This window comes from Halovulum sp. GXIMD14793, from assembly GCF_054457435.1.
Genome location: NZ_JBTLNE010000016.1, coordinates 1 through 57,671, shown reverse-complemented (window position 1 = coordinate 57,671; position 57,671 = coordinate 1). Strand labels below are relative to the sequence as shown.

Sequence of the window (57,671 nt, the reverse complement as noted above, 5' to 3'; positions counted from 1 at the left end):
CCGGTCTTGAAAAACGGTACAAACTTCTCTTCCACTTCGACGGATGCACCGGTGCGCGGGTTGCGACCGGTACGGGCATCGCGGTGCTTGACCGAGAAAGCGCCAAAACCGCGCAACTCAACCCGATGGCCCTCAGCCATGGTATTGATGATCTTATCGAAAAATGTCGTCACGATCCGTTCAACATCCCGCTGATACAGATGCGGGTTCTCGTCGGCGATCTTTTGGATCAACTCTGACTTGATCATGTGCGTTCCCTTCGCATGGTTCTACCCCTCCCCTAGGACAGAATACTGCAATACCCCATCATTGTTGTTGTTGCATCGAAGGTCAAAGCGTTTCCTACGTCAATTGGCGATGGATTTCAGCCGAGGCCCGCTTTGCGGCGAAAATCCCAGTAAATTCCGGCTGTTTCCGCTGATTTTTCCCAGCCATCGCCAGGGTCCTGCGTCATATTCGGGCATTTCCCAGTTCTCAATCGGAAGGTCTATCAGCGTTGAGTCCTGCGATTCGAGCCACAGAACCGCGTCGTCTACGTTGCCGATCTGGTCGACCAGGCCCAATTTCAGCGCCTGACTGCCGGTGAAACTTGCGCCGTTTGCCACGTCGTCCAGTTGTTCCCCCGAAAGGTCACGCTGTTCTGCGACGATATCCCGGAACCATCTGTAGCTTTCCTCGGTCAAAGAGCGGACAACCGCCTGACCCTCTGCTGTCGGGGCGCGAAACGGGGATACATCCGCCTTGCGGTCAGAGGATCGATAGGTCCGCATCACGATACCAAGCGTATCCATCAGCCCGGTGACATCGGGATACTCCAGAATCACGCCGATAGAGCCGGTAATTGTATTGTGGTGGGCGACTATGTGATCGGCAGCAACAGCGGCCAGATACCCGCCCGAGGCCGCAACCTCGCCCATCACGGCGACAACAGGCTTTTTTGAACTGATCTGACGGACCACCTCGTAAATCGCCTCGGACCCGACCACGGTTCCGCCGGGGCTATCGATGCGCAGGATCACCGCGCGCACATCGGGATTGTCCCGCAGATTGCGCAGAATAAAGTCGCGGTCATCGCTGCTTTCGATTTCGCCTTCGATGTAAAACTGCGCGATATGTGGCCCGGAAGGCTGACCGCTGTTCCAGGCCATAAACACGACCAGGCCGATCAGCACCAGCAGTGTGACCAGAACACCTTTCCAGAATGCGGAACGGCGCCGTTTACGGCGCCGTTCCTCGTAGAAGTCTCGCTCTATCGCGTTCACTTAATTCTCTTCTTCGTCGTCCTGACCCTTCAGGGCCGCGCCAAGGATATCGCCCAGAGACGCACCGGAATCCGACGAACCATACTGTTCGACAGCTTCCTGCTCTTCTGCGATTTCGCGGGCCTTGATCGACAGCCCCAGACGACGGGACGCTTTGTCGATATTGGTCACGCGCGCGTCGACCTTATCACCGACCGAGAACCGCTCGGGGCGCTGCTCAGCACGATCACGGCTCAGGTCAGAGCGGCGGATGAAGGCTTTCATGCCATCATACTCGACCTCGATGCCGCCGTCTTCAATCTTGGTGACCTCAACGGTAACAATCGCGCCACGTTTCAGGCCGCCGGTTGCATCTGCAAACGGATCGCCATCCAGCGCTTTGATCGACAGGCTGATGCGTTCCTTGTCAGTATCAACATCGGTGACAACTGCCTTGACGACATCGCCCTTGTTGAAGTCCTGGATCGCTTCTTCGCCAGACCGGCTCCAGTCGATATCGGACAGGTGAACCATGCCATCGATATCGCCTTCGAGACCAACGAACAGACCGAATTCGGTGATGTTCTTGACCTCGCCCTCGACTTCGGTGCCAACCGGATAGGTGGTTTCGAAGTTTTCCCAAGGGTTGCCTTGTGTCTGTTTCAGGCCCAGGCTGACACGGCGCTTGGCGGTGTCGATTTCCAGAACCATGACTTCGACTTCCTGGCTGGTCGAGACGATCTTGCCAGGATGGACGTTTTTCTTGGTCCAGGACATTTCCGACACATGAACCAGACCTTCGACGCCCGGCTCCAGCTCAACAAATGCACCATAGTCGGTGATGTTGGTGACGCGGCCATTGTGCACCGATTCCAGTGGGAAGCGGGCTTCGACATCGTCCCATGGATCGGCCTGCAGCTGCTTCATGCCAAGGCTGATACGCTGGGTGTCCTTGTTGATCTTGACGACCTGAACTTTGACGGTTTCGCCGATATTCAGGATTTCCGACGGGTGGTTAACCCGGCGCCATGCCATATCTGTCACGTGTAGCAGCCCATCGACACCGCCAAGGTCCACGAAGGCCCCGTATTCGGTGATGTTCTTGACCACACCGTCCACGGTGTCGCCTTCGGCCAGCTTGCCAACGATCTCGGCACGCTGTTCCGCGCGGCTTTCTTCCAGAATCGCACGGCGGGACACAACGATGTTGCCACGGCGGCGGTCCATTTTCAGGATCTGGAACGGCTGCGGGATGTGCATCAGGGCAGAGGCATCACGCACCGGGCGCACATCAACCTGAGAACCGGGCAGGAAGGCCACGGCACCGCCCAGATCGACGGTAAAGCCACCCTTGACGCGGTTGAAGATAGCGCCTTCAACACGCTCTTCTTTCTCGTAGGCTTTTTCCAGACGGTCCCAGGCCTCTTCGCGGCGGGCTTTTTCACGGCTCAGGCCGGCTTCGCCGCGGGCGTTCTCGACGCGCTCAAGATAGACCTCAACCTCGTCGCCGAGGGCGATTTCAGGGTCATGACCGGGTTTTGCGAATTCTTTAAGTTCGACACGGCCTTCCATTTTGTAGCCGATGTCGATGATGGCCTGTCCGGCTTCGATTGCGATGACAGTGCCTTTGACGACAGAACCCTCGTCGGGGGTTTTCAGTTCGAGGCTTTCGTTCAGTAGGGCTTCGAACTCATCCATTGATGCAGATGCAGACATATACGTTCAGTTCCTTTTCATATTTTGCTGGCCGAGCGGTTGGGTCCGCCGGTCTTTCACATATTTCGGTCAATGAGGCAGCGTTCTGCAAAAAACCAAAGGGCCGGAGTGTTAGTCCCGACCCTGCTCGATTCTTGTTTTTATCAGCGCCACCGCCTCGGCGACGGCTGCGTCTATAGACAAATTCGTGGTATCAAGCAAGTGGGCATCCTCTGCGCGCCGCATCGGCGAGACCTCGCGCTCACTGTCGCGGGCATCGCGCAGTTTCAGATCCTGCAAAACGGTTTCGAACGTGGTGTCCGCGCCATCTGCGATCAGTTCGTCAAACCGCCGTCTTGCGCGCGTCTCGTCCGAAGCGGTGACGAACAGCTTTACCTCGGCGCGTGGGCAGATCACCGTCCCGATATCGCGCCCGTCCAGCACGGCACCGCCCTCGCGCCGGGCAAAGTTGCGCTGAAAGTCCTGCAGCGCTGTACGCACCTCTGGCAGCACTGCCACTTTAGATGCCGCACGAGAGGCCAGCGCCGTGCGCAGGTCATTGCGGGTCACATCATTGTCTGACAGCCGTTTGGCGATTTCCTCGGCTGCGATCGGATCAATCACACCTCGCCCGGTATCCAGCGCCTTCATACCCACGGCGCGATACAGCAGACCCGTGTCCAGATGCGCAAAGCCAAAAGCCTGCGCCACCGCGCGCAAGATTGTCCCCTTGCCCGACGCTGCCGGGCCGTCAATGGCCACCGTAAACTTCATCCTGCATCGGATAATCCAAGCCAGCGTGAACTGCACCTAATTTCTTTAGCTTTCCCCGGGTCGCGGGGAATTTGTTCAAATTTTCTCTATTTGGGTCCCGCCTGCTGAAGGTTCGATGCCAGGTCGCGCCCAAACCTAAGGCATTTCTTAAGGTCTGGCCCCTACCAGCAAATAAACCAATCCGCCTGTCTGCGGATCATGTTGTAGAACGATGCGAAGGACGCCACGCCATGAAGAAGATGTTTGCCTCCCTGACCGGAAAAGTCCTGCTGGCCCTCGTCGGTGTTACCGTGATTTCTGTGTTTGCAGTTGGATTTGTCAGTTACCAGGTGGCCAAGAATGGCTTGACCGAGCAGATCAAGGTCGCCCTGAAAGCCACTGACAAGGTCAACTACCACAAGATTGAGGGTGTGGAGAAACTGGTGACAGGCGACCTTCATGTCGTTGCTGCACAAGTGATCGAGTACGACCTCATTCGGAAGATGCAGGCAGGGGTAGAGGAGTTGCGATCAGGGGGCGTAGCTAATCCGCTACGACAACTCTACGTCACCGAAAACACTGTTGGGGACAAGAAGACGTTCGATGATGCTGGTGATGGATCAGCATACTCTGCTCTACACGCCCACTTCCACCCCGTTATGCGCGATCTGATGGGAGAGCGGGGATACTACGATATCTTCTTGATCGATAAGGACGGAAACATCATCTATTCGGTAACGAAAGAGGATGATTTTAGCACGAACATAGCTGATGGCATCTATGCTGAAAGTGGTTTGGGCCGGGCGTTTCGTGATGCCATCGCCAATGCCGACGGAGAAATTTATTATCAAGACTTTTCTCCTTATGCGCCCAGCGGAAACAGCTCTGAATCCTTCGCTGTCTACCCGATAGTCGAAAAAAGCGGCGGGTCGACGACAGTCCATGGCGCGGTCGCAGTCCAAATCTCGTCTGATATGTTCGGCCTGACATCTGGCACCGAAGATACTGGTGATGCGACCCAAGTCTATCTTGCGGCATCGGACGGCATCCTTCGTAGCGACCTTCCGGCAAAGCCAGGAACCGACATTCTCTCAAATAGTATCCCCCTGACTGATGCCCTGACCAGCGCAACGGAAGAGGGGGTCGTTTTTGAACAGATTGGCGCGATGGGCACCAGGGCAATAATTGCCGTTTCCCGCGTCGGGTTCTTTGACCAGACTTGGTTTCTTATCGCGGAACGCGACTGGCAGAATGCTTATCAGTCGGTCAACTCGGTTAAACTCTACATATCAGTTGTAGCGGTGGTGGTCTCAATCCTGGGGTGTGTCGTCGGCTGGATATTTGGCCACTCCGTCACGGCGCCGCTGCTGCGCCTGAAGAAACGTATGCTGTTGCTGGCTGAGGGCAGTTATGAGGAAGATATCCCAGGCACAAATCGCAAAGACGAGGTGGGATCAATGGCGCGCAGTGTCCAGACCTTCCGCGAGGCGGCGATGGAACGCAAGCAACAGCGTAAGGCCCGCGAACAGCAGGACGAGGAACGCAAAGCCGAGCGCCAGCGCATGCTGGAGCAGCTGAATGCCGAAATGGGCCACGTCGTCCGCGCCGGTGTTCAGGGTGATTTCTCGGCCCGAGTGGAACATACTTTTGATGATGACGTTCTGAATCAATTGGGCAGCGGGCTGAACGAATTGGTCTCGACCGTCGAAAAGGGCATCTCTGCTATGGCTTGTGCAATGACCGCAATGTCCGATGGCGAACTGACGCGGCGCATGGATGGCAAGTTCGTGGGTGCGTTTGGCGAGTTGCAGACCAATGTCAACGACGCGATGGAAAAGCTGCAAACCGTGGTTGGACAGGTCAAGGGGGCCGCAGAAGATTTAAACCAGACGGCCGACGGTATCTCGCGCGGGTCCGGTGACCTAGCTGTGCGCACGGAAAACCAAGCTGAGGCTTTGCAGCGCACCTCTGCCACCATGGAAGAGATGTCGGCCAATATCACGGCCAACTCCGAGAATGCAGTGCGCGCCTCGGATCTGGCCAAAACTGCGCAGCAACGCGCGACGACTGGGATGGATGTCGCCAGCCAGGCTGTCGAATCCATGAATGAGATCGAGGCAAGCTCTACCAGGATTGCCGAAACCATCGCGATCATCGACACGATTGCCTCCCAGACCAACCTGCTGGCGTTGAATGCGGCGGTTGAAGCGGCGCGCGCTGGCGACGCGGGCAAAGGCTTCTCGGTTGTGGCCGAAGAGGTGCGTGAGCTGGCGCATAAAACATCCGAAGCGGCGCGTGATATCACCACCCTGATTTCCGCCAGTTCGGAACGCGTCTCCAAAGGCGTGGAGCAGGTGCGCGGGGCAGGCAATGCACTTGAAGAAATCATGGACGCGATTTCGCGTGCGTCCGAAACCATGGCCGAGATTTCCTCGGCCACGCAGGAACAGGCCGAAGGTATTCGTGATGTTTCTTCTGCTGTGGCCAATATGGACAGCCTGACTCAGGAAAATGTCGCACTGGCCGAAGAATCCCGCACAAACTCAGAGGCGCTGAAAACGCAATCAGGTTCGCTTTCCGAGACGATCCGTTATTTCGATATCGGTACTGTTGCGGTTGCTAAACCAGCGCCCGCTGCGAATGCACCAAGGCCGACGACAAATGCAGCCTCGGCATCCGCTCCACGGCCGGCGTCAACCACAAAGCCCGCCGCTTTGGCACCCGTTGTCGAAGAACCGTCTTTCAAAGCGGCGGTTGGTGAAGACTGGTCAAGTTTCTAAGCTGGGATGATTGCGGCGTGGCAAATCAACCGCTTTGGCCGCACCGCTTCCAGATCAGATAGTGCGCCGGGCGACCGGCGCGCTTTGCCTTTGTCTCGTAACGTGTCGGCAGCCAATCGGCCCAGGGTTGGCGCCAGTCGGATGGTGATCCGGCTAACCACTCAAAATCCGGGCGCGGCTGCATCACCGTCAAAGCCTGACGTACGTAGTCACCGATATCGGTTGCCAATCGCAACTCTCCACCCCGGGCTAGGACCCTCGAAACTTGGTCGATCTGGGCTGTGTTCATGAACCGCCGCCGGTGATGGCGACGCTTGGGCCATGGATCCGGATACAGCAGATAGACCCGTTGCACCGAAGCGATAGGCAGCACATCCAGCAAGTCCCGGGCATCGCCTGGATGCACCCGAACATTGTCAAGCTCGTGCCGTGCAACGCCCGCAGTCAACTTGGCAACGCCGTTAAGAAACGGCTCACACCCGATGAAATTCACATCGGGTTGCAGTCCGGCGATATGTAAAAGATGCTCTCCGCTGCCAAAACCGATTTCCAGCCAGACCGGCCGGTCGCCAAACAAAGCCGAGAGATCAAGCGGATGACGTTCGGGATTTTCCGTCCTCGAAACGTTCTCCAGACGAATGGCAGGAAGCGTGTCCTGCAAATGCCCGCGCTGCGCAGGTCGAAGCGGCTTGCCCTTGCGACGCCCATAAAGATTGCGCCACGCGTCCCCGATTGTATTGTTCTCAGCCATAGTTCCCAAGTGTCTTATATGGAAGATCAGCGGTATAGGTGGTTTTGTTGCAAAGCGAAAGCAACTGATTTGCTGCGGTTGCGGGGGCCAAATGGTCGTAGCGGCGTCTGTGCGAAGCGATAGTGTTTTATGCCCGAATATTGGAGCTGCATGCGAAAAACCTGAATCATCTGACGCTGCCTGAAGTCAGATATTTCGTGAGATGCTAAAACTTATTGAAGGTGGAGCAGTTGTTGATGTTCCCGCATACCCGTTCCAAAGGCCGCGCCGAAGTAACCTCAAGATTCATAAGTTTCAGACCGATTAACAGGCTGTGACGACCAAGTCTTGCGAGAACGCAACTTTGGCTTGAGGGGGCAGATCAACGGTAGGTTTCGATATCTAGCCAGAAAAGACTGTAATGCGTATCTAACGTTGGCCTTGGTCGCGCGTTCGGGTGTTTGCTTCGAGCGCAGAAGCGGCAGCCAGCAGAAGAATAAGCAGGACCGCAAAAGGCACTTCGCCCCAATTCCGGTAGAGCGTGGCGGGTCGTGCGGGCGGCAGTGCGGCATCGAACCATCCCTGTTGGTTCAATGGCACAGACTGCAGTATCCGGCCATGTGCATCGATAACCGCGGATATGCCGGTGTTCGCCGAGCGGACCATCGGCAGGCCTTGTTCGATGGCGCGGAACTGGCTTTGGGCGAGATGTTGGTAAGGCCCCGACCAGCGGCCAAACCAGGCGTCATTGGTAACCAAAACGATCCAGTCCGGCCGGGGGCTTACCGCGTTGAGTGCATCGGGAAAGATTGCCTCATAACAGACTAGCGGCAAAAGCGGCGGCAGGCCCGGCGGCTGCATCGGGGTAATCCCTTGGCCCGCAGTAAAGCCGCTGGCCTTGCCGACCGCAAGGCCGCCGATGCCAAAGCGGGTGGCAAGGTCGTTGAAGGGCACGTATTCGCCGAATGGGACCAGATGTGCCTTGTCATGCAGGTCCTGAACAGCGCCGGTCCGGTCCAAAAGAGCGGCAGAGTTATACCAGGCCCCATCAGGGTCGCGGCGCCGGATGCCAACCAAAATCTGCGCGCCACCCGCCGCAATGGCCATTTCCTGTTGCAGATCAAAGCGCTCATTCAGCATGAACGGCGCGGAGGCTTCGGGCCAGATCACGATATCAAGGCGCGTGACTGCGGGTTCGGCTGTCATGTCCATGAGGCGGCGATAGAAAACCGGCATCATCTCGGGCTGCCATTTCAGGTGCTGGGCAGCGTTGGGTTGCAAGACGCGCACAGTAACCGGATCAACGCGCGGCTGCATCGGTTCAGACATCCTCCAAACCCCGCCAGCCCATAGCGCGCTGACCACAAGGCCCGAAACAGCTGCGCCGCGCCAACCGACGGCCACCAGAACCGCCAGCGCAAACGTCACCAGGGACAGGCCGAATGGGCCGACAAAGGCAGCGGTTTGTGCAACGGGTGTATCCGCCCAGACATAGGCGGTCAGCGCCCAGGGCAAGCCGGTGAAAATCCAGCCGCGCACCCATTCCAGCCCGGCCAGTGCCGCAGCCAATAGCAAGGCCCGGGGCACCGCGCCGCGCATGGCTGTGGATATCGCAAAAGCCCCTGCCCAGAACAACGCCAGCCCGCCTGCCATCAAAATCAGAGCAAAGGGAGCCATCCATCCGTGCCTGCCAATATCGACAAGGAACGGCTCTATGATCCAGTTCATGACCAGGGCGAAATGTGCCGTCCCCGCCAACCATCCCAGGCGAAAGGCGGGTTTCCAGCTGGTGCATAACTGTACCTGCCAGACCAGAATGGCAAAGCCGAGAAACAGGAATATAGGCCAGCCCACAGGGGCCTGCCCCAGCGCGGTCAGCGCTCCGGCCAGCCCAGTGATCACCCAGCCCGTCCGGCGAGAGCATTGGCGCAAAAACTGCGGTGTGTTCATCCTACTCGGCAGCCTGATCCAGTTTCGCAGCTTTGTTGATGCGGACCCGAACCCGCTTGATCGAACGGGGGTCAGCCTCGACCACCTCAAGTTCATGGCCCTGGGAATGCAAAACAACCTCGCCCCTTTGCGGGACCCGGCCGGCTAGCATGAAGACCAGCCCGCCGATGGTATCGACGTCCTCGTCCAGATCATCGGACAGCAGGTCGACCCCGGCGATGGCCTCAAAATCCTCAAGCGGAGCGCGGGCCTGGCACAGATAGGCCCCATCCCCCTCATCCTGCCACATCTCGCCTTCCTCGGCGTCGTGCTCATCGGCAATCTCGCCAACGATCTGTTCCACCAGATCCTCGATGGTGACCAGCCCGTCAACACCGCCATATTCGTCAATCACCAGCGCCATGTGCATGCGGTCCGATTGCATCTTTTGCAGCATGACCCCCATCGGCATCGACGGTGGGGCATAAAGCAGCGGGCGCATCACAGCCTTCAGGTTGAAAGCGGCCTGATCGCTCTGAAAACCGAACGCAAGCGCAAGATCTTTCAGATGCACCAGACCCAGCGGATTATCGAGAGTTTCGGCATAGACCGGCAGGCGCGAATATGTACTGTCGCGGAAGGCCTGAACCACCTCGTCCAGGGTGGCGGTTTCCGGCACGGCAACGATATCGGCACGTGGCACGGCGACATCATAAAGCCGAACGTCGCGCATATTGCGGACATTGATCAGCATGTCGCGCGCACCTTCGGATGCAGCGGCGATGTCCGATGCGGACCCGAATGCGGGCTCTGCTTCGTGCGCTGGTTTCGGGCCGCGCAAGAGCCAGCCGAATAATCGGGATTTTTGCGGGGGGGTGTCGCTGTCCTGCGCGCTTTGCGCCGCAGCAGATGACCCTTCGGAATTCTCTCCCATTTCTCCTGTCCAGTCGGGGCGCACCGGCTGCGCCATGTTCAATATGGGTTGGCAATGCCCAGTTTTGCAAGGGTTGCGATTTCGAGGCCTTCCATGCGCTGCGCATCTGCCTCGGTCTGGTGGTCATGGCCCAGCAGATGCAGGATGGCATGGATTAGTAAATGCGTGGTGTGATCGGTCAGTGACACATCGCTGGCCTGTGCCTCGGCCTTGATGGTGTCATAGGCCAGTGCGATATCGCCGAGTTCTTCCTGATCTGGCGGGTGGGGGGCGTCCCCAGGGGTGTCGGGTGACAGCTCTGCAATAGGCCAGGAGAGGACATTTGTCGCGGTGTGCTTGGCGCGAAAACTGGCATTCAGGTTGGCAATGCGCGCATCATCGCAGGCCAGAACAGAGATTTCGTAATCCTGCCCAAGATCCAGTGCTGACAGGGTTTCGGTCAGGCAGGTTTCAGTCAACCGGGCCAGATCAATCGCCGCCCACCGGTCATCCTCGATCAGAATGGAAACGCGGTCAGACATCCGTTTTGGACGCAGCCTCATAGGCGTTGATGATCTTGGCAACCATCGGATGGCGCACGACATCTGTGGCGGTAAATCGGGTAAATCCGATGCCCTTGACGTCGCGAAGAACGCGTTCCGCCTCCACCAGGCCCGACATGACGCCGCGAGGCAGGTCGATCTGCGTCATGTCACCGGTGATCGCCATGCGGGACCCTTCCCCCAGACGGGTCAGGAACATTTTCATTTGCATGGTGGTGGCGTTCTGCGCCTCGTCCAGAACGACAAAAGCGTTGGACAGGGTGCGCCCACGCATAAAGGCAAGTGGCGCAATCTCGATCTGCTTTTCCTCAATCAGGCGGGCGACCTGTTTGCCCGGCAGGAAATCATTCAGCGCATCGTAAAGCGGCTGCATATAGGGATCGACCTTGTCCTTCATATCGCCGGGCAGAAAGCCCAGACGCTCCCCTGCCTCAACAGCGGGGCGGGACAGGATGATGCGATCGACGCGGCCTTCGATAAACATCGACACGGCAACGGCGACGCCAAGGTACGTCTTGCCGGTGCCGGCAGGGCCTAGGCCGAAGACCAGTTCATTGGCGAAAAGCTGCCGGACATAGTCTTTTTGCGCCGGGGTGCGGGGTTCAACAGTGCGTTTGCGGGTACGCACCTCAACCGCGTTGCCCTTGAACATTTCCATCTGATCCGGGGCTTCTTGCGGCGCATCGCCCATGCGGATCGCGCCGTCCACATCGCCCGGTTCCACGGCGCGGCCCTGTTCCAGCCGCTGATAAAGGCTGCGCAACACTTCTTCGGCGCGCGCAGTGGCATCTGATTCGCCATAAAGGCCCAGTTCGTTGCCGCGACGCGTGATGGTGATATCAAGCGCTTGTTCGATCCGTGCCAGATGGCTGTCATATTCGCCGCACAGGTCAATCAGAAGCCGGTTGTCTGGGAACGTGACGAAGGTTTCCGCATGCGGGGCGGCATCCTGTAAGGCTTCGGTCGTCAAGTTCGCTCCATCGGCTTGTGGTTCTTTGCTCATGGTGCCTCAGCCCATATGCGCGGTGCAAGCAGAATAAGCGTCAAATCACTGTCATAACCGCTCACGCGGCTTCACCGGCCAGCGAATTGGCGTTGGCCGTGGTGATCCGCACATCGACGATTTGCCCTGCCTGTGCAGCATCCGCTTGCAGGTGGACTGCCTGAAGATAGGGCGAGCGGCCCACCATCTGGCCCGGCATCCGCCCCGGCTTTTCCAGCAAAACGGGCAGGGTCTTGCCCACCATCTGGTTCTGGAAATCCGTCTGATGTTCGGTCAGCAGGGCCTGCAGTCGGGCCAGACGTTCGGCCTTCACCTCCTCGGCGGGTTGATCGCGGCCAGCGGCGGGTGTGCCGGGGCGGGCAGAGTACTTGAAGGAATAGGCCTGCGCGTACCGTACCTCGCGGCACAGCGTGAGGGTGTCTTCGAAATCTGCATCCCCCTCGCCCGGGAAGCCGACAATGAAATCGCCGGACATGGCGATATCGGGCCGCGCCGCGCGAATACGCTCTATCAGGCGCAGATAGCTTTCTGCGGTGTGTTTGCGGTTCATCGCCTTCAGCACCTTGTCCGAGCCTGACTGCACCGGAAGATGCAAATAGGGCATCAGCTTATCGATCTCGCCATGTGCAGCGATCAGGTCGTCATCCATGTCGTTGGGATGGCTGGTGGTGAAACGAAGGCGTTCCAGGCCGTCGATCCTGGCCATCTCGCGGATCAGGCGTGCCAATGACCAGCCATCGGGGCCGAGATACGCGTTGACGTTCTGGCCCAGAAGCGTGATTTCGGCCACGCCGCGTTCCACCAGATCGCGGGCCTCGGCCATCAGCCGGGTTTCGGGGCGGGAAACCTCAGCGCCGCGAGTATAAGGCACCACGCAAAAGGCGCAGAACTTGTCGCACCCTTCCTGCACGGTCAGAAATGCGGTTGGTGCGCGTTTCGCTTTGGGACCGCGCGGCAAGTGGTCGAACTTGTCCTCTTCGGGGAACTCGGTATCGACGGGGCGCTTGCCTGCGCGCGCCTGTTCTTCCATTCCCGGCAGCCGGTGATAGGCCTGTGGGCCAACCACCAGATTGACCAAGGGCTGGCGCGCCATGATCTCTTCGCCCTCGGCCTGTGCGACGCATCCGGCGACCCCGATCATCAGATCAGGCTTTGCGGCTTTCAGCGGCTTCAAGCGCCCAAGATCGGAATAGACCTTTTCGGCGGCTTTTTCCCGGATATGGCATGTATTCAGCAGGATCATGTCAGCCTGCGACTGATCCTCCGTCACCTCATAGCCAGCTTTGCCCATGGCATCGGCCATGCGCTCACTGTCATAGACATTCATCTGACAGCCATATGTCTTAATGAACAGCTTGCGAGGCTTGGTCATGTCGCGATCCCAGGAAAACGGCCCCAAATGGCCCAATAAAAAACCGGCAGTGCATATCTTGCACCGCCGGTTCGTTTAGCCTTTCAGGCCCTCTGAAGCAATGGCCGTTACTTGGCCTTTGCCTTGGCGCGCGACTTTGGTGCTGCCTTGGTTGCCGTTTTCGGCTTGCGGCCCAGACCGATTTTCTTGGCCAACTCCTGCCGTTTCTTGGCGTAGTTTGGTGCAACCATCGGATAGTCAGATGGCAGGCCCCACTTGGCGCGATATTCCTCAGGCGTCAGGCCATAGGCGGTCGACAGATGCCGTTTCAGCATCTTCAGTTTCTTGCCGTCTTCAAGACAGATGATGTAATCGTTGGTAACCGACTTCTTGATAGGAACGGCGGGAACCAATTCTTCGGCCTGTTTGGCGGCTTCATCTGTCAGGGAGTTCATTGTTCCAAATACCGAGCGAAGCAATTCATTCACTTGGTCTGGCTGGACAGGGTTATTTCCAACATATGACGCGACAATATCTGACGCCAATGCCAGAATTTCCCCCTTATCCACAAATTGTTGTTCACTCATAGCATCGTTTTCCCCGGATTGCTAAGTTGCTGCCGTTGGGTAACTTATTATTTCCGAACATTACACAACTAAACACTAAAACGGCAGGTCGTGGAGGCTGTATAGGTTCTTATCTAACAATAGACAAGTGTAGCTAATCACGGTTTAATAACTTATCGTCATTCAAATGTCTGAAGGTAAACATAATCTCTGTATTTGATGGCGAAAAGATGGCGAAGATGTGTTCATGAGTGAAATTGTCGCTTATTTCTAGGGCAAATGCCTCCTAATCAATCAATCCGCGCTGCTGCAGCAGTGCATCCACCGTCGGCAGTTTTCCGCGGAACGTCACGTAGGTTTCATCTGCGGGACGCGATCCGCCAGCTGAATAGATGCTTTTTTCGAGCCGCTCCGCTGTGTCTGTGTCGAATACATCACCGCTTTCCTTGAATGCAGCAAAAGCATCAGCATCCATGACTTCGGACCACATGTAAGAGTAGTAACCAGAAGAATAGCCATCGCCCGAGAATACATGTTGGAAGTGTGGTGTTGCGTGACGCATGCTGATGGCTGCGGGCATGCCAAGTTCCGACAAGATCTCTGCCTGTTGTGCCATCGGGTCGGCTGATGGCGGGCCGTCATGGAACGCCAGGTCCACAAGGGCCGAGGCGACATATTCCACCGTTGCAAACCCCTGATCGAAATTCTCAGCCGCCTTGACCCGTTGCATCAGGTCATCGGGCATCGGCTGATCGGTGTCAGCATGGCGGGCGTGTTTTGCCAGAACCTCTGGCACAGTCAGCCAGTGTTCATAAAGCTGGCTGGGCAATTCGACGAAATCCCGCGCGACCGAGGTTCCCGAGATATAGGGATGACTTACATCGGACAGCAGCACGTGCAGTGCGTGGCCCATCTCGTGGAACAGGGTATGGGCGTCGTCCATGGTCAGCAGCGCGGGTTCGCCTTGGGCAGGCTTGGCGAAGTTGCAGACATTGATCGCAATGGGACGGACCTCCCCGTCCAGTTTGTGCTGACTGCGAAAGCTGGAGCACCACGCGCCGGAGCGTTTGGACGCCCGGGCGAAGTAGTCCCCGATAAAGACGCCCAAATGCCGGTCGCCCTTGCGGACCTCCCAGATGTGGGCATCAGGATGGGGCACCGGCGCGTCCAGCGGGACGAAGCGCAGTCCGAACAGGCGATCGGCACAGTCAAAAGCGGCTTCGATGATGTTATCCAGTTGCAGATATGGCTTGAGTTCGGCGTCATCCAGATCATGGTCCTGCTTTTGCAGGATGGTGGCATAATACCGCCAATCCCAGGCCCTGAGGGTATCGTTTACACCATCCTTCTGCATCAGGGCTTGCAGCCGCCCAGCATCCGCCTCGGCCCGGGCTTTTGCCGGTTGCCAGACCTGCATCAGCAGATCGCGAACCGCCTTGGGGGTTTGTGCCATTTGCGGGTGCAGTTTGAATGCGGCGAAATTCTCATAGCCCAAAAGCTGCGCGCGGTCGTGCCGCAGGCTCAGAATTTGCCGGACAATCTCACGATTATCTGTGTCGCCCCCATTTTCTCCGCGCGCAATCCATGCCCGGTAGGCCGTTTCACGCAGATCGCGACGGGTCGAGAACTGCAGGAAAGGCACGATCAGCGACCGCGACAGGGTGATCACATAGCCATCCGTCCCGCGCTCCTGCGCCGCCGCCTTCGCAGAGGATCGAACGAAATCTGGCAGCCCGTCCAGATCGCCCTCGCCCAGTGTCATGGACCAGGTTTCTTCGTCGGTTTGCATATTCTGGGTAAAGGCGGTGCCCAGTTGTGCCAACTCCTGCTGAATATCGCGCAACCTATCCCGATCCGCACCGGCCAGTTTGGCCCCATTGCGCACGAAATCGCGGTGATAGAGATCCAGCACCCGCTTTTGCTCTGCGGTCAATCCCAGATCATCGCGCTGCTCTTGCAGCGTGTCGATACGCCGGAACAGGGCTGCGTTCATTGAAACTTCGGAATTGAACGCGGCAATTTCGGTGCTGACATCCCGCTGCAGGCCCCGCAGCGCGTCGTTCAGGTCGGTGGCCGCGCGGTTGAAAAACACGCAAAGCACCCGCTCCAACCCTTTATCGGCCAGCTCTAGCGCCTCAATGGTGTTGGCGAAGGTCGGCTTTGCGGGATTATCCGCAATCCCGGCGATGCGCGCCCGCGCTTCGGCAAAAACGGCCTCAAACGCTGGGGCGAAATGCGCATCCTTGATGCTGTCGAATGGGGGAATGCCGAACGGGGTGGTCCAGTCTGCCAGAAGCGGGTTCATCACAAAATCCCTGGGGTAAATGCGGTTAAGACATGGGTAGACCCGCGTCCTGCATCATTCAAGGGCGGGTCGATGTCGCGAACCAGCCGGAGGAGGTCGGTCTTTCGTGACATCGCGCGCCGTCAGCGATTAGGCTCAAAGAATGTCTGACGGAGGGTTCGGTGATGAAAAGCCATGCGCGCGCAGTGATTGTCGGGGGCGGTGTGATTGGGGCGTCGATTGCCTATCACCTGGCCAAGGCCGGTTGGTCAGATGTGGTTCTGCTGGAACGCGATGAACTGACCTCAGGCTCCACCTGGCACGCGGCCGGGCTGCTGCCGCTGTTCAACATGAGCTACGCGACCAGTCATATCCATGACTATTCGGTAAAGCTTTATAAGGAGTTGGAGGCAGAGACCGGATTGAATGCCGGTTTCTCGGTGGTCGGCAACCTACGCATGGCCCAAAGCCGCGACCGGATGGATGAGTTCCAGCTTTATGCCTCCACCGCGGAAACTGTGGGCATTCCGTACGAGTTCCTGACCCCGGAACAGATCCGGGATCGCTGGCCGCTGGTTCGGACCGAAGATCTGCAAGGCGCGCTGTATCATCCCACGGACGGCTATATTAACCCTGCCGATGTCACCCAGGCGATGGCCAAGGGGGCCCGGCAACGCGGGACCGAGATTTACCGCCGCATGCAGGTGGATGGGATGCGCTGGACCGGATCGGAATGGGTCGTCTCAGGGCATAAGATGGTGGAAAAGGGCGGCAACCTGATCCCCGAAGAGCCGTTCGAGATCACGGCAGAGCATGTCGTGACCTGCACCGGCAACCACGCCCAGCGCACCGCAAAGATGCTGGGTATCCGGTTCCCGGCAATCCCGGTTGAGCATCAGTACATCGTCACCGAACCCGACCCCGCGCTGGTGGAGTATCGCAAGACCCATGGCGAACATCCGGTGCTGCGCGATGCCGATGCCAAATGGTATGTGCGCGAGGAACGCGGCGGCTGGATCCTTGGCCCCTATGAGGATGGCGCACCGGCGCGGTTCCTGCACAGCGTTCCCGACAGCTTCCGGGCTGACCTGTTCCCACTGGACCTTGACCGGATCGAGGCGGAGTACCTGTCGATGATCCACCGCATCCCATCCTCGGAAACCGTGGGCCTGAAAGACGATTTCAACGGGCCGATCTGCTATACACCCGATGGCAACCCCCTGGTTGGCCCGGCGCAGGGTCTGCGCAATATGTGGCTGGCTGAAGGGTTCTCATTCGGGATCACGGCGGCGGGCGGCACGGGGTATTATCTGGCGCAGATGATGGTCGAGGGCGAGGCCGAGATCGACATGGCCAGCCTTGATCCCAAACGCTATGGTCAGGACTGGATGACCACGGACTATGCCGCGCGCAAGAACGAGGAATGCTATTCTCACGTCTATGTCCTGCATCACCCCGACGAAGAACGCGAGGCGTGCCGCCCCGTGCGCACCTTCCCCGCCTATGACCGGCAAAAGGCGCTGGGTGCCCAGTTCGGGCAGGTCAACGGTTGGGAGCGGCCGAATTACTTCGGCCCCAAAGATGCACCGGCGGATTTTGACAAGACGACCCGCAGCTTCCGCCGTGGCGGCTGGTGGGACTATGCCGTCGAGGAGGCCAAGGCGATCCGCGAAACCGCCGGTCTGATTGACGCCTCGGCCTTTGCCAGCCATGTGCTGACCGGCCCCGGGGCGGAAGGCTTTCTTGACTGGTTCACCACCAACAAGCTGCCCAAACCCTATCGCATTAATCTGACCTACGCCCTGACCGGGGCGGGCACGACCCGCACGGAATACACCATCCTGCGTGAGACTCCGCAGCATTGGGTCCTGATCTCGGCCGGGGCGTGGCATGCCTATGATCGGGACAATCTGTTGAAAGCGGTCGAAGACAAGGAGCCGGACTTCGGCCGCATCAATGTCGAGGACTGGACGACTCGCTATGGCTGCTTTGCGCTGGCCGGGCCGAAATCCCGCGACATTCTGCGCGAACTGATCGTTGATCCGGACCCGGATACGGCCCTGTCCAACGCTCGCTTCCCCTGGTTGTCAGTACACAGGATCGAACTGGGCCAGTGCCCGGTTGTCGCCGTGCGCGTGGCCTATACCGGTGAACTGGGATGGGAGTTGCATCACCCGGTGGAATTCCAGACCTACCTGTTCGATCGTTTGATGGAGGTTGGCGCTAAGCACGGCATGAAACTGGTCGGTGCGCGGGCGCAAAACTGGCTACGGCAGGAAAAATCCTATCGCGCGTTCGGCACCGAACTGGGCCGCGATGCCACCCCGCTGGAGGCCGGGCTGGATCGCTTCGTTGACCTGTCCAAGGATTTCCACGGCAAAGAGGCGATGTTGGCCAAAGGTATCCGCTCTTCCTGCGTCACGTTGATGATCGACGGCCCGCCCGATGCTGACCCCTGGGGCCGCGAGGCGCTGTTTGCCGGCGATACGCTGGTGGGCCGTCTGACCTCGGGCGGCTATTCCGTAGCGCATGGCAAATCCATTGGTATGGGATATGTGACGCCGGATCAGGCTGTGCCGGGAACCAAGCTGGAGGTGCTGATGTTCAACCAGCGTTGGCCCGCTGAGGTCGTCGCCGACAGCCCGCATGACCCGACCAACATCCGCATCCGGGCCGATGGATAATGTATTGTTTTTTTGCATCCGAATTGAACAGGCTGCGGACCAGCGCACCAATGGAGCCATCCGATGCAAACCGTCAAAGCCGCCCTTGTTTCAGCGCTGATTTCTCTGGCACCAGCCGTCAGGGCTGAAGCGCCATCGTTCAAGACACCATCGAGCAACATCCTGTGTTATGTGCCGGATGATTTGCCGGGATATGAGAATAGTGACCAGCTGATCTGCCTTGTATTCTCAGCAGATTGGGCGCCACCGCTTGATCCTGCATGCGGTGTTGATGAAACCCCGACCTTTACGCTTGGACCAACAGGAAACGCGCGGGAAGATGTCAGCTGCCATGGTGATGTCTTCTGGCCCTACCCTACACCGGAACTTGGATATGGCTCCACCTGGTCGGTTCTGAACTACCGCTGTGAGATCGAGACGACCGGTGTAAAATGCGTAAATGCTGACGGCCACGGATTTCAGCTTGCACGTGGGAAGCGTTCGGTTTTCTAGGCACTGCATATCGGCCTGACCTATTCGATATCCAATCGGTCAAACCGCCAAAAACAATCTGATAGCGCGTCGTGGTTTTGTACGGCGTTGGTGCGCAATGTGCGCCGTTACCCTATTGCCCGGGGCGGTCGGGGTCTTTCTCGGAGGATGAGGTTTGGTGTAAAGCTTGCTTTACATTCAATTCAAAGCATTCTATGTAAAACATACTTTACACGAGGATCACCCATGTCGCACTACGCAAAACTCATGCTTTGGGCCGCTATTGCAGTGGTTTTGGCCTATACAGGCTTTTTCATATCCATGTCTGATGGCCTGACCACAGGGGATCGCAGCCCCATGTTTATGGCGCTTGCTGTCATCGGGTTTCTTGGGACGGTTGGCATCATCATATTCGTCCAACAATGGCTCAGCAAACCGACCGCTAGGGCCTTTCCGGACGAAAGAGAACGGCTTTTGGACGGCAGGGCCGAACAGGTCGGTGCTCGCATCCTTGAGGCAGGCGTTTTCGCCGTTATCGCCTTGGTCATCTATGAGGCATCGACAGGCCCCGGCAGTTTGGGCACCTACAGTCTGACGCGCCCGGAAGCTCTGGTTTTTGCGTTGATTACGATCAGCGCAATCGCCGCCGTGGCACGAATGATCACTGCCGTTGTTCAGGATGTACGCGGATGAAACCCGCAAAGGTCATCACAAGGGTGCGCAGCCTGCGCGAGGCGGACCCGTTCGAGACGCAACAGTCACTGGCCGATGCGCTTGGCGTTTCAAGGCAAACGATCATCGCTATCGAAAGCGGGCGCTATGCACCCTCACTAGATCTAGCATTGCGCATTGCGCGTCATTTCAAGCTTTCCGTTGAAGACGTGTTTTCGCTTCAGGACGACAGGTGACACCGAACTCAAGTTGTGGGATCAGGCCATGTTTCTAATGCAATCTTCGCCGGGTAAGAACCAGTGGTGGCGCTACGCCCTCACCCTTCTGATAACCATCCTGGCCTTTGTCGCGGGGCATATCCCACTTATTGCCCTCGTGACAGTTTACGCTCGGAAAGGCGGCTTCAGCGAGGCTGAACTCGACCAGTTGCTTGCGGCAGGGGGGTTAGGGCAGATCGGTGTCGGTTCCAATATGGCGCTGGTTGTCATGCTTGTGCCCTTTGCAGTTGCGCTGATTGCCCTTGTTACGTGTCTGCGCGTGATACATGCGCGCGGCCTATTGTCGGTTCTGACAAGCCGTCATTGCTTTGACTTTAGACGTGTCGCAACGGCGGGGCTGGCTTGGTTTGTCATCGCGGGCGGTCTGGTGTTGCTGGCGGTTCCTTCGGAGCTGCTGTCCTATCAGTACAAAACCTCGGCGTTCCTGCCGCTGCTGGCCATCACGGTTTTGCTTTTGCCGCTACAGGTCGCTGCAGAAGAGGTTCTGTTTCGCGGCTATCTTTTGCAGGCGTTCGCCCGGATGTTTGCAACTCCCATCTGGCCGCTTTTGATGACAACCGGTCTATTTGCCATCGTCCATCTTTCGAACCCGGAGTTTCGGAACGGTTTTGCGAGCGTGGTGCCGGTCTATCTGCTGCTCAGCTTGTTCTTTGGTCTGCTGACCGTGCTTGATGACGGGCTGGAACTGGCCATTGGTGCGCATCTGGCTAACAATCTGTTCACTGCTCTGGTTCTGAGTACATCGGATGGGGCGATGAACACAGCCTCGATCTTTCAAACGCAGGTGGCTGTGATCGTTTCCCATCTGTGGGTGCTGTTACTGGCGATCCCTTTGGTGCTGGGTCTTTTGCATCTGAGATACAGGTTCGACTGCATGGGCCTGTTCCGCCGAAGGTAGGTGCGGCCTAAGGCAATTTGATTGGTCGAAGATGATGGCCGAACTGATGTGGTGTCTTCAGTATTTCAATTGATGCTACCCCGTCCGACCGCAAATGCTTGACCGGCGACACGGCACTGATAGGTTGATGGAACCAATCAGGAGTGTGGTGGGATGACCAACTGACACCGGGACCCCGGAAAATCTGTTGATGTGCTGGCTGTTGGCCGGCGTTTTCCCCATACCTGATCGGAGAATTCTCTTGCGACATATCATCTATGACGTGGCCGTCAGTCTTGACGGCTATATCGCTGCATCTGACGGCGATTTTTCTGCCTTTCCGCTTGAGGGCGACCATGTAGCGGCCTATCAGGCCCGCCTGCAGACCTATGACACCGTACTTATGGGGCGGGCGACCTATGAGGTTGGCTATCGTTTTGGCTTGCCGCCCGGGGCGAAAGCCTATCCGCATATGGATCACCATATCTTCTCGCAAAGCCTAAGCCTGCCTGAAGGGGCAGAGGTACAGGTCCACCGGGATGATTGGCTGAGCGTGGTTGATGGCCTGCGCCAAGCCAAAGGTGGCGATATTTACCTGTGCGGTGGCGGGCAGTTTGCCGGGTTTCTGGAGCAGCATGGCCGGATCGACCTGCTGCGGCTGAAACGCGCGCCGATCCTGCTGGGCCAGGGCATTCCGCTATTTGCCGGGATGCGGGAAACCAAATTGCTGCAACTGACCGATGCCAAGGTCTACGACAGCGGTGTGGTTTATTCAGAGTATCACTGAACGTCCCTGCCGGGGCTACACCCGTTTGGTGGCCTCGGTAACTATGATGTCCCGCAACATGGTAGAGATGTTCAGGCCATTGCTATGCCTCTCTCAGGTCATGGTCGCCGCTACTTGTTCTGTTTGAACCCGGTATCCGGTCGGAACGACCACTGGACACAACTCAATCCAATCGGAGCATCTAAAATGGCAATACTGGTAGGTGCGGACAACAACGAACTCATCAACGGTACCATCGAGGGCGACTTGATTTTGGGACTTGATGGAAACGACACCATCTACGGTCTTGACGGCAACGACGTCATCTCCGGTGGTGCGGGGAACGATGTAGTATTTGGTGGCAGCGGCGCTGATCGCCTTATCGGCTGGACGGGACGCGACTTTCTGTTTGGCGGCGGCGGGGATGACCGGCTTGAAGGCGGTGATGACGACGACTTCCTTCTTGGCGATGGCGGCAGTGATGAGCTTTTTGGCGGCGACGGGGATGATTTTATGCGCGGTGGGAATGGCGCAGACATCATCAATGGCGACGATGGTGATGGCCGCATGTATGGCGATAACGGCAATGACAGCATGTATGGCGGCGACGGCAACGATACGTTCTATAGCGGCAACGGCACCGACACCATGTTCGGCGGCGACGGGAACGATCGCATTCGTTTGGGAACTGGGGACCGGGCCGATGGCGGTAGCGGCGCTGATGAGTTCATTTTCCACGACAATGAGATCGCGGACGGTGCTACCATGGCGATCTGGGACTTCGCCGGTTGGCAGGGCGACCGGATCGACCTGAGCGATTTCGGCCCGATGCAGTTCATCGGAGAGAATGGTTTCGACGGAGGCGGTGACGCGCAAGTGCGTTTTGTTGAGCTAGGCGGCGGTGATTTCCGTATCTTTGTAGACACCGACGGAGATGGCGGTACCGATTTCGAGATCTTTGTCGAATCACAGTTGGCGAACGAGGATATCACGCAGAACGATTTCATCTTTGGCTGATAGCAAAAACACAGGATGATCTGCCTTGTGCAGTGGCGTCTGTACTGGCCCAACAGAAAAAAGTTCTTTTCCGCTGGGCCGAAACATCTCACACTCTCTCTGATGACGCGATCCGGAATCGCGTTTGCATGTCGGCTCCCGGACCCAACCGGGCCGCTGAATTGCGATATAGGGGAGGTACCCAGATGACTAAAGTCACCATGACGGTGAACGGGAAACCCGTATCAGGAGACGTCGAGGGGCGCACCCTTCTGGTCGATTTCCTGCGCGAGAACTTGCGCCTGACCGGCACCCATGTCGGGTGCGACACCAGCCAATGCGGCGCTTGTGTCGTGCATGTTGACGGCAATGCTGTGAAAGCCTGCACCATGTTCGCAGGAGAGGCCGAAGGGGCCGAGGTCACGACCATCGAGGGTATGGCCAATGCGGACGGGTCGCTGGGCAAGATCCAGCAGGCGTTTCAGGACCATCATGGTCTGCAATGCGGTTTTTGCACCCCGGGCATGGTGATGTCGGCGGCGGCCCTTCTGGACGAGAATCCCAACCCGTCCGAGGCGGAAATACGCGACTATCTGGAAGGCAATATCTGCCGTTGCACCGGATATCACAACATCGTCAAAGCCATACAGGCCGCTGCCTCAGCGTAACGCAGTAGGGTGGGTTTAAACCCACCCTACTCAGGCGGACCAACCGCCCCGCGATCAGCCAGCAGCAGCCAATCAGGGAGGAAGACATGCCAAAGGATCAAGGCATAGGTGCCAGCAGCAAACGGCGCGAAGACGTCCGGTTTCTGACCGGCAAAGGCAAATACACTGACGACATTTCTGTTCATGGTCAGACATATGTGCACTTCATCCGGTCGGATGTGGCGCACGGAACGATCCGGAACATCGACACCAGTGCAGCCGAAGGCATGCCGGGTGTTCTGAAAATCTTCACCTCAGCCGATTTTGAAGGCATTGGTGGCCTGCCCTGCGGCTGGCAGGTTACCGACCGTTTCGGCGAAGCCATGCAGGAACCCGGCCACCCGGTTCTGGCCGCAGGCAAGGTGCGCCATGTTGGCGACCCGATTGCCGCGGTTGTCGCGGAAAGCGCCGCAGAGGCCCGCGATGCCGCCGAGGCCGTCGATATCAATATCGAAGAGCTGCCCGCCGTCATCAACATGGCCGAGGCGCTGAAAGATGGCGCGCCGAAGGTGCATGACAATCTGACCTCCAACCTTTGCTACGACTGGGGCTTTGTGGAGGAAAACAAGGACGCCGTTGATGAGGCCATCAAGAATGCCCATCATGTCACCACGCTGGAACTAACCAACAACCGTCTGGTGGCCAACCCGATGGAGCCGCGTGTCGCTCTGGGCGATTACGATGCCTCGACTGACGAGCACACACTTTACACCACCAGCCAGAACCCGCATGTCATCCGGCTGCTGATGGGGGCCTTCGTGCTTGGCATTCCAGAGCATAAACTGCGCGTCGTTGCCCCCGATGTCGGCGGCGGCTTCGGCTCTAAGATCTTCCACTATGCCGAAGAGGCCTTTGTGACCTTCGCGTCCAAGGCGGTGGGGCGTCCGGTGAAATGGACCTCCAGCCGGTCCGAGGCGTTCATCACCGACGCGCATGGGCGTGACCATGTCACCAAGATCGAACTGGCGATGGATGAGAACGGCAAGTTCCTCGCCCTGCGCACCGATACATTGGCCAATATGGGGGCATATCTGTCGACCTTTGCGCCCTCGGTTCCGACATGGCTGCATGGCACGCTGATGGCGGGCAATTACACCACGCCGCTGATCTATGTGAACGTGAAGGCCGTCTTTACCAACACCGTGCCTGTCGATGCTTATCGTGGGGCGGGTCGCCCCGAGGCAACGTTCCAACTGGAGCGTGTCATCGACAAGGCCGCCATCGAAATGGGCATCGACCCGGTGGAACTGCGGCGACGCAACTTCGTCAAACCCGATCAGTACCCTTATGCCACCCCGGTGGCGGTTGAGTATGACACCGGCAATTACGATGCCACCATGGATAAGCTTTTGGAAATGGTGGACCGCGACGGATTTGCCGCCCGCCGGGCGCAGTCCGAGGCCAATGGCAAGCTGCGCGGTTTTGGCATTTCCAGCTATATTGAGGCTTGCGGCATCGCACCGTCGAACCTTGTCGGCCAGCTTGGCGCGCGCGCTGGGCTTTATGAAAGTGCCACGGTGCGGGTCAACGCGACCGGCTCCATCTCCGTCCTGACAGGCTCACACAGTCATGGGCAGGGGCATGAAACCACCTTCCCGCAGGTGATTGCTGAGATGCTGGGGATCGACGAAAGCCAGGTTGACATCGTGCATGGCGATACCTCCAAAACGCCGATGGGCATGGGAACCTATGGCTCCCGCTCCCTCGCAGTGGGTGGGTCTGCCATGGTCCGTGCCACGGAAAAGGTCATCAATAAGGCCAAAAAGATCGCGGCCCACTTGATGGAGGCGGCCGAGGGTGATGTGGAACTGGCGAACGGCGAATTCTCGGTTGCCGGGACCGACAAAAAGGTTGCCTGGGCCGATGTGACCCTTGCCGCCTATGTCCCCCATAACTACCCGCTGGAGGATATCGAGCCGGGGCTTGAGGAAACGGCGTTTTACGATCCGTCCAACTTCACCTATCCCGCCGGGGCCTATGCCTGCGAGGTTGAGGTCGACAAGGACACCGGCAAGGTCACCATCTGCAGCTTTGCGGCCGCAGATGATTTCGGCAATGTCATCAACCCGATGATTGTCGAGGGTCAGGTGCATGGCGGTCTGGCCCAGGGCATCGGTCAGGCGCTGTTGGAAAACTGCGTCTATGATGAAAACGGCCAGCTGATCAGCGCGTCTTATATGGATTACACCATGCCGCGCGCCGATGATCTGCCATCCTACGACGTCGATCATTCCTGCGCGACACCCTGCACGCACAACCCGCTGGGTGTGAAGGGTTGCGGCGAAGCGGGCGCGATCGGCTCGCCCCCTGCGGTGATCAACGCGGTGGTGGATGCGGTCCGCTCTGGCGGCAGTGACATCACCCATATCGACATGCCCGCCAGCCCGTCCCGGGTCTGGGCGGCGATGAACGGCTAAGCATTGCGCCCCGGGGCAGCCCCCGGGGCCGACGGAACAGAACGGAGAAACAGTCATGTACGACTTTAACCTGGTAAAGCCCGGCAGTGTCGCAGAAGCCGTCGCCGCCCTGGGCGAGGATGCGCAGCCGCTGGCCGGTGGCCAGACGCTGATCCCCACCATGAAACAGCGCCTCGCCAGCCCCGGCACATTGGTCAGCCTGACCGGAATTGCCGAACTGAAGGGCATTTCGGAAAGCGGCGGTGTCCTGACCATAGGCGCCGCCACCACCCATGCGGAGGTTGCGGCGGGTGCCAGCGCCTATCCAGCACTGGCGGCTCTGGCGGGCAATATCGGCGATCCGGCGGTGCGCAATCGCGGCACCATCGGCGGCAGTCTGGCCAATAACGACCCGTCGGCGTGCTATCCGGCGGCGGCGCTTGCCTCGGGTGCCACGATCGTCACCAACACGCGAGAGATCGCGGCGGACGACTATTTCCAGGGCATGTTCACAACGGCGCTGGAGGAAGGGGAGATTATCACCGCTGTGAAATTCCCGATCCCGCAGGCGGCGAATTACCAGAAATTCGAGCAGCCCGCATCGCGGTTTGCGCTGGTAGCTGTGTTTGTTGCCAAGACGGCTGATGGGGTCCGCGTGGCCGTGACCGGTGCGTCAGAGGATGGAGTTTACCGCTGGACGGCGGGCGAAGAGGCGCTGAATGGCAATTTCAGTGCAGATGCGCTGGATGGTGTCAGCGATACCGCTGATGGCAAGATCGGGGATATCCACGGCACGCCAGAATATCGCGCGCATCTGGTTGGCGTGATGACGAAGCGGGCCGTCGCCGCCTGCTGATCTGCCTTAAAGTTCTGAAAAGCCCCGGTCTTTGCCGGGGCTTTTTCTGTTTTATGGGCGGAATGACCGCGCGTTGACAGGTTTCCATGCCAGCCGTTCAGCGGTCTTTAACTTTGTTCGACTTTAGTTGCCTGGTGCGAAGTACCGAGGTGACCCGATGGATGAATTCGAACTCAAGCCGATCAATGCTCAAAGAACAGCACGGCGCAAATGCTTGCTGGGCGTGACCATCATGCTGGTGGAAGACAGCCTGTGCGCGTCCGAGGCATTGCGGCTGATGGCGGTGGCCTCAGGCGCGCGGTTGCGGCGGGCGGATTGCCTGACCTCGGCCAAGCGGCATCTGGCGGTGTTTCGACCGAATGTCGTGATGGTTGATCTGGGGTTGCCTGATGGCGATGGCCTTGACCTGATCTCGACCATGGCAAAATCGGTCCCCAGCCCGGCAGTGATCGCCTTCAGCGGCGGCGATCTGGACGATTGGGGCCCGGCAGCCAGACACGCGGGGGCCGATGCGACATTGGTCAAACCGGTTGGTGGCATTGCAGCATTTCAGGATTGTATTCTATCAGTGCTTGAAGATGGCGAAGAGCGGCGCAAGGGTCATATCCCACAGCCGTTCCTGAAACCAGCCGCCAGCGCTGATGCCATCCGTGAAGACTTGCGCAACGCGCGTGAGTTGCTTCGCGTGGCGCTGGCCACGCGTGACCCGGACAGCCTGAACTATGCCAGCCAGTTTGTTGATTCTATCGCGGCAATGCTGCGTGACCACGAAATGGAGAAATGCGTCAGTCAGATGATCGCTGCAGCGCCGGGTGATCTTATGGCGGGCGTTGGCCCTGCGGCAGACTTGATGAAGCTTCTGGAAAAGCGCTTCAACTGGGACGATTTGGGGGCTGCGGCACAGTAGGGCGCGTCGGGTTTCGGCATCATGTCATCGCCCATCGGGGCGGCGTCAGAAATCCAGTAGCAATGGGCAATGATCCGAAACGACCGGGGTCGAGATGACATCGAACCGGGTGACCTTCACGCGATCATTGATCAGCATGTAATCGGCGAACCGACCGGGCTTGGGGTAGAGCGCGCTGCGGGTACCGGAAAACCCGCCGGTTGTGACCAGCTCTGTCAAACCAAGGTCACCTAGGATGCGCAATGTTTCGCTTTGCGGCTCAACATTCAGGTCGCCACATATGATCAGCGCGTCACCCGGCTCGGCAACAGCGCGCGCCATTTTGGCCAGCCGATCGGCCTGCTTTTGACGTTCTGGCGTGTCATGCTTGCCCGCCGGGTCCCGCAGCCCATGCGTCTGCAAAACGGTGACTGCCCGGTTGGCCTGATGATCGTAGAGCCGTATCGCATGCGCATTGCGGGATCGTGGATGATCTCCATAGCCATCTGCGCCATAGGTTTTGTGCACAAAACCTTGCCGCTGGCTGATCACCGGTATCGTATTGCGCACAAAGGTGGCCAGCCCCCAGAAGGACGGCACGGCCTGTTCCCCGACCCACAGATCACCTCGGGCGGCCGGGCAGAACATCCCCGCGTGATCCGGCAAAGCCGCCGCGATTTCCGAATAGAGCGCCGCGCGCTGCGGCAATCTGTGATCGCCGTCGCGATAATCCATCAAAGGGGCATGTTCGCGCCCACCCCAGACGTTCAGACATAAAAGCTTCATGACCCACCCTTCATTTGCAAAAGGTCGTCCGCCTGATCCACATCGGACAGCTCATCCGTCAGCCTGACGTGCAGGCCCCCAAGGCTCCGCAAGGTGTCGGCCTGAGCATGCGGCCCGGACCAGCGCACGTCGCGGAACGCCTCGGACGGCAGAGTGTGCCTGGAACCGATCAGCCAGTATCCACCATCGGGTGCAGGCCCCAGCACGGCCTCTGCCCGGCCAAAGGCAGCAAAGGCGCGGGTAATATGACACGGGCGGATTGACGGAATGTCGGACCCGATCAAAACCACCCGCCCGGGGCGGCAGGCAGCCATCACCCGCCGCATCCGGTCCCCAAGATCGCCGCGCCCCTGCGGCAGACGGGCCAGATCCGCGGGCCAGATCCGGCTGGCCAACCCCTCCGTATCCGGTGCGACGGCAAGCACCGTGCGCCAGCGCGGGTCGCGCCCCAGCCGACGGATCAGGGCCGTTGTTTGATGCCGATACCACCATGCCGCCGGAACCGTCCCGATATCCGCAGCCAGCCGGGTTTTGACCCGCCCCGGTCGCGGTTCCTTGACCATAATAATCAGCGTATCAGGTGGCATTTCATTCCGCGCCGGGTGCGCCCAATCCAAGTCAAACCATCGTGAAGCTTTGCTATCACATAATTTTCCCCTTCAAATACAAACATTTGCGAGTGCAAAAAGAAAATCCCTGCAAGGGGTGGATTACGCTGCTCAAACATGTTTGGCTTAGGACGCAACGCAAAAATGCGGCCCAGAACATAATCGGCCCGGCCTCATGCAGGGACCAGATAAGACGTGCGACAAGGTCACGTCAGGGCATTTTCCCAACATACGAAGCGGAGTGACCGATGAAGAAGAAGACCCCGGATTCTATTGATAAGATTGCAGCCGAAGCACGCATGGGGCGTTTGTCCCGGCGCGACTTCATGCACCACGCCACGGCGGCGGGGCTGGCGGCATCTGCAGCAGGGGGACTCTGGACCTCATCGGCACTGGCGCAACCGGCCAAGGGTGGCACGTTCCGTCTGGGCACGCATGACGGCAACACCTCGGACACGCATGATCCGGGCACCTATGTTTCCTTCTCAATGATCCAGCTGGCGCATACCTATCGCAGCTATCTGACCCTGATCGAGCCTGACAACTCGCTTGGTCCGGATATCGCAACGGAATGGTCTGCTGCACCGGGTGCTGCGGAATGGACCTTCAAGCTGAACCCGAATGTCAGCTTCCATTCCGGCAAGAAAATGACGGCGGATGACGTCATTGCTTCGCTGAACCACCACCGCGGTGACACATCGACCTCTGCCGCCAAGGCGCTGCTGACCGATGTGACCGATATCGTCAAGGATGACGATTACACGATCACCATCAAGCTGGCCTCGGGTAATGCTGATCTGCCCTGGCTGATGACCGACTATCACCTGGCGATCTGCCCGGCGAATGACGATGGCAGCATTGACTGGCAGTCGGGTGACGGCACCGGCCCTTACAAGATCGTGGATCATGAATTCGGCGTCGGCACAAAGCTGGTGCGCCATGATGCCTGGCATCTGGAGGGCGCCTATTTTGATGAGGTTGAGCTGACCGTCCTGAACGACCCCAACGCGCGCCAGACCGCGCTGGTCACCGATGATGTGGATGCCATCACCCAGTTGGAGCTGAAAACCCTCGCCCTGCTGCAACGTGATCCGAATATCGAGATCGACAACGTACCTTCGGCAGCCGCCATCACCATGCCGATGTTCTGCGATCAGGCACCGTTCGATAACCCGGATGTGCGCAACGCGATGAAACTAGCAATGAACCGGGACGAGATCATCGAGAAGATCGCCTTTGGCACAGCCATCCCGGGCAATGATTTCCATATCGCGCCTAACCAGCCCTATCACCCGGGTGACATCCCGCAGCGGGCCTATGACCCTGATGAGGCGAAATCCCTGCTGAAGAAAGCCGGGGCTGAGGGGCTGTCGGTGAACCTGTCGGTTGCAGACTCGGTCTATTCCGGTGCGGTTGATATGTGCGTGCTTTACGCCGAACAGGCCAAGGCAGCAGGCATCAACATCAATGTCACGCGGGAGCCAAATGACGGATATTATTCCGATGTTTGGCTGAAAAAACCATTCTGCGTCGTGCAGTGGGGGGCGCGTCCGACCCCTGATGTGATGCTCAGCCTTGCCTACAAGGATGACGCAGCCTGGAACGAAAGCCACTGGCAGAACGAACGTTTCAACGTATTGCTGCGCGAGGCCAAGGCCGAGCTGGATGAAGCCAAACGCGCCGAACAATATCGCGAGATGGCCATGCTGGCCCGCGATGACGGTGGCACCATCATCCCGATGTTCACCAACTTCGTCTATGCGCGGCGTGCCAACGTAAAGCATGGCGAGAACCTTGCCGCCAGCTGGCAATGCGATGGCGCCCGCGCCTGTTCGCGCTGGTGGTTCGAAGGCTGATCGCCCGACGATTTCGGGGGGCCGTGCCAACGCGCGGCCCCACCCAACAACCACACCGCCATGAAAAAGGCGGGGAAAGGTAGTGAGGGATGGAGGACGTCCTGACACTGATTACCAAGCGCCTTGGCCTTGGCCTTTTGACCCTTCTGGTCATATCGGTTCTGATTTTCTTCGCGGTTGAGGCTTTGCCCGGCGACATTGCCGAGGCGGTTCTGGGTCAAGGCGCGACTGAGGATAACCTGCGCGCCCTGCGCGATCAGCTTGGCCTCGACCGGCCAGCGCCTATGCGGTATCTGGACTGGCTTGGCGGGGCTGTGACCGGGGATTTCGGAACCTCGCTGATCTCGGGTGCAAGCGTTAGCGAATCGATTGGCCCGCGCCTGAAAAATACTTTGTTTCTGGCGGCTTATGCTGCGGTGATCGCGGTCCCCGTGGCGATCCTGCTGGGCATCATCGTCGCCCTGCTGCGCAACACGCTGTTTGATCGGATGGCCAATATCATGGCGCTAACGGCGATTTCGTCGCCGGAGTTTTTTCTGGGCTACATCCTGATCCTCTATCTCTCGGTTAAAACCGGCTATTTCCCGGCGATTGCCAGCCTGAAGGCGGACATGTCCTTCACCGAGCTTCTGCACCGCACCTTCCTGCCCGCGCTGACCATGGTGCTGGTGGTGCTGGCGCATATGATGCGGATGACACGGGCGGCGATCATCAACCTACTCGCCTCCCCCTATATTGAGATGGCCCGGCTGAAAGGCGCACCGGCGTGGAAGGTGATCGTGCATCACGCCCTGCCCAATGCCTGGGCCCCGATCATCAATGTTGTGGCGCTGAACCTGGCCTATCTGATCACCGGCGTTGTGCTGGTCGAGGTGGTGTTCGTCTATCCCGGCATCGGCCAGTTGCTGGTGGACAGCGTGGCCAAGCGAGATTTCCCGGTGGTGCAGGCCTGCTGCCTGATCTTTGCCGCGACCTTCATCCTTTTGAACCTTGCAGCGGATGTCGGGGCGATCCTGACCAACCCGCGCCTGCGGCACCCGAAGTGAGGCAGTCATGAGTGTATTTGTCATAGGCTACTATGCCGTTCTCATCGCGGCCTCCTCGCTGGCGGCGCATTTCAATCAGCGCAAGGTCTTTATCCTGCTGTTCTCACTGACGCTGGTCTCCTTCGTTGTCGGGATCATCGGCGGTGTTCCGGCGTTGGAGTTTATCGTCAAAGCGGCCGGTATTCTGGCGCTGACCATTGGCGTGTCCTACTGCTTTCGCGAGTTTCTGGTTGCCCTTGCGCCTCGCGAACTTGCCAAAACCCTGCGAACTGCGCCGCTGACCGCAGCCTTTGGCATGTTCGTGATCTTCACCTACGCCATCCTCGGCATCTTTGCCCCCGTCATCGCGCCGTTTGGCGAGGCCGAGGTGATCGCATCCGCCTTTGCCCCGGCAGATGAAAAGATGCTGCTGGGCGCTGACCAGATCGGCCGCGATATGCTCAGCCGCATTATCTACGGTGCGCGCAACACTGTCGGGCTGGCCCTGATGGCGACGTTCCTGGCGTTTTTCGTCGGCGCGGCAGCGGGCATGTTTGCGGCCACCAAAGGCGGTTGGTTCGATCAGTTTATGGGGCGTTTTGCCGATGTGATCATGTCCGTGCCATCGCTGATCTTCGCACTGCTGCTGCTGTCGATTTTTGGCACCAACGTCACCGTTTTGGTGATCACGGTTGCCATCATCTATTCGCCGCGCGTGTTCCGGCTGACCCGAGCTGTAGCGGGCAACGTCGTGGTCATGGACTATATCGAGGCTGCGAAGCTACGCGGCGAAGGCACCGGCTATCTGATCCGCAAGGAAATCCTGCCCAATTCCACCGCGCCCCTGATTGCGGAATTCGGGCTGGAGTTCTGCTTCGTTTTCCTGTTGCTGGCGGGCCTGTCCTTTCTGGGCCTTGGCATCCAGCCACCCACCGCCGACTGGGGATCGATGGTGCGGGAAAACGCAACGCTGATCTCGTTCGGAGAGATCACACCGCTGATCCCAGCTGCGGCCATTGCCCTGTTGACCGTGGCCGTCAACTTCGTCGTCGACTGGATGCTGTTCCGGTCCTCTGGGCTTAAGGAGTAAGTCGATGAGCAAAGATCTTCTGCTGAAAATCCGCGATCTGCGCATCGAAGGGTATTCCGATGAAAACTGGGTCGAGATCGTCCATGGCATCGACCTGAATCTGCGCCGGGGCGAGGTACTGGGCCTGATCGGCGAAAGTGGTGCGGGCAAATCCACCATTGGTCTGGCCGCAATGGGGTTTGCCCGCGATGGCTGCCGGATTTCCGGCGGCACGGTGGAATTCGATGGGATGGAGTTGACGACAACCCCGGCCTCGGACCTGCGCGCGCTGCGCGGCTCTCGCATCGCCTATGTCGCGCAATCGGCGGCGGCCTCGTTCAACCCTGCGCACCGGCTGATCGAACAACATACCGAGGCACCGGTGCATTACCGGATGCAAAAGCGGCTGGCCGCGCAGGAAGACGCGATGGAGCTGTATGAGCGCCTGCGCCTGCCCAACCCGCGCGAGATCGGCTTTCGCTACCCGCATCAGGTCTCTGGCGGGCAGTTGCAGCGGGCGATGACCGCCATGGCGATGGCGTGCCGTCCCGATCTTATCATCTTTGACGAGCCGACCACCGCGCTGGACGTCACCACCCAGATCGAGGTGTTGGCCGCGATCCGCGATATCGTCGATCAGTTCAACACCGCCGCGATCTACATCACCCACGATCTGGCAGTCGTAGCACAGATGGCTGACCGCATCAAAGTGCTGCTGAAAGGCAACGAGGTTGAAACCGCCCCCACCGAGGAAATGTTGTCCAACCCGCAAGAGGATTACACCAAATCCCTTTGGGCTGTGCGCAGCTTTGAACGCCCGCAAAAAGCCCGGCCCGACGAGGCGACGCCGGTGGTTTCTGTGCGGAATGTCGATGCGTCCTATGGCGACACGCCCGTGCTGCATGGCGTGTCCTTCGATATCTATCCCGGCATGACCACAGCGGTTGTGGGGGAAAGCGGCTCGGGCAAATCCACCACGGCGCGCTGTATCACCGGGCTGTTGCCACCCACCAGTGGCAAGATCCTGTTTGACGGCCAGGAGTTGCCCGCTGACTATCGCCAACGGTCCAAAGACCAGTTGCGCCAGGCACAGATGATCTATCAGATGGCCGATACCGCGCTGAACCCAAAGGTTCGCATCTCGGAAATCATTGGTCGCCCGGCGGCGTTCTATTCCGGCCTGCGCGGCGCGGACCTGAAAACCCGGGTCGATGAGTTGCTGGATTTGATCGAGCTGGAGCCCGGCAAATACTACAACCGCTACCCGCCCGAGCTATCCGGTGGCCAGAAACAGCGCATCGGCATAGCACGCGCCCTGGCAGCCGAGCCGAAATTCATCATCTGTGACGAGGTAACATCCGCGCTGGACCAACTGGTCGCTGAGGGCATCCTGAAGCTGCTGGATAATCTGCAGAAAGAGCTAAACCTCGCCTACATGTTCATCACCCACGACCTGGCCACAGTCCGCGCCATTGCGGACGAGGTGGTGGTGATGCAGCAAGGCAAGGTGATCGAACAGGGCCCCAAAGACGCCATGTTCACCCCGCCGCACCATCCCTACACGGACCTGCTGCTCTCCTCCGTCCCCGAAATGGACCCCAACTGGCTGACGACATTGCTGGAGGAACGGGGCGTGGATAATATCGGCGAGGCGGCGGATACGTGAGACAGGGCGTCTGTTTGCAGCAACGTATGCCTTAAAGCGTTTCGGGATAAACCTGAGACAAAAGTTTATCCTGAAACGCAGTGATAAGCCGATAGGGTGTACGCGTTTCGATTTTATGTGATGTCTCAAGGTAAACTCGAAACGCTTTAGTCAGATAGTCTTTTGTTTAGGATGTATATTTGCAATGTTAGAGGTGGACGTAGAGGTAACTGACGTAATTGACGATGGCTATCCGGTCTTTGTCAGATTTGTTCTTGTGGACATTGAAGGCAAGCAACACAAATTCGAAGACAAAGCGCTTATTATCGGAGTTGATGAAGATATTGCCTGGACCGGCCCGCCAAGGCGCGGAAGCTTACGCTGTACACTCGTTGAGAAACGCGGCGACACTGCTGAAAGGCTTCCGACGTATCTTCTCAAGATTCGAAAAGCTTGATGTCATGTACCGCGCCTTTCTGAACGTCGCCCTCATCGTGGAGATGATTAAGTGTTAACAGGCCCTAGTTGTGAGTTGACGATTCGTCTTTTGGTTGTTCTATCCACCCCCTCCTGTCCCTCTCTCGATTGGTTCTGACATGCGCTATTTTCCTGTCTATTCCCTTTGTATTGTCGCGTCTTTGTGGACAGTTTCGGCCTCTGCGGATGTGACGACCGGTGTTGAGATGTTGAATGCGGGGGATGTGTCGGGGGCTGCGACCGAATTTGCTGCCGCTTATGAAACAGGTGACGCGGAAGGTGCGTTTTATCTGGGCCGTCTGTTCGAACTTGGATTGGGGACCGAGCAGGACGAGATGCGCGCGGCCAATCTGTATTCTGCGGCGGCGGAGGGTGGCTCAACCAAGGCGCAGGTACGTTTGGGGTTGATGTATCACGAAGGCCGCGTGCTTTTGCGCGATTATGTTGAAGGGACGCGGTTGCTTTGCGTGGCTGCCGATGCCGGTGATGCGGATGGTCAGTTGAACTGTGGTTTGGCCTACCGTGCGGGTCGCGGTGTTGACGCGGATGATGTCAGGCCCTGACCTACTGGCAGAGTGCTGCTGATCAGGGCAATATTCTGGCCATGAACGTTTTGAGTCAGACGGCGCTGGATGAAGGGAATGTTGCGCAGGCGGCGACCTATCTGAAGCAATCTGCTGATCTGGGGAATGCCGGTGGTAGTATGTATGAATATGCCAAGCTGCTGATGGTAGGTGCATCGCCCGATCCGGTGACAGCGTATTCCTACGCCAATCTGGCCGTTGTGCGTGGTCCGGCGGATGCCGGTGTCTTGCGCGGTGAGATCGAGGCTCAACTGACAGCCGAACAGGTTGCCGAAGGTCAGCGGTTGGCCCGTGAATGGACCGAGGCGCGTATCCTCGCTGAGACGGACGAGAACTGAGCCTGACCCTGATGTTACATGCCCGGTCAGCGCTGCAAGCTGGCGCATTCTTTCTGATGACAACTGCTGCGCAGGCGCAGGTCACCTGTATCCCGATTGACGACATCGCGGTCACCGGGATCACCTTGCTGCCTGCCATGACGGTGGATGGTGCGCTTGCCCCTTATCGTGGGCAATGTCTGGATATTGAGGGGATCAATGCCGCACTGGAGGCGATCACGTTCCTCTATGTTGATCGCGGCTATGTGACGGCGCGCGCCTATCTGCCGGAGCAGAACATCGCGGACCGGTCGCTGGACATCACGGTGGTTGAGGGCGAATTGTCCGCTGTGCGATTTAACGGCGAGGACCGTCCGGTCTGGCAGGCGATGGTCTTTCCTGATCTGGTCGGTAAGTCGGCCAACCTGCGAGAAATCGAGCAGGGACTGGAGATTATCCGGGGTATGCCTGCCTATAACGCGACGATGGAAATCAGCGCGGGTGAGGAAGAGGGTCAATCGGTGCTTGAGGTTGCGGCAACTGCTGACAAGCCCTGGACTATGCGGATTGGTGCCAACAACCAAGGGTCCGAAGGCCGGGGCGAGTTTCAGAGCACGCTGGATGCCACCTGGGATCACGTGCTGAGTTTGAACGAAAGCTGGGCGTTCAACTACGTGCGAGGGGTAGAAACGTATCCGTTTGCGTCTGATACGGGCGGGGCTGCAACCGAAAATATCGGTGGCTCGGTCCGCTTTCCATATGGCCGTTGGGCACTGACGGAAAATTACCGGTATTCCTATTACGAAACCGATACGCTTGGGCCGATTACGATGATTGGAACGGATGGCTGGACCCATACGGCTGATCTTGGGATGAGCCGGGTCATGCACCGAAACCAGAACAGCAAGACGACACTGTCCGGGACCATCGCATACCGCGAGAATGTCAACCGGATTGCCGAGATCAAGATCAATGCGTCAAGCCGCGTGCTGTCGAGCGCGCGGATTGATCTAGCGCAGGAGCGCAGCCTGTGGGGCGGAAGCCTGACAGCACGTGTCGGTTATGAACAGGGCCTGACCGCCTTTGAGGCAGAACAGGCCGCAGACCCGTTGATTGGCCCGAACCCTCAGTTTGAGTTGGGAGACTTCGAATTGAGTTTTACCGGCCTTGGCAGGTGGACAGCGGTCAGCTGAGCTATACAGGTGTGCTGCGCGGGCAGTATAGCGAGGACACGCTTTACGGGGCCTATCAGCTGGCAGTGGGTAGCCTGTCGTCTGTGCGCGGGGCCAAGCACTGAATTTTGACGCGACCGATGCTGGGCTCTTTGCAGGCAGCACGGGCGCGGTGTGGCGTAATGATGTAGCCTGGACGCTGAATGCGGGTAAGACGGATTGGTTTGGTAGTCTGCAGGCCTACGGGGCACTTGATGCCGGGGCGGTGCGTATCGATGACAGTGACCGGGCACGCCCGCTGGTGGGGTCCGCCATCGGGTTCCGCACGGTGGGCGGCACGATCTCGATGGATATCGGGTATCAGGAAGTGTTGCGCATGCCCAATGACGCAACACCGCCGGATGGTATTTTTGTGGCTTCTCTTTCAGCGCGATTTTGACGAAGGTATTCACGATGACACGCAAGATGACAACATATCTGAACAATGCGGTCTCAGCGCTGTGTATTGCCTTGATCAGTGCGCAACCTGTGCTGGCACAGTCCATCGTGGCTGATGGAAACGGGCCGCAAGTCATAGATAGTGCCAATGGCACGCCAATGGTGATGATCAACACGCCAAATGGTCAGGGCGTGTCGCACAACACCTTCGCCGGGTTCGGCGTCGGCCCGGGTGGCGCGATCCTGAACAATGTAGATAGCAATACCGCCACAACCCAGCTCGGTGGGATCATTCAGGGCAACAGCAACCTGTCTGGTGGGGCGGCAGGGATCATCCTCAATGAGGTGACCTCGACTAACCCTTCGGTGCTGAACGGCTTTCTGGAGGTCGGCGGTCAGCGTGCTGATGTGATCGTTGCCAACCCCAACGGGATCACGTGTGATGGCTGCGGCTTCATCAATACCAGCCGCCTGACTTTGACAACAGGCACACCAAGCTTTGAGGGTGAGCGCTTTACCGGTTTTTCCGTTGATGGCGGTGCAGTGGCCATTGGTGCCGGGGGCCTGGATGCTTCCGACACAACCACATTCGATCTCTTGTCGCGGCAAATTACTGTCGGCGGAGTCGTCAGCGGGCAGCGCATTCGGATCGTGGCGGGGCGCAATGATGTGCTTTATGCGACGGGTGAGGTGACTGAGAAGGCGCCGGACGGGTCTTCGCCAGACGGGCTGGCGATCGATTCCACCGCTTTGGGCGGAATGTTTGCCAATTCCATTACGATCACCTCGACCGAAGATGGGGTCGGCGTGCGCGCTCCACGCGACATGGCCGCAAATGCAGGCGGGATGACCATCACCGCTGATGGTCGTCTGGTGATGAACAATGCCAGCGCCAGCCAGAAGGTGACCGTACGCAGCACCGAGCGGGTTGTGGTGCAGGGTGATGTTGCCGCCCAGCAGGTCGATGTGACCAGCGCCGAAGACCTTGTACTGGAAGCGAACGCCAGGCTGGTTGCTGATAGCGCGGCGTTACTGAATGTGGGCGGTGATCTGGATGTGGGTGCGAATGCCGAGATCACTGCAACACGCTTTGATCTGGATGTTGCAGGCGCGTTCCGCATCGGCAGCGGCGCGGATGTGACCTCTGTTCAGACGCTGGAGGTGGATGCGGACAGCTTGATCAACATGGGCACACTTGCATCAACCGATGGCGGGCTGCTGGTTACCACCAGCCTTGATCTGACCAATGAAGGGCTGATGTTCGGTGACACTGGTCTGAGCCTGCGCAGTGACGCGGACATCACCAATGATGGCGGCACGATTATCTCGAATAATGGCATCACTGTTCGCGGCGATGACAATGCGATGGCGGCGGCCTTTACCAACCAGTTCGGCGGCGTGGTGGAAACCATCGGCGGCAACATCAGCATTGCCGCTCTTACCTTCAACAACACCCGCGCTGCGCCTGTTATCGCAGACGCAGACATCACCACGGGTGGCACCATTGCGCCAGGCGAGGAATGCGACCGGCAGACCTGCTACGAAGACATCCAGCTGTCTGGCAGCTTTGACTATGGCAGCGAGCGCTCGCAAATACTGTCAGCAGGCAATATCACGATCACCGCTGATGACGTCACAAACGCGTTCAGCAGCATCTCTGCTTTTGGCAACATTACGATTGCGTCGGACACGCTGACCAATATCGACCAGAACTATTTCCGCAACAATGGTGGCACGGCAGAGTTCATCGGCGCCGACTTCGGTGTGATCGAAGCCGGTGGCAACCTCGATTTGACCGAGATCACCGGCTATATCCAGAACGGGGCGCAGACCGCGATCACCAATAACCGTGCGGGACCGTCGAGTACCGATCTTGGCACCATCAGTGTCGACTCTATCGGGCGGTTTCAACGGGTGAGCGCAACACTTTAATCTTTTTGGAAAGATGGAGTGTGAGAGATGAAGTATCGAACGCGAACGTTTTACACCGACAAACAGAAATCCGAGATGTGGGATCGATGGCAGCGCGGCGAGTCGATGAGTTCGATAGGACGACACTTTGATCGTGCATCATCTTCGATCTTCCCGCATTTGGCGCAGTTCGGCGGGTTCCGGCCACCTGCCCGTAAGAGATCGCGATTTGCTTTGAGCTTGCCGGAGCGAGAGGAGATATCTCGGGGCTTGGTTGCAAATCAGTCCCTGCGTTTTATCGCCAAAAGCCTGAACCGCTCGCCTTCGACAATCACGGTACGCAACCCAGAAAGGGTTGAAGCTGCGCAAGATCAAGGGTGCGGTCCCGATCAGTGAACGGCCTCCTGAGGTCGAGGATCGGGCCGTGCCGGGACACTGGGAAGGCGACCTGATCGTGGGGTCCAACAACAGCTACATCGCCACACTCGTGGAGCGCCATTCCCGATTTGTGATGCTGGCTAAAGCGTTTCGGGATAATCCTTTGTCTCAGGTTTATCCCGAAACGCTTTAGTCAAGCCAAACTCAGCGCCGTCGCACGCCAGCTTAACGAGCGGCCACGGAAAACCTTGCAATACCAAACCCCAGCGGAGAAATTTGAAGCCTGTGTTGCGGCGATCAGTTGAAACCACAGGGCAAACCTGACCTTATCGTCGTCAACCGCGACCCGGATGCCGAATTCCTTGTCGAAACGCGCTCCGAATTTGTCGATCTCGATCAGTTCATCTCGTCTGATTATTTCTTGCAGGCGATTGAATACGACCCCGAACTGCGCCGTTTCGGCGATGCTTATGCCGAGGCGTTGCTGATCCGCAAGCAGCTGCAAGAGCTGCTGGGCTAGCTGATCCTGACCACCGGCATTGATGAGCGCGCGCAGATCGCGGCGATGTATGACAACGCCATCAATGCGCTGGAAAACCTTGACCTGACGCCGGGTGTCGCGTTGACACCTGATCAGATCGGGGCGCTGATCAGTGACATCATCTGGCTCGAAGAAACAGTGATCAATGGCGAACGTGTGCTTGCGCCAAAGGTCTATCTGGCCAACCCTGAAATCCGCTTTGCGGGCCTGAACAGCGCGATGATCACCGGGCGTGATGTGAATGTACGCACGTGCAACTTTGACAATTCCGGCAACATCCGGGCGACCAACGATCTGAGCATCGTTGTCAGTGATATGTTCCGCTCGACCGGTGGCACGATATCGGCCCAGAACATTGCCGTCGTCGGCAACAACATCGAGATTGTGACAGGCGCGCAGACGTTGGTGACAGATCGGCGCGGGCGTACCGACCGCGAAGATGTTGGTCTGCCTGCCGCAACTTTGGAGGCGGGTCGCACGCTTGTGCTGACGGCGCGCGATGCGATCACAACCGGTGGCGCGCGGATCGCAGCGGGTGACAACATCACGCTTCTGGCGGGTGGGGATATCAATATCGGTGTGCTGCGGCTGGCTTCGGCCAAGGGTGATCAGTCGGGTTCAAACCGCAATTATGTGGAACGCGTTGATCACCTGACAACCCGCCTTACAGCAGGCGATGACGTCCTGCTTTTGTCATCCGGCAATGTGGCGGGACAGAATGATATCGTGCTTGAAGGGGCCAATATCACAGCAGGCGGCAGCGTTGGCATGATTGCCCAGGATGGTGATCTGTTGCTGGCGGCTGTGTCTGATCTGTATTTCCGCGACTACCGGTACAAGAAATCCGGCTTCTTGGGTTTCAATACCAAAGTCCGCCAAAGGATGACGACCCGCGTCACCCATCAGGTGGTGGAAATCGAGGCCGCATCAATTACGGGTGTGGCCGATAACAACATCTTTGTCGAAGGCAGCCGCTTTACCATACCCGGTGTGGCTGGCGCGGACATGGCGCCGGGCCAACTTGCCATGGTATCGGTCAACGGCAGTTCGGTCTTTGCCGCCCCCTTCGATATCTTTGTCGAAACAAGTTATCGGAAAAATTCCACTGTCTGGGGGCTGGTGAGCAACGATACGTCAACGAAAAGTGCCCATGACATCGCCCGTGGCGTGTTTGCCGATACTGCCGGTGACATCGCCCTGAACTCGGGCGGTGATCTGACCCTGACAGCGGTGGATTTCAACGCAGGCGGGCAGTTCGTTACCCAAGTGACCGGCACGACCTACCTGCTGGCCGCGATCGAACAAGACTATCAGTTCAGCTTCACCCACCGCGACAATGGCGTCATCATGACCGACACCACGGTCGAGGACATCAGCGAAAGCGTGACGTTCAACCGCATTCAGGCAGCCGGTGGGGTCAATCTCGATCCGAACTCGCAGATCGTGCTGTCGGCAATCCGCGACCCGCTGTTTGACAGCGCACATCCCGCCGCATGGACGACCGAGGCCGAGAACGGGCGGTCAATATTCGCCAACGCCTATCTGGGGATCGATTCACCCGCGAAGGATCAGGGCGGGTTAGACGACAAATGGGAGTCTGGCGCCGACGAAGAAAACCTCCACTGGCGCGAGGGTGGCGAATGGACCGAAGAAGGTGAATTCCTCGTGCGTCAGGTTATCTTGCCGACAGGTGCGGACGGTGCGGAATATGCCTACCTCGACGGGGTTCTGGGCCGTGACAGCACGATCAACGAACCGATTGAGTTGGTCAGCTATCATTTCTACAACCGCCAGCAGGCGCTGAACCCTGCGTTCAAGGCGTTGGTGACGATACTGGTGACGCAGGGGTTGGGCAGCCTCGCCGCACTGGATGTCGGGGCGCAGCTCGCAACCATGGGTAACACGGCCTTCGGGACGGTCAATGCCGCCACTGGGGCCGTGACGCTCACCAACCTCGGCACAGCCGTGAACGCCGCTACTATCGGCTTCACTTCAACGCTGGTTGTCGAAACTGGTGCTGGCGTTGTGTCGGGTGAAGTGGATATCAATGCCATCGTGGGTGCCGCTAGCTTCTCCGCACTCTCAGCAGGGCTGACCAGTGGGATCAATCTCGAGACCTTTGGCGGCTCGTTCGATGGCATAGACTGGGCCACTGATCCTGTCTTGGGTTTTGGCGACAAGCTCACAGTCGCAAACCTGACAGAGGCCACATTGGATGCGACCATTTCATCAGGCCTCTCGACGGCCGTCTATGACACCGAATTTGAAGCGGCATTTCTTGCCAGCACGACGAAATCCGCTGTCGGCTTTCTTTTAGCAGACGTTCAGTCCGAAATCGGAAAGGGTGTTATCAGAGGCGCGTATGAGGAAGGCGATTTTACACATGTTGCGCTGCATGCTGCCGTGGGTTGCGTTGCGGCTGAACTGACGGACGCAAGTTGCGGTGCAGGTGCTGCTGGTGCCGCGGCGCAGGCGGTCTATGGTGGTCTTGTCGATCCGCTTGATGCGTTTTTTAATCAACAGGATCACACAAATCATGCCGAATTGCTCTCTGCGATCGCTGGCTATGCCGCATCGGGCGGTGATGCTGAAAATGTCAATTCTGCTGCGTCGATTGGCCGGTCTGGTTTCGAAAATAACGCGATCCCGGCGATTGTCTGGATCATCATCGCGGCGGGCGGATATGCGACTGTCGAGGGTGGTGGAAACCCGGTTGAAGGCCTGCGCGAAATCGGGCGGGGCGAAGATCTGATCGGCAGCCTGGTCGCTGCGGGCGCTGAAGAGGCTTTCCTTTTCTCGAACGAAAACTTCCCGACAGCCACGCAGACGTTTGTTGATGCGATGGCCCTTGCTGGTGAGGGTGCTGCGGTTGTCGTCAACTTTGCCGATAAGGCAACAGGCGAAGTTATCAGCGCCGCCTGGAATGATCTGCCGCAAGACACCCGGGACGCCATCATCGGCGGTACGGTTGTGGTAAGCTTTGTCGTGCCAGCAGGGGCGGCAACACGGATCGCGAGGGCCACGCCGGATGCTGAGATTGTTAATCCGGATGTGGATATTGGTGATGGGTAATCAATTGCAGGTCATGGCTCAATCAATCTCAACGCAGATGGTACGGTGCCAACCACTGTTGTTCCAGACGGAACTTCGGTTACAGTACCAATTGGACATAATCAGTCGTTGCTTGATGACGCGGGCCGCTTGATTGAGGCAGGTGATGTCGATGGGGGCATGCGCCTTCAGCAGGAAATCTTGCCCGATAGTATTGAAGGTGCGCAAACCTATCTACCGGGAGCTGAGATTCCAGACTATGTGATTCATCCGGGACCAGATCTGAACATATTGCCGGGTTCTCGAACTGTTGATAGGCAAACCCCTTTGTCTGAAATCTTAGCACCAAATATGGGCTGGATCAATCTGGCTACGTGTACCAATGAGTTCCCCAATGGCACGATGTTTGAGGAATAGGATCGGGAATGAAGATCAACTTTCAGGATGCGACGGTTCAGTATTCCGACGCATTGCGCGATGGCGGATCGGTTGTACTATTACTTATCATCAAGGGTGAAAGATACATTCTTCGGATGATGAGAAGTATTGGCGAAAGGGATACGCCTCACTATAATCGGTATGAACTGAAAAGAGTATCGACGGGCGAGATCAGAATTCTCGGCGATGAGGAGACACAGCTACTAGCTGACTTTCTTCGGGGGAACGAGGAAAACATAAAGACGAATGTTTATGACGCAATGATTGGTGAGCTGTGATATTCATAGATCAACTTAAGAAATCATGATGTCGAATAGAAAAGTCTCCCTGACATTCTTTAGTATCCACGCCCTGGAGCAAACCCACCGACTTCCAGTCGGCTCTGCTTCAGCGTGAAAGAATCGTCTTATGATCATACCCTGTAGAAAATGAGTCGCAGCCGGGTCGAAGGCTCATTTTCTACAGGGTATGATCATGCAATACGACACCGGCAGCCACTGCGTTTTCCATCACCGTTATCACATCGTGTGGTCGACGAAGTATCGCTACAAGGTGCTGACGGGCGACATCCGCTTGCGTGTGCGTGCCATTTGCCGCCAGGTTTGTCACGAAAAGGGCGTCGATATCATCCGGGGTGTGCTGTCAGCCGACCATGTCCACATGTTCGTGTCGGTTCCGCCGAAGCTGGCGATCAGCGACTTGGTGCGGCTGATGAAAGAGCGATCATCCCACAAGGTCCAACGCGAGTTCCCGCAATTGAAGCGACGCTACTGGGGCAGGCGATTTTGGGGCCGTGGGTATTTCTCGACCACCAACGGTGCCATCACAGAGGACATCGTACTTCAGTACCTAGAACAGCACATCGCAAATCCTACCGGCGCCAGCCGGTAGTCGTTCAGTGACGGATAGGACGTGTCGGCGTCTGGACTGGTCCACGACTTCTTTTCCGAAGCAAAAAAATTCAAGTTGTCTAGCGTCGTGTCCGTCGTCATATAAAATGGGACATCAGAGCGGGTTGGGGGCGGCCTTTCGATGCTTCTCTGCGCGGATCGGCAAGTAGAAGGCTGTTACGGACACGGCGCGGAAGATTGCAGTCCTGTTTGACAACGTTGTGCGGCTACAGGCATGACTTACCAAGATCACGGTGCCGCAGCTTGTGAAGAGCGACATCGGTAAGGTGTATATTGGCATTCGCCGTGATCTTAAAAATCGATTGCCAGACCGAGACACGCGTCTATAAGCGCAGTTATGGCCGATCAGAATGCTCCGCAGACGATAGTCTTCTTGCATGGTGCTGGTGTTGACCGGACGCTTTGGGAACCGCAGATCAGTGCTTTTTCCCCCGACTTTCAGGTAATTGCCCCAGACCTGCCGGGCCATGGGGTGGTGCCTGCCGTTACAAGTGTCGAGGCTATGGCTGAGGCGGTGCACCAGACGCTGGTTGCTGCAGATGCAAAGAGATATGCGCTGGTCGGCCTGTCATTGGGCGGCATGGTCGCGCTGGAAATGGTGCGCCGCTGGCCAGAGGAGGTAAGCCATCTGGTGCTTATGGAATCGGTGCCGAATGTCACCGAAAGCCGCCGCGTCCGCGCGTTCGGCCATTGGGCACTTGGGATTTTGGGCTTTATCAGACCCAGCTGGTTGACCATTTTACCAGCACGTTCAATGGGCGCGGAAACGGCGGATGCTGGCTGCTATGTCAAAGCCGCCATTAGGAGGATGCAGGCCCGCAATGCACGCGACATCATGCGGGCTGCACTGGCCTATGACGGGCGCGGCGGGCTGGTAAATATCGCAGTGCCAACCTTGATTATGGTCGGCGAAAAAAACCCGGCCACCCATGCAGGTGCCAAATTAATGGCGGCGCAGATTCCCGATTCCCGATTTGAGGAGGTAGCCAATGCCGGACACATCCTGAACCGCGATGCGCCTGCCCATGTTAATGCCGCCATCCGCGCACATCTGGAACGTCGTTCCCGGCCTGCTCCAGACTGATCGATTGCGATCTGCTCGAGTTCTGCGTCGTGCAGCGACATGAGTTCGTTGATTGTCTCGGGTCCGATTCTGAAGGCGCATTCGACAAGACGTACTTGACCCCTGATGCCTCGATGCGTCCGCCACGGCTGTCAGCGGAACGCCCACCTCAAGGTGTGGTTGCAGGACCAGAAACCAGTGGTTTTTGGGAGGGGTGCGGATGCAATTAGGACCTTTCCTCAAGTGCATTCTGTCAATTTCTGTCGTTACGTTTGCGTCGCCATAAGAACCACGCAAACAAATTAATTACGAACAAGCTGCTAAGTGATGGTACAATTGCCGCCATACCTGCCTCCTGCCCAAAGGCAACACTGACAATAATTTTCAGGACTGTTCCGGCGTTGAGAAGGACCAGCCCATACCACAGGTTTCGTTGCCAGAACGCATGAAACAACAGCCCTAGGAAAATAAAGACACCAACAATCAATGCGACTAAAGCGTTTCGAGTTTACCTTGAGACATCACAAAAAATCGAAACGCGTACACCCTATAGGTTGATCACTGCGTTTCGGGGTAATCCTTTGTCTCAGGTTTATCCCGAAACGCTTTAAGGAACGGGACAAAGCTAAAGCTGCCGTCGATGCCTGCTGGATCAATGGCCGGTTTAGCGACTTGGTACGACTGATGAATGGGCGATCCTCACACAGGATCCAACGCGAGTTCCCGCAATTGAAGCGACGCTACTGGGGCAGGCGCTTTTGGGCGCGCGGGTACTTCTCGACCACCAACGATGCCATCACAGAGGACATCGTACTTCAGTACCTGGAACAGCACATCGCAAATCCTACCGGCGCTAGCCGGTAGTGGTTCAGTTCGCCTTTGCTGCCCTGGCGTAGATGTTAAGAACGTTGGTCAGGTATGCGCGCATCAATACGTTTGGTTTTGGGTCAAGCGCGCCACACGCCACGTCCGCCCAAGCGATCGGTAAATGTTGTGAGATCAACGTCTCGGGGATTTGGTGTCTTGAAAGTCCCTTAATCATGGTTTCGACCAGTGATTGCGCCTCGGGCATTGCCCAATAGTAGCGTATGCGGTCTGAATAGCTGAAATGTCGCTGTAGCCTTATTTCTTGGTTTGTCCCTTCGTAGTGACTGCTCCAATGGGCGGGTTTGGTTGTCATCAGCCTATCCATGCCCTCTTGCAAGACTGACTGACCAGTCAGTTCGCGGTGGATCGCGTCAAGCCCGTAAAGCGCCTCGCGCAGGGCGAAGGTTAGCCATGGGCCGACTTTTAGAATGGCAAAGCCATCTTTGACCAGCTGGCCCAGCGCCTCGGGGCTTTGGTAATCTGTGGAATGCGCCTCGTAGACCAAGCCCATCTGGCGGCGTGCCGCGATAAGATCGCGGGCGGCTTCGGGTTGGTATATGGCAACATTTTCGTGCCCGAACTCGACACCGGGCTGCACGACTAGACCGATGACCCTGTCAAAGGCCGCGTCCAGCCCTTGGCTGGCAAAGGCTACTTGGTGCAATCGCAAGGTTTCGGCGGCCATATCGGGGTTGGTTGGTTCAAGTGCTTCGACATATTCTGTCGCCCCGCCGGGTGGGGGAACCTCGGTGCCGATGACATAATAGAGGTCGTGTTCCCCTTTTGCAGATTCGGCGATGGCGGCCAGTTCTGCAGCGCGGCCGGCGATGACCGTTTCAGTCAGGGGGCTTGGATCATCTGCGCAGGCCATGCTGCAATCAAGGTGGATTTTCGTGAACCCGGCAGCGGCAAATTCGGCGATCATGACTTCGGCTTTCTTCATCGCCTCTGCCGCCGGAAGGTGCCGCCAAGGGTTGGGGCCGAGGTGATCTCCGCCTAGGATAATGCGTTCGTTTTCACACCCTTCCTGCGCGGCGATCTGTCCGACGCGGTCGCGAAACTGTTGCGGGCGTATGCCGGTATAGCCGCCATCCTGATTGACCTGGTTGCAGGTCGCCTCAATCAGAACAGGTCCTTCATGGTCCTTTCCATGCGCCAGTGTCGCCGTGAGCACCTGAGGGTGCGCAGAGCAAACAGAGGTGATGCCAATCGGGCGGCCTTGGTCATGTGACGTCACCAAATTTGCCAAATAATTTTGCGTCATCGTCGGCCCTCGCTCAAAATTCAGATATTATATGATCAATAATGATCAAAATTGTGATTGACAATGATCAATTATATAGATTTTCTGTGCATCGCGACAAGGAGGTTCCATGAAGTTCGACCGGATCACTGCTATCAGGCAGGTGTTGTTCGCACGCGGGCATATGTCCATCGCCGAGCTTGCGGCAGCTGTTGATGCATCCGAGCCAACCATCAGGCGTGATCTGACCGTTCTTGAAAGAGATGGCACGATCGAGCGGACCCATGGCGGGGCGCAAATTTCGGGTAATTCGGATATTGAAATTGCCTTTGAAAGCCGCGAGCAAATCAATCTGGATGTCAAGCGTGCGATTGGTGAGCGGGCTTACGATATGCTTAATCCCGGTTCGTCGGTGTTTTTGGACGCTGGCACGACGGTTTTGCAGCTGGCGCGGCTGATCCGGCTGCGCCCGATGGCACTGCGTATTTTTACCAACTGCTTGCCTGTGGCCCAGCATTTGATGCAGGTGCCCGATGTGTCTGTCACCTTGCTGGGCGGCGCATTGCGCGTGCAAAACGCCTCGATGGTGGGGCCGCTGGCCGAGCAGGCGCTGCAAAGCCTGTGGTTTGATCAAGTGTTCTTAGGGGTGGGCGCTGTTGGGCCGGACCTTGCGATTTATTCGGCAGACGAACAGGAAGCACGCATCAACAAGCTGATGCTAGAGCGGACGAATGCACCGATTATTCTGGCCGATTCCGATAAGTTTAATACGCGCCTGACCTATCAGGTCGGTCCGCTTGTCGGTCAAATGGCCATCGTGTCGGATACATCGTTGGCGCATGATTTTGCGCGCAAGCTGAACGAAACAGGTATAGCGTTGGTGCAAGTGGACCGCCCCGATGACTGAGATTTTGGGCATCGATGCAGGCGGGACAAAAACCGTCATTGCGGCTATCGCGCCCGATGCCAGTCTGCGCCGGTTTGACTTGGGCCCATCGTTGGATCCAATGGCTGATGCCGACGCGCCTGATCGCTTGCGGGCATGCCTGGCCGATTGCGGGCAGCCTTTGGCGGCAACCTTGGGCTTGCCCTATCATGGCGAAGTCACGCAAATCACCGCATCACAAACAAATGTGACCCAAGACATTCTAGGCCACGCTGCAAAGGTTGAGAATGATGTCGCATCAGCCCATCGCGGTGCCTTTGCAGGTGGTGGCGGTGTTCTTGTGCTGGCCGGTACAGGGGCGATGGCCTGGGCAACTGGGCCCAAAGGAACCACCCGCAGCAGCGGCTATGGTGACATTTTCGGTGACGAAGGATCGGCCTTCTGGATTGGGCGCAGGGCGCTTGCCCATGCGGCCAGCCAGATCGATGGCCGTTTGCTCGATGATGGCTTTGCGCAGGCATTTTGCGCCCAAACGGGGATAGGCGCAGACAAGCTGATTGATTGGGTCTATAGCCAGTCCCAGCCGCGGACAGCGATCGGGCAATTGGCGCGGGCTGTTTCTGCATTGGCGGATGCGGGCGACACATCTGCCCACGCCATATTGATGGATGCGGCCGGTGAATTGGCGCGCGCGGCCAAGGCCGCGCAACATCGATCGGGGCTACACTCTGGTGGCATCTGGTCCTATGCGGGCGGCGTGTTCAATGCGGGGCCTGTGTTGGATCAATTAACTGTCCTTATGGGGACATCGCCCGCCCCACCGGTGCTGCCGCCAATTGGCGGTGCCTTGCTGGATGCGGCGCAACGGGCTGGTTGGACAATCACACATGACTGGGTCGCGGCACTTGCCGCGAACCTCGCAGCGCAGGCCAATCGGCATGCCCTCAAGGCAATTTGAAAGGCTAATCGATGACCACTATTACCGAAGATGTCATTCGCGATCAGTTTCCCTACTTGACCAAGGCCATAAAGCAGCCGCTGCCCACTTTGGGCGGCGATGTGTTGGTTTTTGTCGGTTGTGGGACATCCTACTATCTGGCGCAAACGTTGGCTTGCGCGGCCAATGCCGCCGGCAAGCAGGCTGTTGCTGTCCCCGGCGCGGAATGGGCGCGGCGGGCGGATCGTTATATCGCGGATCGGGCGGGCTGCCGGGTGATTGGCCTGTCACGCTCGGGCACCACGACAGAAACAGTGCAAGCGATTGAAGAAGCGCGCGGGCAAGGCTTGCCCACAACAGCAATATCCTGCGAGAAAAACTCGAAAATCCTGCAAACTGCCGAGACAGGCATCTACCTGCCCACGGACGCACGCGAAGGCATCGTGATGACCACCTCGGCCAGCCTGATGTTGTTGGGCGGATTGCGGATGCTTGGCGCGGCCGTCACCGATGACCTAATCATGGCTGCCGCCAACGCGCTGGCAGCGGTCGACGAAAACGGTCCGTCCTTGCTGAAAGGGCGGTCGCATTTCGTCTATCTGGGCGCGGGCGAAAACTATGGCATCGCCAATGAGGCCGCACTGAAACTGCAGGAAATGAGCATCAGCTATTCGCAGGCATTTCACCCAATGGAATACCGCCATGGGCCGATATCGCTGATTGATGACGCATCTGTCGTTGTCGTTTTGTACCATCCCGATACCACAGCAGAAGAGGCCGAGGTCACCCGTGATGTGCAGGCCAAAGGCGCGCTGGTGATCGGCGTTGGCGGCCCCGGTGATCTGCAAATCGACATGCCTATTGCCGATGGCGCACGGACGCTGGCGATGCTGCCAGCGCTACAACTTTTGGGCGAAAAAGTCGCCCTGCAAAAGAATATCAACACTGAAACCCCCCGGCATTTGACCAAAGTCGTCGTGCTGCAGGAAGGATCCAGCTAAATGGCGAAAATCACTCTTATCGGTGCCGGTTCTACCGTTTTTGCCCAGAATATTCTGGGCGACGTTCTTTCGAACCCTGAATTGGCCGACAGCGATATTGCCCTGTTTGATATCGATGCTGAGCGTCTGTCGACATCCGAAATTATGACCCGCCGTATCGGGTCCACCTTGGGGCTGAAGAACTTGAACATTGTGGCCACGACCGAGCGTCGCGCGGCCCTCAAAGACGCCGATTTCGTCATTCTGATGATGCAGATTGGCGGCTACAAGCCTGCGACAGTCGTCGATTTCGACATTCCAAAGAGATTCGGCGTGCGCCAGACCATCGCGGATACGCTGGGCGTTGGCGGCATCTTCCGGTCGCTGCGCACCATTCCCGTGGTCTTTGATATCGCCCGCGATATGCAGGACATGTGCCCGGGCGCGCTTATGATGAACTACGTTAACCCGATGGCGATGATCACATGGGCGATGCAGGAAAAATTCCCCGATATCGCCTATGTCGGCCTGTGCCATTCGGTGCAGGAAACATCCGAACATCTGGCCCGTGTGCTGGGCGAGGATATTTCCCAGATTGATTACAAAGCCGCTGGTATCAATCACGTGTCGTTTTTCACGCAATTCGAAAAGCGTCTGCCAGGTGGCGGGACAGAAGACCTATACGCCAAACTGCGCGCGATTGCCGAAAGTGATGACTATCCCGAGAGCGACAAAGTCCGCTTTGCCGTGATGAAGCATTTCGGGCATTTCGTCACCGAAAGCAGCGAACATTTCAGCGAATATACCCCTTGGTTCATCAAATCAGGTCGGCCTGATCTGGTGGATCAGTTCCAGGTGCCGTTGGATGAATATATCACCCGCTGCGAAGATCAGATTGCTGAATGGGAAACCCTGAAGGGCGAGCTTGAAGATGAAAGTGCCCCGCTTGAGGTTGAGAAGTCCAATGAATATGCCGCTGCGATCATTCACGGTATGGTCACCGGCACAAACTACAAGATTTACGGCAACGTGCGCAATAACGGGCTGATTGAAAACCTGCCTGCCAATGCCGCTGTTGAAGTGCCCTGCCACGTTGACCGCGGCGGCATCCAGCCGATCCGCGTGGGCAAGGTCAAGCCGCAGCTGGCCTCAATCATGCGCTGGCAGATCAATGTGCAGGAAATGACCGTCGAAGCGGCGCTGACCAACAAGCGCGAGCATGTCTATCACGCGGCCATGCTGGACCCGCATACGGCGGCAGAGCTGTCGCTGGATCAGATCCGCGCGCTTTGCGACGAATTGATCGACGCCCATGGCAACTATTTGCCAGCGTATCACTAGGAAAATCAGGTGACGCAGGTTAGGGTCAGCCATCTCGAAAAGTTCTATGGAACCATGCAGGTTTTGCATGGCGTTGATTTCGACGTTCAAAACGGCGAGTTCATTGCGCTGGTCGGCCCGTCTGGTTGTGGCAAATCCACCCTTTTACGGATGATCGCGGGCCTTGAGGATATAAGCGGCGGTGAAATCGCCATTGCCGGTCAGGTGGTGAACGACGTCGCGCCCAAAGAACGCGACATCGCCATGGTGTTCCAGAACTATGCGCTTTACCCGCATATGACTGTTGCCAAGAACATGGGCTTTTCGCTGCGCTTGCGCGGTGGCACCCGCGACGAAATTGACCGCCGCGTGCGCGAGGCGGCCGAGGTGCTGGGCCTGGCCGAGTATCTGGACCGAATGCCCGGCCAGTTATCAGGCGGTCAGCGCCAGCGCGTTGCCATGGGCCGCGCCATCGTGCGTCAGCCGTCAGTATTCTTGTTTGATGAGCCGCTATCTAATCTGGATGCGGCCTTGCGGGTGCAGATGCGCGCTGAAATCAGATCGCTGCATGACCGTCTGAATTCGACCTCTATTTTCGTCACCCATGATCAGGTTGAAGCCATGACAATGGCAGACCGGATCGTTGTTTTGCGTCAGGGACGTTTGGAACAGGTCGGGCCCCCACTCGACCTGTACGACCGCCCGGCCAATGCATTTGTTGCAGGATTCATCGGTTCTCCCGCTATGAACATCCTGCCTGCATTGGCGGGGAGCGGTCAGGTCTCGATCGGTGATGACATCGCGATCGACCTTGGCATCGCCCAGGACGGCCCGGTCAGCTGGGGCATTCGCCCAGAACATCTGGAACTGGTGCTAGCAGACACGCCAAACAGCTTTGCCGCGACCGTGACGGGGATTGAACGAACAGGAAACGCCGATTTTGTCGCCACGCAGGTCGGCGAGCACCGCATAGATGCGCTGTTTTCCGAGCGCCAGCAAATCACCAAGGGCGACACCATCGCCTTGCGGCCCAAGGACGGGTATTCGCATATCTTTGATCACGCAACGGGCGCGCGCCTGTCATGAGCCTGGCCTTATCAAATTTTCGGCCCAAGCCCTGCGTTGTCAGGCCAGCAACTGACATTACTGGGCCGTCGATGCCCTTTATCGATGCCCATAACCATCTGGGCCAATTCGGGGGCGACTGGGACAAACGGCCTGCGCCCGAATTCTTTGATCATCTCAGCCAAACCTTCTGCACCCATTACGTCGATCTGGATGGCGGCTGGGGCGACGACGTACTGGACGATCGTCTGCGCCGCTACAAAGAGGTCGCGCCTGAACGATACCGCGTCTTTGGCGGTGTCGATTGGGACAAATGGGCGGAGGAAGGCAGCGCCTTTCCGGAAAAAGCGGCCCAGCGATTGCGAGCCCAGGCGGCGCGCGGCGCGGAAGGTTTGAAAATCTGGAAGCCCTTTGGTCTGACTGTGCGCGATGAGACTGGCGCGCTAGCGCGTGTGGATGACCCTCGGCTTGACCCGATCTGGCAAACAGCCGGTGAACTGAGCTTGCCCGTTCTTGTCCATGTGGCTGATCCGGTTGCCTTTTTTGACCCAATCACCCCGGAAAACGAACGCTGGGATGAATTGGGCAATCATCCTGAATGGTCCTTTTGCAGGCAGGAATTTCCCAGTTTTCATACTATCATTGAAGGTTTTGCCAATCTGGTCAGACGCCATTCGCAGACCATCTTTATCGGCGCCCATGTGGCCTGCTATGCCGAGAATCTGGGCTGGGTATCGGCCTTGATGGACGCATGCCCGAACCTGTTGATCGATTTTTCCGCGCGGATTGCCGAACTGGGCCGTGTGCCTGCAGCGGCCCGGCGTTTCATGATCACCTATCAAGACAGGATCATCTTTGGCACGGATGCAGGGCCGGACAAAGACACCTACGCCATCTATGCTCGGTTCCTGGAAACCGACGACGAATACTTCAGCTATGCGCCAGACCCGGTTCCGGGACAAGGGCGCTGGATGATCTATGGGCTGCACCTCCCCCAATCGGTGCTTTCGAAAATCTACAATGATAACGCCGCCAAGCTTTTTGGGCTGGAAGCGGCAAACACGACCTGAGGGTGAGCCAAAGTCAAACAGACCCAACAGTGAGGAAGACATGAAACATATTACAACAACAGCAATAGCCGTTTGCCTTAACGCAAGCGTGGCGATTGCCGAGACAGAAATCAGCTTTGCCCTCTGGGGCAGCCCCACAGAGGGCGAAGTTTGGGGCGGCATCGCCGAAAGCTTTGAGGCTGCCAACCCCGATGTGACAGTGAACATCGAAGTTGCCGACTGGACCAGCTATTGGGAAAAGCTGCAGGTTCAGGTGGCTGGCGGCACCCCGCCGGATATCTTTGCCATGGACGCGCCCGCCTATCCTGATTGGCAATCGCGCGGCGTTTTGTTGAACATGCAGCCCTATCTGGACGCGGACCCATCTGTGCTGGAAGGTGTCTATCCTGTCACGCTAACGGCTTATCAGTTGGAAGAAGGCATGTATGGCATGCCCCGCGATTTCCAGACGGTTGTGATGTACTACAACAAGGACATGTTTGATGCCGCTGGTGTGGCCTATCCTGACGACACTTGGACCTGGGATGATTTCCGGGCTGCCGCCAAAGAGCTGACACTGGACAAAGACGGTGATGGCACAATAGACCAGTGGGGTGCTTGGGCTGAAATCTATGACATGGAGCCATTCTGGGGCCCGGTCATCTGGTCGCATGGCGGCGAGATTGTTGACCCAGCCAGTGGTCAGACCCTCATTGGGGAAAGCGGAGCCGCCGAGGGTTTTGAGTTCATCAGCAGCATGTTGCTGGAAGACAAATCCATCCCCACATCCGAACAGCTGTCGCAATATGGCTGGGACGGACTTTTGTCTGGCGTTGCCGCTATGGGCTTTTCCGGTCACTGGTCGATCCCAGACTATGCAGCTGCCGGGATCAACTTTGACGTGGCCCCTGTGCCAATCGGGCCAGCTGGACGCAAAACCATCGTGAACTCGGCCGGTTTTGTGATCTCTAAGGATACACCAAACCCGGACGTGGCTTGGGAATTTGTCAAGTTCGCCGTCTCTGAGGCGGGTCAGTCGCAACTGGCGCAGATCGGGCTTGCGGTGCCAATTCTGGAAGACGTGGCCAATGGCCCCGCCTATCTGGACCAGCCCATCAAGGTCGACCACGCCTTGTTCATCGAGGCGTTGGACTATGCCAACGTCAAGCCAAACTTCCGCGGCTATAGCGAATGGTCCGGTGCTGTCGGTGATGCGCTAAGCCTTGCATGGACAGGGGATGAAGACTTGGCCACCGCCCTTGAAGAAGCCGTCGAGTTTGGCGATGACGCATTGGCACGGAACAAGTAAGCGATGAAGAACCTCCGTCCCATGGGGATTGAGCGGTGGTGGGTGCTGCTGTTTTTGGCACCCACCTACGTTGGCCTCTTACTTGGCACGTTCGGCTCGATCTTTGCGACCCTTGGGATCAGCTTCATGGAATGGGATCTGCTGACCCCGCCCGAGGCGGCTGGGATCAGCAACTATACAGATTTACCTGATGACAGGCTGTTCAATCGGGCGCTATGGAACACGCTGGCCTTTGCCGGGCTCTATGTGCCGTTGACAATCGTCATCTCCTTGTTTGTGGCACTGGGACTAAACCGGGCGATCCCAGGGATATCGTTTTTCAGGGTCGCATTCTTTTTGCCCACCGTGTCCAGCCCCACGGCCGTCGGCCTGCTTTGGACATGGATCTATGCACAAGACAACGGCGTCTTGAACGAAATCATCACATCTATGGGAGGCGATCCAGTGCGTTGGCTGAGCCGATCAGTGGCGCTGTATTCGGTGGTGATCGCAAATGTCTGGGGCGCGATTGGCGGGGGGATGATCATCTTTCTCGCCGGGCTGCAGGCCATCCCCAAGGATTATTACGAGGTCGCCTTGATCGACGGGGCCAAGGCATGGCAGCGGTTGTTTTTCATTACCATACCTGCGCTTGCGCCCTCCATCTTCTTTCAGATGGTGTTGGTGACGATCAACGCCTTTCAGGCCTTTGACTACATCTACATTTTGACCCGAACAGGTAATGGCAACTCATCCATGCCAACGCTGGTGTTATCGGTCTACCGCAACGGGTTCCGGTTCTTCCGCATGGGGGATGCTGCCGCTCAGGCGGTCGTGCTGACATGCATGATCTTAGTGCTGACCCTGATCTACTTCAAACTGCAAAAGAAGTGGGGGGCTGCGGCATGACCTATCTGCGTCGCAACTTTGGGGACATCGTCGCCTTTACCGCCTTGGTCATCGGTGCGGTCTGCATGATCGGGCCCTTCGTCTGGATGGCTTCGACCAGCCTGAAACCCATCGCAGAACAGTTTGATATGCGGCTGATCCCAGCGACTCCAACGGTGGAAAACTACCCGCGTTTGTTTGAGATCATGCCGTTTCACCTGTTACTTTGGAACAGTTTCAAAATCGCGGCCATCGCAACCTTTGGGCAATTGCTTACATGTTCAATGGCAGGGTTCATCTTTGCCGTGGTCCGCTTTCCGCTTCGGAATGTTATTTTCGTGGTCCTGTTGATCACGTTGATGGTGCCCGGTCAGGTGACGGCGATCCCGCAATTTATTATCTTCAAGTTTCTGGGTCTCTACGGCACGCAAGCGCCGCTTTATGCGCCCGCCTTTTTGGGCGGGGCGTTTGGTACATTCCTGATGCGGCAATATTTCCTGACATTGCCGATTGAGTTGGCCGAGGCCGCGCGGATCGACGGTGCCTCTCTCGCGCGGATCTTCTTTACGATCTATCTGCCGCTGGCCAAACCGGCGCTTGCCGCCTTTGCGATCTTTGCCTTCATGTTTTCATGGAATGATCTGTTCAACGCGCTGATCTACTTGCCAGCCAACTTAGAAAAAACGACGCTGACCGTAGGGCTTGCGCTGTTCCAGACGCAGTATTCAGGACAATGGCCGTTGATGATGGCTGCCTCACTGATTTCAGTGGCACCGATCATTTTCGTCTTCTTCCTAGCACAGCGCCATTTCATCGCAGGTATAAGTATGAGCGGCTTGAAGTGATGTCTTCGTTTGGCGACAGTGTAGCAGAGCCTGTGTACTGCAACGCATATTCAAACATAGAATAAGTCTTCTGTGCCGTTCCGTTCGACAAGCTCAGCAGGCATTGCCAACTTGCTGACGCTCGTTGGTGCATCTAATCTTTTGTCATGAAGATTCTATCTGAGATGCCGCGCCTGAAGGGCTAAAGCGTTTCGGGATAAACCTGAGACACAAGCTTATCCCGAAACGCGGTGATAAGCCTATAGAGTGTACGCGTTTCGATTTTAGGTGATGTCTCATGGTAAACTCGAAACGCTTTATCGTTTCCCTCGTGAAGTCGTGGCCTATGGTGTGTGGGTCTACCATCGCTTTGCGCCCAGCACGGCGGATGTTGAGGGTCCGCTTGCTGAACGCGGTATAACCGTCAGCCGGGAAACGGTGCGCAAATGGGTGAACCGGTTTGGTCGGCATTTGAGAGCACCGCAAAGTGTGGGGCAAGACGATCAGGGGAGAACGCAACTCACTTCTTTTAACGCCAGTGACCTGCCCCCCGAAACTTCCCTCGTTCTGATGTAGAGTTTGCTCAACCTTTTGAAGGAGCAAACGAATGCGAAAGAGCCGTTTCACGGAAGTCCAAATCATTGGGATGATCAAAGA

52 protein-coding genes and 4 pseudogenes (1 of these 56 running past the window's edge) are annotated in these 57,671 nt (G+C 57.7%); 41 read left to right on the top strand and 15 right to left on the bottom strand.

Annotated features, from left to right (window positions below):
* From ihfB to cmk, 4 genes are all read right to left on the bottom strand, one after another.
* On the bottom strand, positions 1–248 hold the 5' portion of the coding sequence (gene ihfB / locus ACW9UQ_RS06320) for an integration host factor subunit beta (RefSeq protein WP_458930155.1). 34 nt of this gene lie to the left of the window's left edge; 248 of the gene's 282 nt are visible here — the first part of the coding sequence; it begins with the start codon at positions 246–248; its stop codon lies off the left edge, out of view.
* A gap of 99 nt (positions 249–347) precedes the next feature.
* On the bottom strand, positions 348–1,262 hold the full coding sequence (sppA, locus tag ACW9UQ_RS06315) for a signal peptide peptidase SppA (RefSeq protein ID WP_458930154.1): 915 nt from the start codon (positions 1,260–1,262) through the stop codon (positions 348–350).
* Entirely contained in the window at positions 1,263–2,957 is a 1,695-nt protein-coding gene (gene rpsA / locus ACW9UQ_RS06310) for a 30S ribosomal protein S1 (protein WP_458930153.1), read from the bottom strand.
* A 111-nt stretch (positions 2,958–3,068) separates the two neighbouring features.
* Complete coding sequence (gene cmk / locus ACW9UQ_RS06305; protein ID WP_458930152.1) at positions 3,069–3,710, bottom strand: (d)CMP kinase; 642 nt, start codon at positions 3,708–3,710, stop codon at positions 3,069–3,071.
* 230 nt (positions 3,711–3,940) lie between these two features.
* Here cmk and ACW9UQ_RS06300 point away from each other — a divergent pair, with 230 nt between their 5' ends.
* A complete protein-coding gene (locus ACW9UQ_RS06300; protein ID WP_458930151.1) occupies positions 3,941–6,469 on the top strand; it encodes a methyl-accepting chemotaxis protein in 2,529 nt (842 codons plus the stop codon).
* Between the two features lie 25 nt (positions 6,470–6,494).
* Here ACW9UQ_RS06300 and trmB read toward each other — a convergent pair whose 3' ends face one another.
* The 8 genes from trmB to ACW9UQ_RS06260 all read right to left on the bottom strand — a co-directional run bounded on the left by trmB (position 6,495) and on the right by ACW9UQ_RS06260 (position 15,832).
* Positions 6,495–7,220: a tRNA (guanosine(46)-N7)-methyltransferase TrmB gene (trmB, locus tag ACW9UQ_RS06295; protein WP_458930150.1), complete on the bottom strand. Its 726-nt coding sequence runs from the start codon at positions 7,218–7,220 to the stop codon at positions 6,495–6,497.
* Between the two features lie 408 nt (positions 7,221–7,628).
* Complete coding sequence (gene lnt, locus ACW9UQ_RS06290; protein ID WP_458930149.1) at positions 7,629–9,149, bottom strand: apolipoprotein N-acyltransferase; 1,521 nt, start codon at positions 9,147–9,149, stop codon at positions 7,629–7,631.
* Between the two features lies 1 nt (position 9,150).
* The gene (locus ACW9UQ_RS06285; protein ID WP_458930148.1) at positions 9,151–10,062 is read right to left on the bottom strand and encodes a hemolysin family protein; all 912 of its coding nucleotides are present in this window, start codon (positions 10,060–10,062) and stop codon (positions 9,151–9,153) included.
* 38 nt (positions 10,063–10,100) lie between these two features.
* Entirely contained in the window at positions 10,101–10,583 is a 483-nt protein-coding gene (gene ybeY / locus ACW9UQ_RS06280; protein ID WP_458930147.1) for an rRNA maturation RNase YbeY, read from the bottom strand.
* Positions 10,576–11,607: a PhoH family protein gene (locus ACW9UQ_RS06275; protein ID WP_458930146.1), complete on the bottom strand. Its 1,032-nt coding sequence runs from the start codon at positions 11,605–11,607 to the stop codon at positions 10,576–10,578. Before ACW9UQ_RS06275 ends, ybeY begins: the two co-directional genes overlap by 8 nt.
* A 61-nt stretch (positions 11,608–11,668) precedes the next feature.
* Positions 11,669–12,979: a tRNA (N6-isopentenyl adenosine(37)-C2)-methylthiotransferase MiaB gene (gene miaB / locus ACW9UQ_RS06270; RefSeq protein WP_458930145.1), complete on the bottom strand. Its 1,311-nt coding sequence runs from the start codon at positions 12,977–12,979 to the stop codon at positions 11,669–11,671.
* A 107-nt stretch (positions 12,980–13,086) separates the two neighbouring features.
* Complete coding sequence (locus tag ACW9UQ_RS06265; RefSeq protein ID WP_458930144.1) at positions 13,087–13,545, bottom strand: Ros/MucR family transcriptional regulator; 459 nt, start codon at positions 13,543–13,545, stop codon at positions 13,087–13,089.
* A gap of 265 nt (positions 13,546–13,810) precedes the next feature.
* Positions 13,811–15,832: a M3 family metallopeptidase gene (locus ACW9UQ_RS06260; RefSeq protein ID WP_458930143.1), complete on the bottom strand. Its 2,022-nt coding sequence runs from the start codon at positions 15,830–15,832 to the stop codon at positions 13,811–13,813.
* Between the two features lie 161 nt (positions 15,833–15,993).
* Here ACW9UQ_RS06260 and ACW9UQ_RS06255 point away from each other — a divergent pair, with 161 nt between their 5' ends.
* The 11 genes from ACW9UQ_RS06255 to ACW9UQ_RS06205 all read left to right on the top strand — a co-directional run bounded on the left by ACW9UQ_RS06255 (position 15,994) and on the right by ACW9UQ_RS06205 (position 27,418).
* On the top strand, positions 15,994–18,492 hold the full coding sequence (locus tag ACW9UQ_RS06255; protein WP_458930142.1) for a GcvT family protein: 2,499 nt from the start codon (positions 15,994–15,996) through the stop codon (positions 18,490–18,492).
* A gap of 63 nt (positions 18,493–18,555) precedes the next feature.
* Entirely contained in the window at positions 18,556–18,984 is a 429-nt protein-coding gene (locus ACW9UQ_RS06250) for a DUF6636 domain-containing protein (protein WP_458930141.1), read from the top strand.
* 225 nt (positions 18,985–19,209) lie between these two features.
* The gene (locus ACW9UQ_RS06245; protein WP_458930140.1) at positions 19,210–19,656 is read left to right on the top strand and encodes a hypothetical protein; all 447 of its coding nucleotides are present in this window, start codon (positions 19,210–19,212) and stop codon (positions 19,654–19,656) included.
* A complete protein-coding gene (locus tag ACW9UQ_RS06240; RefSeq protein WP_458930139.1) occupies positions 19,653–19,871 on the top strand; it encodes a helix-turn-helix transcriptional regulator in 219 nt (72 codons plus the stop codon). The genes ACW9UQ_RS06245 and ACW9UQ_RS06240 overlap by 4 nt, the downstream gene beginning before the upstream one ends.
* A gap of 28 nt (positions 19,872–19,899) precedes the next feature.
* On the top strand, positions 19,900–20,811 hold the full coding sequence (locus tag ACW9UQ_RS06235; RefSeq protein WP_458930138.1) for a CPBP family glutamic-type intramembrane protease: 912 nt from the start codon (positions 19,900–19,902) through the stop codon (positions 20,809–20,811).
* A 241-nt stretch (positions 20,812–21,052) separates the two neighbouring features.
* On the top strand, positions 21,053–21,577 hold the full coding sequence (locus ACW9UQ_RS06230) for a dihydrofolate reductase family protein (protein WP_458930137.1): 525 nt from the start codon (positions 21,053–21,055) through the stop codon (positions 21,575–21,577).
* Between the two features lie 186 nt (positions 21,578–21,763).
* Positions 21,764–22,573 (top strand): calcium-binding protein, encoded by an 810-nt coding sequence (locus ACW9UQ_RS06225; protein WP_458930136.1) that lies wholly within the window; start codon positions 21,764–21,766, stop codon positions 22,571–22,573.
* Positions 22,574–22,758: 185 nt separating this feature from the next.
* Positions 22,759–23,220, top strand: a complete 462-nt coding sequence (locus tag ACW9UQ_RS06220; protein ID WP_458930135.1) for a (2Fe-2S)-binding protein — start codon at positions 22,759–22,761, stop codon at positions 23,218–23,220.
* 86 nt (positions 23,221–23,306) lie between these two features.
* Positions 23,307–25,676 (top strand): xanthine dehydrogenase family protein molybdopterin-binding subunit, encoded by a 2,370-nt coding sequence (locus ACW9UQ_RS06215; protein ID WP_458930134.1) that lies wholly within the window; start codon positions 23,307–23,309, stop codon positions 25,674–25,676.
* Positions 25,677–25,731: 55 nt separating this feature from the next.
* Positions 25,732–26,511, top strand: a complete 780-nt coding sequence (locus ACW9UQ_RS06210; RefSeq protein WP_458930133.1) for an FAD binding domain-containing protein — start codon at positions 25,732–25,734, stop codon at positions 26,509–26,511.
* A 157-nt stretch (positions 26,512–26,668) separates the two neighbouring features.
* Entirely contained in the window at positions 26,669–27,418 is a 750-nt protein-coding gene (locus ACW9UQ_RS06205) for a response regulator (protein WP_458930132.1), read from the top strand.
* 45 nt (positions 27,419–27,463) lie between these two features.
* Here the strand turns inward: ACW9UQ_RS06205 and ACW9UQ_RS06200 are convergent, their stop codons facing one another.
* Complete coding sequence (locus tag ACW9UQ_RS06200; RefSeq protein WP_458930131.1) at positions 27,464–28,183, bottom strand: endonuclease/exonuclease/phosphatase family protein; 720 nt, start codon at positions 28,181–28,183, stop codon at positions 27,464–27,466.
* Entirely contained in the window at positions 28,180–28,770 is a 591-nt protein-coding gene (locus tag ACW9UQ_RS06195; protein ID WP_458930130.1) for a TIGR04282 family arsenosugar biosynthesis glycosyltransferase, read from the bottom strand. Before ACW9UQ_RS06195 ends, ACW9UQ_RS06200 begins: the two co-directional genes overlap by 4 nt.
* Positions 28,771–29,039: 269 nt before the next feature.
* On the opposite strand from ACW9UQ_RS06195, the gene ACW9UQ_RS06190 reads away from it, so the two are divergent.
* The 20 genes and pseudogenes from ACW9UQ_RS06190 to ACW9UQ_RS06095 all read left to right on the top strand — a co-directional run.
* On the top strand, positions 29,040–30,647 hold the full coding sequence (locus tag ACW9UQ_RS06190; protein WP_458930129.1) for an ABC transporter substrate-binding protein: 1,608 nt from the start codon (positions 29,040–29,042) through the stop codon (positions 30,645–30,647).
* 89 nt (positions 30,648–30,736) lie between these two features.
* On the top strand, positions 30,737–31,693 hold the full coding sequence (locus tag ACW9UQ_RS06185; protein WP_458930128.1) for an ABC transporter permease: 957 nt from the start codon (positions 30,737–30,739) through the stop codon (positions 31,691–31,693).
* A 7-nt stretch (positions 31,694–31,700) separates the two neighbouring features.
* On the top strand, positions 31,701–32,762 hold the full coding sequence (locus ACW9UQ_RS06180; protein ID WP_458930127.1) for an ABC transporter permease: 1,062 nt from the start codon (positions 31,701–31,703) through the stop codon (positions 32,760–32,762).
* A gap of 4 nt (positions 32,763–32,766) precedes the next feature.
* Positions 32,767–34,407, top strand: a complete 1,641-nt coding sequence (locus ACW9UQ_RS06175; protein ID WP_458930126.1) for an ABC transporter ATP-binding protein — start codon at positions 32,767–32,769, stop codon at positions 34,405–34,407.
* A gap of 184 nt (positions 34,408–34,591) precedes the next feature.
* Positions 34,592–34,843, top strand: coding sequence for a hypothetical protein (locus ACW9UQ_RS06170; RefSeq protein WP_458930165.1), 252 nt, complete (start codon positions 34,592–34,594; stop codon positions 34,841–34,843).
* Positions 34,800–34,901, top strand: a pseudogene (locus ACW9UQ_RS06165) (IS5-like element ISCARN85 family transposase); the annotation flags it as partial. The gene ACW9UQ_RS06170 and the pseudogene ACW9UQ_RS06165, both read left to right, overlap by 44 nt.
* An 81-nt stretch (positions 34,902–34,982) precedes the next feature.
* Entirely contained in the window at positions 34,983–35,426 is a 444-nt protein-coding gene (locus ACW9UQ_RS06160) for a tetratricopeptide repeat protein (protein WP_458930125.1), read from the top strand.
* 41 nt (positions 35,427–35,467) lie between these two features.
* Positions 35,468–35,785, top strand: a complete 318-nt coding sequence (locus ACW9UQ_RS06155) for a hypothetical protein (RefSeq protein WP_458930124.1) — start codon at positions 35,468–35,470, stop codon at positions 35,783–35,785.
* Between the two features lie 11 nt (positions 35,786–35,796).
* Positions 35,797–37,061: pseudogene (locus tag ACW9UQ_RS06150) on the top strand (ShlB/FhaC/HecB family hemolysin secretion/activation protein).
* The gene (locus tag ACW9UQ_RS06145) at positions 37,058–37,375 is read left to right on the top strand and encodes a ShlB/FhaC/HecB family hemolysin secretion/activation protein (RefSeq protein WP_458930163.1); all 318 of its coding nucleotides are present in this window, start codon (positions 37,058–37,060) and stop codon (positions 37,373–37,375) included. The pseudogene ACW9UQ_RS06150 and the gene ACW9UQ_RS06145 overlap by 4 nt, the downstream one beginning before the upstream one ends.
* A 14-nt stretch (positions 37,376–37,389) precedes the next feature.
* Positions 37,390–39,306, top strand: coding sequence for a filamentous hemagglutinin N-terminal domain-containing protein (locus ACW9UQ_RS06140; protein WP_458930123.1), 1,917 nt, complete (start codon positions 37,390–37,392; stop codon positions 39,304–39,306).
* Between the two features lie 27 nt (positions 39,307–39,333).
* Entirely contained in the window at positions 39,334–39,681 is a 348-nt protein-coding gene (locus ACW9UQ_RS06135; RefSeq protein ID WP_458930122.1) for a helix-turn-helix domain-containing protein, read from the top strand.
* Positions 39,668–39,802 (top strand): annotated as a pseudogene (locus ACW9UQ_RS06130) (transposase); the annotation flags it as partial. The gene ACW9UQ_RS06135 and the pseudogene ACW9UQ_RS06130, both read left to right, overlap by 14 nt.
* A gap of 162 nt (positions 39,803–39,964) precedes the next feature.
* Positions 39,965–40,183: a hypothetical protein gene (locus ACW9UQ_RS06125; protein ID WP_458930121.1), complete on the top strand. Its 219-nt coding sequence runs from the start codon at positions 39,965–39,967 to the stop codon at positions 40,181–40,183.
* A 45-nt stretch (positions 40,184–40,228) separates the two neighbouring features.
* Positions 40,229–43,276: a DUF637 domain-containing protein gene (locus ACW9UQ_RS06120; protein WP_458930120.1), complete on the top strand. Its 3,048-nt coding sequence runs from the start codon at positions 40,229–40,231 to the stop codon at positions 43,274–43,276.
* A 3-nt stretch (positions 43,277–43,279) separates the two neighbouring features.
* Positions 43,280–43,672 (top strand): putative adhesin, encoded by a 393-nt coding sequence (locus ACW9UQ_RS06115; protein WP_458930162.1) that lies wholly within the window; start codon positions 43,280–43,282, stop codon positions 43,670–43,672.
* Between the two features lie 8 nt (positions 43,673–43,680).
* Entirely contained in the window at positions 43,681–43,971 is a 291-nt protein-coding gene (locus ACW9UQ_RS06110; protein WP_458930119.1) for a hypothetical protein, read from the top strand.
* Positions 43,972–44,167: 196 nt separating this feature from the next.
* On the top strand, positions 44,168–44,584 hold the full coding sequence (gene tnpA, locus ACW9UQ_RS06105; protein ID WP_458930118.1) for an IS200/IS605 family transposase: 417 nt from the start codon (positions 44,168–44,170) through the stop codon (positions 44,582–44,584).
* A 357-nt stretch (positions 44,585–44,941) separates the two neighbouring features.
* A complete protein-coding gene (locus tag ACW9UQ_RS06100; protein WP_458930117.1) occupies positions 44,942–45,688 on the top strand; it encodes an alpha/beta fold hydrolase in 747 nt (248 codons plus the stop codon).
* Positions 45,689–46,333: 645 nt separating this feature from the next.
* A pseudogene (locus tag ACW9UQ_RS06095) lies at positions 46,334–46,531 on the top strand (transposase); the annotation flags it as partial.
* A 4-nt stretch (positions 46,532–46,535) separates the two neighbouring features.
* Here the strand turns inward: ACW9UQ_RS06095 and ACW9UQ_RS06090 are convergent.
* On the bottom strand, positions 46,536–47,798 hold the full coding sequence (locus tag ACW9UQ_RS06090; RefSeq protein WP_458930116.1) for a D-tagatose-bisphosphate aldolase, class II, non-catalytic subunit: 1,263 nt from the start codon (positions 47,796–47,798) through the stop codon (positions 46,536–46,538).
* A 109-nt stretch (positions 47,799–47,907) separates the two neighbouring features.
* On the opposite strand from ACW9UQ_RS06090, the gene ACW9UQ_RS06085 reads away from it, so the two are divergent.
* The 9 genes from ACW9UQ_RS06085 (at position 47,908) to ACW9UQ_RS06045 (ending at position 57,035) form a co-directional block, all read left to right on the top strand.
* Complete coding sequence (locus tag ACW9UQ_RS06085; protein WP_458930115.1) at positions 47,908–48,684, top strand: DeoR/GlpR family DNA-binding transcription regulator; 777 nt, start codon at positions 47,908–47,910, stop codon at positions 48,682–48,684.
* Positions 48,677–49,621: an N-acetylglucosamine kinase gene (locus ACW9UQ_RS06080; RefSeq protein ID WP_458930114.1), complete on the top strand. Its 945-nt coding sequence runs from the start codon at positions 48,677–48,679 to the stop codon at positions 49,619–49,621. The genes ACW9UQ_RS06085 and ACW9UQ_RS06080 overlap by 8 nt, the downstream gene beginning before the upstream one ends.
* Positions 49,622–49,632: 11 nt before the next feature.
* Positions 49,633–50,601, top strand: a complete 969-nt coding sequence (locus ACW9UQ_RS06075; RefSeq protein WP_458930113.1) for an SIS domain-containing protein — start codon at positions 49,633–49,635, stop codon at positions 50,599–50,601.
* Positions 50,602–51,921, top strand: coding sequence for an alpha-galactosidase (gene melA / locus ACW9UQ_RS06070; protein ID WP_458930112.1), 1,320 nt, complete (start codon positions 50,602–50,604; stop codon positions 51,919–51,921). It begins immediately after the preceding gene.
* Between the two features lie 9 nt (positions 51,922–51,930).
* Positions 51,931–52,986: an ABC transporter ATP-binding protein gene (locus ACW9UQ_RS06065; protein WP_458930111.1), complete on the top strand. Its 1,056-nt coding sequence runs from the start codon at positions 51,931–51,933 to the stop codon at positions 52,984–52,986.
* A 71-nt stretch (positions 52,987–53,057) separates the two neighbouring features.
* The gene (locus ACW9UQ_RS06060) at positions 53,058–54,035 is read left to right on the top strand and encodes an amidohydrolase family protein (protein ID WP_458930110.1); all 978 of its coding nucleotides are present in this window, start codon (positions 53,058–53,060) and stop codon (positions 54,033–54,035) included.
* 40 nt (positions 54,036–54,075) lie between these two features.
* Entirely contained in the window at positions 54,076–55,323 is a 1,248-nt protein-coding gene (locus ACW9UQ_RS06055; protein WP_458930109.1) for an ABC transporter substrate-binding protein, read from the top strand.
* 3 nt (positions 55,324–55,326) lie between these two features.
* Positions 55,327–56,211 carry a carbohydrate ABC transporter permease gene (locus ACW9UQ_RS06050; RefSeq protein WP_458930108.1) on the top strand — a complete coding sequence of 295 codons (885 nt, stop codon included), beginning with the start codon at positions 55,327–55,329 and terminating at the stop codon, positions 56,209–56,211.
* The gene (locus ACW9UQ_RS06045) at positions 56,208–57,035 is read left to right on the top strand and encodes a carbohydrate ABC transporter permease (RefSeq protein WP_458930107.1); all 828 of its coding nucleotides are present in this window, start codon (positions 56,208–56,210) and stop codon (positions 57,033–57,035) included. Before ACW9UQ_RS06050 ends, ACW9UQ_RS06045 begins: the two co-directional genes overlap by 4 nt.
* The last annotated feature ends 636 nt before the right edge of the window (positions 57,036–57,671 follow it).

Coding starts and splice junctions, on each gene's coding strand:
- rpsA (WP_458930153.1), bottom strand. CDS start 2,957: ATGTCTGCATCTGCATCAATGGATGAGTTCGAAGCCCTACTGAACGAA.
- cmk (WP_458930152.1), bottom strand. CDS start 3,710: ATGAAGTTTACGGTGGCCATTGACGGCCCGGCAGCGTCGGGCAAGGGG.
- ACW9UQ_RS06300 (WP_458930151.1), top strand. CDS start 3,941: ATGAAGAAGATGTTTGCCTCCCTGACCGGAAAAGTCCTGCTGGCCCTC.
- trmB (WP_458930150.1), bottom strand. CDS start 7,220: ATGGCTGAGAACAATACAATCGGGGACGCGTGGCGCAATCTTTATGGG.
- lnt (WP_458930149.1), bottom strand. CDS start 9,149: ATGAACACACCGCAGTTTTTGCGCCAATGCTCTCGCCGGACGGGCTGG.
- ACW9UQ_RS06285 (WP_458930148.1), bottom strand. CDS start 10,062: ATGGGAGAGAATTCCGAAGGGTCATCTGCTGCGGCGCAAAGCGCGCAG.
- ybeY (WP_458930147.1), bottom strand. CDS start 10,583: ATGTCTGACCGCGTTTCCATTCTGATCGAGGATGACCGGTGGGCGGCG.
- ACW9UQ_RS06275 (WP_458930146.1), bottom strand. CDS start 11,607: ATGAGCAAAGAACCACAAGCCGATGGAGCGAACTTGACGACCGAAGCC.
- miaB (WP_458930145.1), bottom strand. CDS start 12,979: ATGACCAAGCCTCGCAAGCTGTTCATTAAGACATATGGCTGTCAGATG.
- ACW9UQ_RS06265 (WP_458930144.1), bottom strand. CDS start 13,545: ATGAGTGAACAACAATTTGTGGATAAGGGGGAAATTCTGGCATTGGCG.
- ACW9UQ_RS06255 (WP_458930142.1), top strand. CDS start 15,994: ATGAAAAGCCATGCGCGCGCAGTGATTGTCGGGGGCGGTGTGATTGGG.
- ACW9UQ_RS06250 (WP_458930141.1), top strand. CDS start 18,556: ATGCAAACCGTCAAAGCCGCCCTTGTTTCAGCGCTGATTTCTCTGGCA.
- ACW9UQ_RS06245 (WP_458930140.1), top strand. CDS start 19,210: ATGTCGCACTACGCAAAACTCATGCTTTGGGCCGCTATTGCAGTGGTT.
- ACW9UQ_RS06240 (WP_458930139.1), top strand. CDS start 19,653: ATGAAACCCGCAAAGGTCATCACAAGGGTGCGCAGCCTGCGCGAGGCG.
- ACW9UQ_RS06235 (WP_458930138.1), top strand. CDS start 19,900: ATGTTTCTAATGCAATCTTCGCCGGGTAAGAACCAGTGGTGGCGCTAC.
- ACW9UQ_RS06225 (WP_458930136.1), top strand. CDS start 21,764: ATGGCAATACTGGTAGGTGCGGACAACAACGAACTCATCAACGGTACC.
- ACW9UQ_RS06220 (WP_458930135.1), top strand. CDS start 22,759: ATGACTAAAGTCACCATGACGGTGAACGGGAAACCCGTATCAGGAGAC.
- ACW9UQ_RS06215 (WP_458930134.1), top strand. CDS start 23,307: ATGCCAAAGGATCAAGGCATAGGTGCCAGCAGCAAACGGCGCGAAGAC.
- ACW9UQ_RS06210 (WP_458930133.1), top strand. CDS start 25,732: ATGTACGACTTTAACCTGGTAAAGCCCGGCAGTGTCGCAGAAGCCGTC.
- ACW9UQ_RS06205 (WP_458930132.1), top strand. CDS start 26,669: ATGGATGAATTCGAACTCAAGCCGATCAATGCTCAAAGAACAGCACGG.
- ACW9UQ_RS06200 (WP_458930131.1), bottom strand. CDS start 28,183: ATGAAGCTTTTATGTCTGAACGTCTGGGGTGGGCGCGAACATGCCCCT.
- ACW9UQ_RS06195 (WP_458930130.1), bottom strand. CDS start 28,770: ATGCCACCTGATACGCTGATTATTATGGTCAAGGAACCGCGACCGGGG.
- ACW9UQ_RS06190 (WP_458930129.1), top strand. CDS start 29,040: ATGAAGAAGAAGACCCCGGATTCTATTGATAAGATTGCAGCCGAAGCA.
- ACW9UQ_RS06185 (WP_458930128.1), top strand. CDS start 30,737: ATGGAGGACGTCCTGACACTGATTACCAAGCGCCTTGGCCTTGGCCTT.
- ACW9UQ_RS06180 (WP_458930127.1), top strand. CDS start 31,701: ATGAGTGTATTTGTCATAGGCTACTATGCCGTTCTCATCGCGGCCTCC.
- ACW9UQ_RS06175 (WP_458930126.1), top strand. CDS start 32,767: ATGAGCAAAGATCTTCTGCTGAAAATCCGCGATCTGCGCATCGAAGGG.
- ACW9UQ_RS06170 (WP_458930165.1), top strand. CDS start 34,592: ATGTTAGAGGTGGACGTAGAGGTAACTGACGTAATTGACGATGGCTAT.
- ACW9UQ_RS06160 (WP_458930125.1), top strand. CDS start 34,983: ATGCGCTATTTTCCTGTCTATTCCCTTTGTATTGTCGCGTCTTTGTGG.
- ACW9UQ_RS06155 (WP_458930124.1), top strand. CDS start 35,468: ATGAACGTTTTGAGTCAGACGGCGCTGGATGAAGGGAATGTTGCGCAG.
- ACW9UQ_RS06140 (WP_458930123.1), top strand. CDS start 37,390: ATGACACGCAAGATGACAACATATCTGAACAATGCGGTCTCAGCGCTG.
- ACW9UQ_RS06135 (WP_458930122.1), top strand. CDS start 39,334: ATGAAGTATCGAACGCGAACGTTTTACACCGACAAACAGAAATCCGAG.
- ACW9UQ_RS06120 (WP_458930120.1), top strand. CDS start 40,229: ATGTATGACAACGCCATCAATGCGCTGGAAAACCTTGACCTGACGCCG.
- ACW9UQ_RS06110 (WP_458930119.1), top strand. CDS start 43,681: ATGAAGATCAACTTTCAGGATGCGACGGTTCAGTATTCCGACGCATTG.
- tnpA (WP_458930118.1), top strand. CDS start 44,168: ATGCAATACGACACCGGCAGCCACTGCGTTTTCCATCACCGTTATCAC.
- ACW9UQ_RS06100 (WP_458930117.1), top strand. CDS start 44,942: ATGGCCGATCAGAATGCTCCGCAGACGATAGTCTTCTTGCATGGTGCT.
- ACW9UQ_RS06090 (WP_458930116.1), bottom strand. CDS start 47,798: ATGACGCAAAATTATTTGGCAAATTTGGTGACGTCACATGACCAAGGC.
- ACW9UQ_RS06085 (WP_458930115.1), top strand. CDS start 47,908: ATGAAGTTCGACCGGATCACTGCTATCAGGCAGGTGTTGTTCGCACGC.
- ACW9UQ_RS06080 (WP_458930114.1), top strand. CDS start 48,677: ATGACTGAGATTTTGGGCATCGATGCAGGCGGGACAAAAACCGTCATT.
- ACW9UQ_RS06075 (WP_458930113.1), top strand. CDS start 49,633: ATGACCACTATTACCGAAGATGTCATTCGCGATCAGTTTCCCTACTTG.
- melA (WP_458930112.1), top strand. CDS start 50,602: ATGGCGAAAATCACTCTTATCGGTGCCGGTTCTACCGTTTTTGCCCAG.
- ACW9UQ_RS06060 (WP_458930110.1), top strand. CDS start 53,058: ATGCCCTTTATCGATGCCCATAACCATCTGGGCCAATTCGGGGGCGAC.
- ACW9UQ_RS06055 (WP_458930109.1), top strand. CDS start 54,076: ATGAAACATATTACAACAACAGCAATAGCCGTTTGCCTTAACGCAAGC.
- ACW9UQ_RS06050 (WP_458930108.1), top strand. CDS start 55,327: ATGAAGAACCTCCGTCCCATGGGGATTGAGCGGTGGTGGGTGCTGCTG.
- ACW9UQ_RS06045 (WP_458930107.1), top strand. CDS start 56,208: ATGACCTATCTGCGTCGCAACTTTGGGGACATCGTCGCCTTTACCGCC.